The 55,917-nt window shown below is 68.1% G+C and carries 56 protein-coding genes (2 of these 56 only partly in view); 26 read left to right on the plus strand and 30 right to left on the minus strand.

What is annotated here, in order from left to right; all coding sequences use genetic code 11:
* The 5 genes from ppc to fghA all read left to right on the plus strand — a co-directional run.
* On the plus strand, window positions 1-273 hold the end of the coding sequence (gene ppc / locus JI752_RS15060) for a phosphoenolpyruvate carboxylase (protein WP_216965577.1). The gene continues 2,472 nt to the left of window position 1, outside the view; the window shows 273 of its 2,745 coding nt (coding positions 2,473-2,745); its start codon lies beyond the left edge, outside the window; the stop codon is at window positions 271-273.
* An 897-nt stretch (window positions 274-1,170) separates the two neighbouring features.
* A complete protein-coding gene (locus tag JI752_RS15065) occupies window positions 1,171-1,737 on the plus strand; it encodes a DUF4136 domain-containing protein (protein ID WP_216965579.1) in 567 nt (188 codons plus the stop codon).
* A gap of 129 nt (window positions 1,738-1,866) precedes the next feature.
* Window positions 1,867-2,142: a formaldehyde-responsive transcriptional repressor FrmR gene (gene frmR, locus JI752_RS15070; protein ID WP_216965581.1), complete on the plus strand. Its 276-nt coding sequence runs from the start codon at window positions 1,867-1,869 to the stop codon at window positions 2,140-2,142.
* A gap of 49 nt (window positions 2,143-2,191) precedes the next feature.
* Window positions 2,192-3,316 (plus strand): S-(hydroxymethyl)glutathione dehydrogenase/class III alcohol dehydrogenase, encoded by a 1,125-nt coding sequence (locus JI752_RS15075; protein ID WP_216965583.1) that lies wholly within the window; start codon window positions 2,192-2,194, stop codon window positions 3,314-3,316.
* 92 nt (window positions 3,317-3,408) lie between these two features.
* A complete protein-coding gene (gene fghA / locus JI752_RS15080) occupies window positions 3,409-4,239 on the plus strand; it encodes an S-formylglutathione hydrolase (RefSeq protein WP_216965585.1) in 831 nt (276 codons plus the stop codon).
* Window positions 4,240-4,419: 180 nt separating this feature from the next.
* Here fghA and JI752_RS15085 read toward each other — a convergent pair whose 3' ends face one another.
* From JI752_RS15085 to JI752_RS15110, 6 genes are all read right to left on the minus strand, one after another.
* Window positions 4,420-4,764, minus strand: a complete 345-nt coding sequence (locus JI752_RS15085; protein ID WP_216965587.1) for a hypothetical protein — start codon at window positions 4,762-4,764, stop codon at window positions 4,420-4,422.
* 81 nt (window positions 4,765-4,845) lie between these two features.
* A complete protein-coding gene (locus JI752_RS15090) occupies window positions 4,846-5,793 on the minus strand; it encodes a DegV family protein (RefSeq protein WP_216965589.1) in 948 nt (315 codons plus the stop codon).
* Between the two features lie 100 nt (window positions 5,794-5,893).
* A complete protein-coding gene (locus tag JI752_RS15095) occupies window positions 5,894-6,541 on the minus strand; it encodes a 2-hydroxychromene-2-carboxylate isomerase (protein WP_216965591.1) in 648 nt (215 codons plus the stop codon).
* Between the two features lie 10 nt (window positions 6,542-6,551).
* Window positions 6,552-6,959, minus strand: a complete 408-nt coding sequence (locus tag JI752_RS15100) for a DUF1761 domain-containing protein (protein ID WP_216965593.1) — start codon at window positions 6,957-6,959, stop codon at window positions 6,552-6,554.
* A 242-nt stretch (window positions 6,960-7,201) separates the two neighbouring features.
* Window positions 7,202-8,482, minus strand: coding sequence for an amidohydrolase family protein (locus JI752_RS15105; protein ID WP_254200995.1), 1,281 nt, complete (start codon window positions 8,480-8,482; stop codon window positions 7,202-7,204).
* 131 nt (window positions 8,483-8,613) lie between these two features.
* Window positions 8,614-10,065, minus strand: coding sequence for an amidohydrolase (locus tag JI752_RS15110; protein ID WP_216965595.1), 1,452 nt, complete (start codon window positions 10,063-10,065; stop codon window positions 8,614-8,616).
* Between the two features lie 227 nt (window positions 10,066-10,292).
* Between JI752_RS15110 and JI752_RS15115 the strand changes: the two genes are divergently transcribed.
* Complete coding sequence (locus tag JI752_RS15115) at window positions 10,293-11,069, plus strand: AMP nucleosidase (protein ID WP_216965597.1); 777 nt, start codon at window positions 10,293-10,295, stop codon at window positions 11,067-11,069.
* A 57-nt stretch (window positions 11,070-11,126) separates the two neighbouring features.
* Here the strand turns inward: JI752_RS15115 and JI752_RS15120 are convergent, their stop codons facing one another.
* On the minus strand, window positions 11,127-11,426 hold the full coding sequence (locus JI752_RS15120; protein ID WP_216965598.1) for a hypothetical protein: 300 nt from the start codon (window positions 11,424-11,426) through the stop codon (window positions 11,127-11,129).
* A gap of 308 nt (window positions 11,427-11,734) precedes the next feature.
* Between JI752_RS15120 and JI752_RS15125 the strand changes: the two genes are divergently transcribed.
* Window positions 11,735-12,301, plus strand: coding sequence for a lysozyme inhibitor LprI family protein (locus JI752_RS15125; protein ID WP_216965600.1), 567 nt, complete (start codon window positions 11,735-11,737; stop codon window positions 12,299-12,301).
* Window positions 12,302-12,367: 66 nt separating this feature from the next.
* The gene (locus JI752_RS15130; RefSeq protein ID WP_216965602.1) at window positions 12,368-12,916 is read left to right on the plus strand and encodes a DUF924 family protein; all 549 of its coding nucleotides are present in this window, start codon (window positions 12,368-12,370) and stop codon (window positions 12,914-12,916) included.
* Window positions 12,917-13,238: 322 nt separating this feature from the next.
* Here JI752_RS15130 and grxD read toward each other — a convergent pair whose 3' ends face one another.
* Window positions 13,239-14,165, minus strand: coding sequence for a Grx4 family monothiol glutaredoxin (gene grxD, locus JI752_RS15135; RefSeq protein WP_216965605.1), 927 nt, complete (start codon window positions 14,163-14,165; stop codon window positions 13,239-13,241).
* Window positions 14,166-14,307: 142 nt separating this feature from the next.
* Between grxD and JI752_RS15140 the strand changes: the two genes are divergently transcribed.
* Window positions 14,308-15,108: a polysaccharide deacetylase family protein gene (locus JI752_RS15140; RefSeq protein WP_216965607.1), complete on the plus strand. Its 801-nt coding sequence runs from the start codon at window positions 14,308-14,310 to the stop codon at window positions 15,106-15,108.
* On the opposite strand, the gene JI752_RS15145 is transcribed toward JI752_RS15140, so the two are convergent.
* The 3 genes from JI752_RS15145 to JI752_RS15155 are packed head-to-tail and all read right to left on the minus strand — an operon-like array spanning window position 15,105 to window position 17,701.
* A complete protein-coding gene (locus JI752_RS15145; protein ID WP_216966124.1) occupies window positions 15,105-15,773 on the minus strand; it encodes a class I SAM-dependent methyltransferase in 669 nt (222 codons plus the stop codon). The two genes, JI752_RS15140 and JI752_RS15145, sit on opposite strands and share 4 nt — an antisense overlap.
* Before the next feature lie 37 nt (window positions 15,774-15,810).
* A complete protein-coding gene (locus tag JI752_RS15150; protein WP_216965609.1) occupies window positions 15,811-16,440 on the minus strand; it encodes an SGNH/GDSL hydrolase family protein in 630 nt (209 codons plus the stop codon).
* Window positions 16,441-16,456: 16 nt separating this feature from the next.
* Entirely contained in the window at window positions 16,457-17,701 is a 1,245-nt protein-coding gene (locus tag JI752_RS15155) for an aminotransferase class I/II-fold pyridoxal phosphate-dependent enzyme (protein ID WP_216965616.1), read from the minus strand.
* Window positions 17,702-17,932: 231 nt separating this feature from the next.
* On the opposite strand from JI752_RS15155, the gene rsgA reads away from it, so the two are divergent.
* Window positions 17,933-19,072 (plus strand): ribosome small subunit-dependent GTPase A, encoded by a 1,140-nt coding sequence (gene rsgA, locus JI752_RS15160; protein ID WP_216965618.1) that lies wholly within the window; start codon window positions 17,933-17,935, stop codon window positions 19,070-19,072.
* 147 nt (window positions 19,073-19,219) lie between these two features.
* The gene (locus tag JI752_RS15165; protein WP_216965620.1) at window positions 19,220-20,482 is read left to right on the plus strand and encodes a flavohemoglobin expression-modulating QEGLA motif protein; all 1,263 of its coding nucleotides are present in this window, start codon (window positions 19,220-19,222) and stop codon (window positions 20,480-20,482) included.
* Between the two features lie 4 nt (window positions 20,483-20,486).
* Here JI752_RS15165 and JI752_RS15170 read toward each other — a convergent pair whose 3' ends face one another.
* Window positions 20,487-21,824: a hypothetical protein gene (locus JI752_RS15170; RefSeq protein WP_216965622.1), complete on the minus strand. Its 1,338-nt coding sequence runs from the start codon at window positions 21,822-21,824 to the stop codon at window positions 20,487-20,489.
* A 125-nt stretch (window positions 21,825-21,949) separates the two neighbouring features.
* Between JI752_RS15170 and JI752_RS15175 the strand changes: the two genes are divergently transcribed.
* A complete protein-coding gene (locus JI752_RS15175; RefSeq protein ID WP_216965624.1) occupies window positions 21,950-24,262 on the plus strand; it encodes an NADP-dependent malic enzyme in 2,313 nt (770 codons plus the stop codon).
* Between the two features lie 48 nt (window positions 24,263-24,310).
* Here the strand turns inward: JI752_RS15175 and JI752_RS15180 are convergent, their stop codons facing one another.
* Window positions 24,311-24,817 carry a hypothetical protein gene (locus JI752_RS15180; protein WP_216965626.1) on the minus strand — a complete coding sequence of 169 codons (507 nt, stop codon included), beginning with the start codon at window positions 24,815-24,817 and terminating at the stop codon, window positions 24,311-24,313.
* Between the two features lie 235 nt (window positions 24,818-25,052).
* Between JI752_RS15180 and JI752_RS15185 the strand changes: the two genes are divergently transcribed.
* On the plus strand, window positions 25,053-25,397 hold the full coding sequence (locus JI752_RS15185; RefSeq protein WP_216965628.1) for a DUF805 domain-containing protein: 345 nt from the start codon (window positions 25,053-25,055) through the stop codon (window positions 25,395-25,397).
* A 75-nt stretch (window positions 25,398-25,472) separates the two neighbouring features.
* Here JI752_RS15185 and JI752_RS15190 read toward each other — a convergent pair whose 3' ends face one another.
* Window positions 25,473-27,641 (minus strand): TonB-dependent receptor, encoded by a 2,169-nt coding sequence (locus JI752_RS15190; protein WP_216965630.1) that lies wholly within the window; start codon window positions 27,639-27,641, stop codon window positions 25,473-25,475.
* Here JI752_RS15190 and JI752_RS15195 point away from each other — a divergent pair.
* Both JI752_RS15195 and aceE read left to right on the plus strand, forming a co-directional pair.
* Window positions 27,640-27,975 (plus strand): hypothetical protein, encoded by a 336-nt coding sequence (locus JI752_RS15195; protein ID WP_216965632.1) that lies wholly within the window; start codon window positions 27,640-27,642, stop codon window positions 27,973-27,975. The genes JI752_RS15190 and JI752_RS15195 overlap by 2 nt on opposite strands.
* Before the next feature lie 355 nt (window positions 27,976-28,330).
* Window positions 28,331-31,030: a pyruvate dehydrogenase (acetyl-transferring), homodimeric type gene (gene aceE / locus JI752_RS15200; protein WP_216965640.1), complete on the plus strand. Its 2,700-nt coding sequence runs from the start codon at window positions 28,331-28,333 to the stop codon at window positions 31,028-31,030.
* A 50-nt stretch (window positions 31,031-31,080) separates the two neighbouring features.
* Here aceE and JI752_RS15205 read toward each other — a convergent pair whose 3' ends face one another.
* Window positions 31,081-31,950 carry an SGNH/GDSL hydrolase family protein gene (locus JI752_RS15205; protein ID WP_216965641.1) on the minus strand — a complete coding sequence of 290 codons (870 nt, stop codon included), beginning with the start codon at window positions 31,948-31,950 and terminating at the stop codon, window positions 31,081-31,083.
* 175 nt (window positions 31,951-32,125) lie between these two features.
* On the opposite strand from JI752_RS15205, the gene JI752_RS15210 reads away from it, so the two are divergent.
* Both JI752_RS15210 and JI752_RS15215 read left to right on the plus strand, forming a co-directional pair.
* Window positions 32,126-34,075, plus strand: coding sequence for a patatin-like phospholipase family protein (locus JI752_RS15210; RefSeq protein ID WP_216965643.1), 1,950 nt, complete (start codon window positions 32,126-32,128; stop codon window positions 34,073-34,075).
* Between the two features lie 33 nt (window positions 34,076-34,108).
* On the plus strand, window positions 34,109-34,363 hold the full coding sequence (locus JI752_RS15215) for a hypothetical protein (RefSeq protein WP_216965645.1): 255 nt from the start codon (window positions 34,109-34,111) through the stop codon (window positions 34,361-34,363).
* An 84-nt stretch (window positions 34,364-34,447) separates the two neighbouring features.
* On the opposite strand, the gene JI752_RS15220 is transcribed toward JI752_RS15215, so the two are convergent.
* Window positions 34,448-34,780: a hypothetical protein gene (locus JI752_RS15220; protein WP_216965647.1), complete on the minus strand. Its 333-nt coding sequence runs from the start codon at window positions 34,778-34,780 to the stop codon at window positions 34,448-34,450.
* A 2-nt stretch (window positions 34,781-34,782) separates the two neighbouring features.
* On the minus strand, window positions 34,783-35,334 hold the full coding sequence (locus JI752_RS15225; RefSeq protein ID WP_216965648.1) for a hypothetical protein: 552 nt from the start codon (window positions 35,332-35,334) through the stop codon (window positions 34,783-34,785).
* Window positions 35,335-35,784: 450 nt separating this feature from the next.
* On the opposite strand from JI752_RS15225, the gene JI752_RS15230 reads away from it, so the two are divergent.
* Entirely contained in the window at window positions 35,785-36,303 is a 519-nt protein-coding gene (locus tag JI752_RS15230) for a hypothetical protein (RefSeq protein WP_216965650.1), read from the plus strand.
* 237 nt (window positions 36,304-36,540) lie between these two features.
* Here JI752_RS15230 and msrA read toward each other — a convergent pair whose 3' ends face one another.
* On the minus strand, window positions 36,541-37,050 hold the full coding sequence (gene msrA, locus JI752_RS15235; protein WP_216966126.1) for a peptide-methionine (S)-S-oxide reductase MsrA: 510 nt from the start codon (window positions 37,048-37,050) through the stop codon (window positions 36,541-36,543).
* Between the two features lie 57 nt (window positions 37,051-37,107).
* Window positions 37,108-37,971: a surface-adhesin E family protein gene (locus JI752_RS15240; RefSeq protein ID WP_216965652.1), complete on the minus strand. Its 864-nt coding sequence runs from the start codon at window positions 37,969-37,971 to the stop codon at window positions 37,108-37,110.
* A gap of 402 nt (window positions 37,972-38,373) precedes the next feature.
* On the opposite strand from JI752_RS15240, the gene JI752_RS19555 reads away from it, so the two are divergent.
* The gene (locus JI752_RS19555; protein ID WP_216965654.1) at window positions 38,374-40,491 is read left to right on the plus strand and encodes an autotransporter outer membrane beta-barrel domain-containing protein; all 2,118 of its coding nucleotides are present in this window, start codon (window positions 38,374-38,376) and stop codon (window positions 40,489-40,491) included.
* 15 nt (window positions 40,492-40,506) lie between these two features.
* Here JI752_RS19555 and JI752_RS15250 read toward each other — a convergent pair whose 3' ends face one another.
* The 4 genes from JI752_RS15250 to JI752_RS15265 form a co-directional block, all read right to left on the minus strand.
* Window positions 40,507-42,306, minus strand: a complete 1,800-nt coding sequence (locus tag JI752_RS15250) for a serine hydrolase domain-containing protein (RefSeq protein WP_216965656.1) — start codon at window positions 42,304-42,306, stop codon at window positions 40,507-40,509.
* Window positions 42,307-42,421: 115 nt separating this feature from the next.
* On the minus strand, window positions 42,422-42,790 hold the full coding sequence (locus JI752_RS15255; RefSeq protein WP_216965658.1) for a hypothetical protein: 369 nt from the start codon (window positions 42,788-42,790) through the stop codon (window positions 42,422-42,424).
* Window position 42,791: 1 nt separating this feature from the next.
* Window positions 42,792-43,091: a hypothetical protein gene (locus JI752_RS15260; RefSeq protein ID WP_216965660.1), complete on the minus strand. Its 300-nt coding sequence runs from the start codon at window positions 43,089-43,091 to the stop codon at window positions 42,792-42,794.
* A 200-nt stretch (window positions 43,092-43,291) separates the two neighbouring features.
* The gene (locus tag JI752_RS15265; protein WP_216965662.1) at window positions 43,292-44,299 is read right to left on the minus strand and encodes a hypothetical protein; all 1,008 of its coding nucleotides are present in this window, start codon (window positions 44,297-44,299) and stop codon (window positions 43,292-43,294) included.
* A gap of 268 nt (window positions 44,300-44,567) precedes the next feature.
* Here JI752_RS15265 and JI752_RS15270 point away from each other — a divergent pair, with 268 nt between their 5' ends.
* Window positions 44,568-45,059 (plus strand): hypothetical protein, encoded by a 492-nt coding sequence (locus JI752_RS15270; RefSeq protein WP_216965663.1) that lies wholly within the window; start codon window positions 44,568-44,570, stop codon window positions 45,057-45,059.
* Window positions 45,060-45,363: 304 nt separating this feature from the next.
* Here the strand turns inward: JI752_RS15270 and JI752_RS15275 are convergent, their stop codons facing one another.
* The 3 genes from JI752_RS15275 to JI752_RS15285 all read right to left on the minus strand — a co-directional run bounded on the left by JI752_RS15275 (window position 45,364) and on the right by JI752_RS15285 (window position 46,346).
* Window positions 45,364-45,669: a HigA family addiction module antitoxin gene (locus JI752_RS15275; protein WP_216965666.1), complete on the minus strand. Its 306-nt coding sequence runs from the start codon at window positions 45,667-45,669 to the stop codon at window positions 45,364-45,366.
* 9 nt (window positions 45,670-45,678) lie between these two features.
* Window positions 45,679-45,960 (minus strand): type II toxin-antitoxin system RelE/ParE family toxin, encoded by a 282-nt coding sequence (locus tag JI752_RS15280; RefSeq protein WP_216965668.1) that lies wholly within the window; start codon window positions 45,958-45,960, stop codon window positions 45,679-45,681.
* Between the two features lie 68 nt (window positions 45,961-46,028).
* A complete protein-coding gene (locus JI752_RS15285) occupies window positions 46,029-46,346 on the minus strand; it encodes an excalibur calcium-binding domain-containing protein (RefSeq protein ID WP_216965669.1) in 318 nt (105 codons plus the stop codon).
* A gap of 374 nt (window positions 46,347-46,720) precedes the next feature.
* Here JI752_RS15285 and JI752_RS15290 point away from each other — a divergent pair, with 374 nt between their 5' ends.
* The 4 genes from JI752_RS15290 to JI752_RS15305 all read left to right on the plus strand — a co-directional run bounded on the left by JI752_RS15290 (window position 46,721) and on the right by JI752_RS15305 (window position 50,363).
* Window positions 46,721-47,260, plus strand: coding sequence for a hypothetical protein (locus JI752_RS15290; RefSeq protein WP_216965671.1), 540 nt, complete (start codon window positions 46,721-46,723; stop codon window positions 47,258-47,260).
* A 318-nt stretch (window positions 47,261-47,578) separates the two neighbouring features.
* Window positions 47,579-48,973 carry a vanadium-dependent haloperoxidase gene (locus JI752_RS15295; protein ID WP_216965673.1) on the plus strand — a complete coding sequence of 465 codons (1,395 nt, stop codon included), beginning with the start codon at window positions 47,579-47,581 and terminating at the stop codon, window positions 48,971-48,973.
* A gap of 59 nt (window positions 48,974-49,032) precedes the next feature.
* Window positions 49,033-49,482, plus strand: a complete 450-nt coding sequence (locus JI752_RS15300) for a DUF6714 family protein (RefSeq protein ID WP_216965675.1) — start codon at window positions 49,033-49,035, stop codon at window positions 49,480-49,482.
* Between the two features lie 134 nt (window positions 49,483-49,616).
* The gene (locus JI752_RS15305) at window positions 49,617-50,363 is read left to right on the plus strand and encodes a glucose 1-dehydrogenase (protein ID WP_216965677.1); all 747 of its coding nucleotides are present in this window, start codon (window positions 49,617-49,619) and stop codon (window positions 50,361-50,363) included.
* Window positions 50,364-50,494: 131 nt separating this feature from the next.
* Here JI752_RS15305 and JI752_RS15310 read toward each other — a convergent pair whose 3' ends face one another.
* The 3 genes from JI752_RS15310 to JI752_RS15320 all read right to left on the minus strand — a co-directional run bounded on the left by JI752_RS15310 (window position 50,495) and on the right by JI752_RS15320 (window position 53,411).
* Entirely contained in the window at window positions 50,495-52,030 is a 1,536-nt protein-coding gene (locus JI752_RS15310; protein ID WP_216965679.1) for a hypothetical protein, read from the minus strand.
* 64 nt (window positions 52,031-52,094) lie between these two features.
* Window positions 52,095-52,946: a hypothetical protein gene (locus JI752_RS15315; protein WP_216965681.1), complete on the minus strand. Its 852-nt coding sequence runs from the start codon at window positions 52,944-52,946 to the stop codon at window positions 52,095-52,097.
* A 57-nt stretch (window positions 52,947-53,003) separates the two neighbouring features.
* Entirely contained in the window at window positions 53,004-53,411 is a 408-nt protein-coding gene (locus JI752_RS15320; protein ID WP_216965683.1) for a DUF2784 domain-containing protein, read from the minus strand.
* 63 nt (window positions 53,412-53,474) lie between these two features.
* On the opposite strand from JI752_RS15320, the gene JI752_RS15325 reads away from it, so the two are divergent.
* Together JI752_RS15325 and JI752_RS15330 are read left to right on the plus strand one after the other, a co-directional pair.
* On the plus strand, window positions 53,475-54,098 hold the full coding sequence (locus JI752_RS15325; RefSeq protein ID WP_216965685.1) for an HAD-IA family hydrolase: 624 nt from the start codon (window positions 53,475-53,477) through the stop codon (window positions 54,096-54,098).
* 208 nt (window positions 54,099-54,306) lie between these two features.
* A complete protein-coding gene (locus JI752_RS15330; protein ID WP_254200925.1) occupies window positions 54,307-55,524 on the plus strand; it encodes an MFS transporter in 1,218 nt (405 codons plus the stop codon).
* A 157-nt stretch (window positions 55,525-55,681) separates the two neighbouring features.
* Here JI752_RS15330 and JI752_RS15335 read toward each other — a convergent pair whose 3' ends face one another.
* Window positions 55,682-55,917 carry the final stretch of a serine hydrolase gene (locus JI752_RS15335; RefSeq protein ID WP_216965690.1) on the minus strand. It continues 988 nt past the right edge of the window, so only the last 236 of its 1,224 coding nucleotides appear in the window; its start codon lies off the right edge, out of view; its stop codon occupies window positions 55,682-55,684.

Below are 55,917 nucleotides of genomic sequence, written 5' to 3' on the forward strand. Positions count from 1 at the left end.
CTGCACGAGCGCTTCCACCCCGGCATCGCGGCCGAGTTCGAACGCACGCGCGCGGCGGTGCTGGCGATCAAGGGCAGCGACGAGCTGCTGGCCGGCGACTACCGACTGCGCCAGTCGATCCGCCTGCGAAATCCGTACGTCGACCCGATCAGCGTGTTGCAGGTGGACCTGCTGGCCCGCTGGCGCGAAGCCGGCCGGCCGGACGATGCGCTGTACCAGGCGCTGGTGGCTACGGTGAACGGCATCTCGGCAGGGATACAGAACACGGGGTGAGGCAGGCCGCTTACGCGGCACTGCCGCGTGGCCTGCCGAACGGCCGGCCACGGATGGCCGGACCGGGCGATCCGGAGCCGGTGCCGGTTCGCCATGGATGGCAGCCATGCACTTATCGCAGTGAGCACTGCCGCGTGGCCTGCCGAACGGCCGGCCAGGGATGGCCGGACCGGGCGACCCGGAGCCGGTGCCGGTTCGCCATGGATGGCAGCCATGCACTGATCGCAGCGAGCACTGCCGCGTGGCCTGCCGAACGGCCGGCCAGGGATGGCCGGACCGGGCGATCCGGAGCCGGTGCCGGTTCGCCATGGATGGCAGCCATGCACTGATCGCAGCGAGCACTGCCGCGTGGCCTGCCGAACGGCCGGCCACGGATGGCCGGACCGGGCGACCCGGAGCCGGTGCCGGTTCGCCATGGATGGCAGCCATGCACTGATCGCAGCGAGCACTGCCGCGTGGCCTGCCGAACGGCCGGCCACGGATGGCCGGACCGGGCGATCCGGAGCCGGTGCCGGGTCGCCATGGATGGCAGCCATGCACTGATCGCAGCGAGCACTGCCGCGTGGCCTGGCACGCAGAACGCCCTCTCCCCTTGCGGGAGAGGGACAGGCTCGCGAAGCGAGCCAGGGAGAGGGGTGCGGCCGCTGTAAGAGCACGCGCTTCGCGCGCCCCGCTTCCGGCGCTTCGTGCCACCTTCTCAGCCCTGCACTCCCTTCGGTCGCCGCGAGGGGAGAAGGGAAAAAGCACCCGCACCCGCAACTCAAACCGCACCGAACCGCACAGGCACCGCACCACCCCCGGCCCCACCTGAACCATTCAGCAAACCTCGCAACGCTTCACGCTTCCCGACACCCTTCGGGCGTATCTTCAAGCTCGCCGTCACCGTGGGAGTCGGCCATGAAACTCGCCCTTACGATCCTCTGCACCGCCGCTCTGTTCGGCGGTTGCGCGACCACGCCGGCCGTCTTCACCGACTACGACCCGGGCGTGAACTTCGGCCAGTACCAGACCTATCGCTGGACGCAGCGGCCGGAAGGCTTCTCGCCGTTGCATTCGCAGCGCCTTGTCGCCGCCGTCGACGCCAAGTTGCGCGAGCGTGGCTGGACGCAGTCGACCAACGCGCAGGTCACCCTCGCCGGCACCATCGTCACCGAGCGGCGCATGCGCGTGGACACCTGGAACAACGGCCCGATGTGGGGCGGCTGGGGCTGGGGCGGTTGCTGCTGGGGCCCGGGCTGGGGTGCGTGGGGCGGCTTCAACACCACCACCACCGTGCGCGACTACACCTACGGGACCCTCGTGCTCGACATGTTCGATGCGCAGACCCAGCGGCCGCTGTGGCGCGGCATCGCCATGGGCACCGTACCCGACTCGCCGATCGCGCAGACCAACGCGATGCAGCTGAGCGTGGACCGCATGTTTGCGCAGTTCCCGCCGGCCGCGATGGCGCAGCAGATGCCCTGAGAAAGGTGCGCGGCATCCACATCCAGGCGCGCTGACCGGCCTGCCCGCGCATGGGGAGGGATGCCTGTCGTCCGTCCGACATGCTCGTCTGTCTATACTCCACCCCAGTACCCTTCCGCCGGACCGACCGTGCCCCATTCGCCTGAAGAAAAAAAGCGCGTGCAGGCCCGTATCCGGCGGATCAAGGGCCAGGCCGATGCGCTGGAGCGCGCGCTGGAAGCCGGTGCCGATTGCGGTGCCGTGCTGCAGCAGATCGCCGCGATCCGCGGCGCCGTCAACGGGCTGATGTCCGAAGTCCTTCAGGCGCACATCCGCGAGGAGTTCGGTCAGATCGCCACGTCGGCGCAGCAGCGTTCCGCGCGCGTGACGGAGCTGGCGGGTCTGGTCCGTTCCTATCTGAAGTGATGGCGCCCGCCATCGCCCCACACCGCATTTCCCCCTTCCAGGAGTCGCCATGAAATCCCGTGCCGCCGTCGCCTTCGCCGCAGGCGAGCCCTTGCAGATCGTCGAGATCGACGTCGCACCGCCCAAGGCCGGCGAAGTGCTGGTGAAGATCACCCACACCGGCGTGTGCCACACCGATGCATTCACCCTCAGCGGCGACGATCCGGAAGGGCTGTTCCCGGTGGTGCTCGGGCACGAAGGCGCGGGCGTCGTGGTGGAGGTGGGCGAGGGCGTCACCAGCGTCAAGCCGGGCGACCACGTCATTCCGCTCTACACCGCCGAGTGCGGGCAGTGCCTGTTCTGCAAGTCGGGCAAGACCAACCTGTGCACGTCGGTGCGCGCCACGCAGGGCAAGGGCGTGATGCCCGACGGCACCTCGCGCTTCTCCTACAACGGCCAGCCGCTGTACCACTACATGGGCTGCTCGACCTTCAGCGAATACACGGTCGTCGCCGAAGTCTCGCTGGCGAAGATCAACCCCGAAGCCAATCCCGAACACGTCTGCCTGCTCGGCTGCGGCGTCACCACCGGCATCGGCGCTGTGCACAACACGGCGAAGGTGCAGGAAGGCGATTCGGTGGCGGTGTTCGGCCTGGGCGGCATTGGCCTGGCGGTGATCCAGGGCGCGCGGCAGGCGAAGGCCGGCCGCATCATCGCGGTAGACACCAATCCCGGAAAGTTCGAACTTGCGCAACAGATGGGCGCGACCGATTGCGTCAACCCGAAGGATCACGACAAGCCCATCCAGCAGGTGATCGTGGAGATGACCGGCTGGGGCGTGGACCACTCCTTCGAATGCATCGGCAACGTCAACGTGATGCGCGCGGCGCTGGAATGCGCGCATCGCGGCTGGGGGCAGTCGGTGATCATCGGCGTGGCCGGCGCGGGGCAGGAGATCAGCACGCGTCCGTTCCAACTGGTCACCGGCCGCAAGTGGATGGGCACGGCCTTCGGCGGCGTTAAGGGCCGCAGCCAGTTGCCGGGCATGGTCGAGGACGCGATGCGCGGCGACATCCAGCTGGCGCCGTTCGTCACGCACACGATGGGGCTGGAGCACATCAACGAAGCCTTCGATCTGATGCATGAGGGCAAGTCGATCCGTTCGGTGATCCATTACGAAAGCCGGGATTCGTGATTCGGGATTCGGGATTGGCAAAGGCACGCCCTCGTCCGTCCCGCCCCCACATCGAATCCCGAATCCCGCATCTCCAATCCCGGACATCACCCATGCAACGCATCGAACACCGCGCCTGCTTCGGCGGCTGGCAGCACGTTTACCGGCACGCTTCGTCCACGCTCGACTGCGAGACGAGCTTCGGCGTCTACCTGCCACCGCAGGCGGAGCAGCGCTCGTGCCCGGTGCTGTACTGGCTCAGCGGGCTCACCTGCACCGAGCAGAACTTCATCACCAAGGCCGGCGCGCAGCGCTACGCGGCCGAGCACGGCGTGATCCTGGTCGCGCCCGACACGAGCCCGCGCGGCCCGGGCGTGGCGGATGCGGAAGGCTACGACCTGGGCATCGGCGCCGGCTTCTACGTCAACGCGACGCAGGCGCCGTGGTCGAAGCATTACCGCATGTTCGACTACGTATCGCGCGAGCTTCCCGACCTGATCGAAGCGCAGTTTCCGGCGACGAAGGCGCGCGCCATCAGCGGGCATTCGATGGGCGGGCACGGTGCGCTGGTCGTCGCGCTGAAGAACCCGGGGCGTTACCGCAGCGTGTCGGCGTTCTCGCCGATCGTCGCGCCGAGCCAGGTGCCGTGGGGGCAGAAGGCGTTCGCCGCGTACCTGGGCGAGGATCGCCAGGCGTGGACGCAGTGGGATGCGACGGAGCTGGTCGCCCATGCATCCGAACGACTGCCGCTGCTGGTCGATCAGGGCGAGGCCGACGAATTCCTCGCCACGCAGCTGCAACCGCAGCGCCTGAGCGAAGCCTGCGAGGCAGCGGGCCATCCCATCGATCTGCGCCTGCGGGCCGGTTACGACCACAGCTATTACTTCATCGCCAGCTTCATCGGCGAGCACGTCGCGCATCATGCGGCGGCGTTGAAGGGCTGATTGCGGGCAGCGCCTTGCAGCTGTCATCCCCGCCTTCGCGGGGATGACGATCCGATGGTTCGCCGTGATGGGGGTGCCCGTGCGCTGCGGGCCTGGATCCCGGCCTTCGCCGGGATGACGGATCTGAAATGCTGTCGCCGAATCCCGAATCCCGAATCCCGAATCCCGAATCCCGAATCCCTACGCCGACGTCACATCCCGCAGTTCCCACGCACTCCCCGCCAGCCAGCGCAGACGCTGGCGCAGCAGCTCGCCGGGCAGGCCGGTGGTCGCGATCAGGTCGATGTGCAGATCGTCCTGTTCGCCGCGCACGACCGCGTTGGGATCGGTGGCGCCCAGTGAGGGTTCGACCGCGTCCGGATCGTCCTGCTTCGCCTTCCACCGTTCGAACAGCGAAGGTTCGCGCAACGCGGCTTCGAGCTGTTCGGCGAAGCCTTCGGCACTGACCGCGGTGAACGACAGCGACGGATCGGCGCCGCGTGCACGCTTCGCATCGGGAAGTCGGATGTAGTAACGGGCGGCCATCTCGGAACTCCTGGGTGTTTCACCCGAGTGTAGGTGCCGCCCGCCGTGGGTCGCGTGAACGCTGGCCGTTGCCGGCGAACATCACCCGGTGAACTTCTGCCCTTCCGCCGCGAAGCCCACCACCACCGCACCCTTGCCGACGTTGACCATGCCGGTCAGGCTCATCACGCTTTCGAACAACTCGACGTTGTTCGACGCGCACGCATCGCGCAGGCGTTCGTAGCCGGGCAGCACGCGCAGGCCTTCCAGCTCGCCGCCGTAGCTCAGGCACATCGTCGGGGTGAGCAGTTCGTTGCGCTCCACGCGATGCGCGGCATGTTCGAACAACTTCTGCACCGCCGGCTCGAAGCCCTTGATCTTCGCCACCGGGCCGGTTTCGCCGCGGTTGGCGTGCAGGATCGGCTTGATGTCCAGCGCGCTGCCCAGCGCGGCGCTGAGGAAGCCGACGCTGCGGTCGCCCTTGGCGCGCGCGCGGTTGCGCAGGTAGTACAAATCCGGCGGCACCATGTAGCCCTGCGTGTGCAACGCCAGGTGCTCCAGTCGCGCGCGGATCTTCGGCGCGCCTTCGCCCGCGGCGCGCAGGCGGATCGCCTCCACTGCCGTGATGCCCTGCGCGGCGAACAGGTTCTGCGTGTCGATCACGCGCAACGCGAACGGCGTCGCGTTGCCGGCCGCGGCGCGCACGGGCTTGTAGTCGTTGAGGATCGCGAAACTCGCCTGCTGCGCGTTGTCGAAGATCGGACTGCGCGTCTTGGTGATCGTCATGCAGAAGACGTAGTCGTAGTCGATCACCAGCCGCTGCAGGAACAGGTCCTGGATCTGCTGGACCGTGTACGGCATGGTCTGCGCTTCGTGGCCGCGTTCGGCGACGTGCGCATGCAGGAATTCGAGCGTGGCTTGCTCGTCGCGGTGATCGGCGAGGACGGCTTCGCCAATGCGGACGGTGATCGGCAGCACGGTGACCTCGTGCTGTTCGAGATACTGCAAAGGCAGGTCGCAGGCGGAATCGACGACGAGTCCGATGCGCATGGTTCCCCTCCCGGAAAAAGCGCTGGCTTTCGAAGTGTGACGGCCAGCATAACCTGTTCGAGACGGATGTCCGTGCGGCGGCGCCGCATGACGCTGCGCGTCAGCGTCGGCGCTGCAATCCCACCGGGAGTTCGCTCAACCGGCGCATTTCCTCGTCCTGCAGAACGGCCGGGTCGTGCAATGCGGCCAGGGCGAAGTCGAAGGCGTCGTTGCCCCAGAACAGCTCGCCGCCGATGGAGAGCGTCGGCACGCCGTAGACGCCGGCGGCGATCGCGGCGTCGGTGTTGGCGCGCAGCGCGGCCTTGGTGGCGTCGGCTTCCAGCGCGTCGGCGGGGACGTCCAGCGCGGCCATCAGCGGCACCAGTGCCTCGACGCTGTCGCCGGCGCGGCCGTGGTTCCACAGCCAATCGAAGACCGAATCCACGGCCTCGGGCGTATCGCCGGCGGCGATGCTCAGGCGCAGCGCGGCCAGCGGGTTGAACGGATGCGTCGGCGGAAAGCGCAGCGGCACGCCGGCCTGCCGCGCCAGCCACAGCACGTGCCGGTAGGTGAACTCGCGTTTGCCGGGGATCTCCGCCGGGCCCTTCTGCCCGCACGCGTCCAGCACCGCGGCGAAGACGATCGGCACCAGCCGCACCGGCGGCTCGCCGGCGTTCTCGCGTTCGCGCAGCAGCGGCTTCAGGCGCTGCCACTGCAGGTACGAGAACGGCGAGATGAAATCGAAGTACCAGACCAGCGGCGCGGTCATCGCGGTGCCCTCAGCGCCACGCGCCCAGGATCAGCCCGTACAGGCTGAACTGCACGATGTGGTAGCCGGCGTCGATCATCCACAGCTTCAGGCTGCGCTGGGCGAAGGCGTAGTTGATGCCGAAGCTCATCGCCACGAAGAACAGGCCGGTGACGAAACCCAGCCCGAAGCCTTGCACGGCCGTGAAGCCGGGCGGCAGTGACGCGCCGAAGATCAGCGCCGCCAGCAGGCTGCACACGAACGCGACGGCGAAGATGCGTGCCGGATGCGAAGGCGCGGAGTCGGGATCGATGCCGGCCTCCCGGCACCACGCACGCTTGAACAGCGGCCCGTACCAGATGCCGCCCAGGACGAAGGCGGACACGGCGGCGGCGATCACCGCGAGCCAGTTGAGGTCGATGTGCGGAAGCGAAGGCATGGGCGGTCCCCGGGAATGGCGGGCGCGGTGCGTGCCCGTGGTGGGCAGCATAAGCCCCGGAAGTTCGCCGGTCTCCTTCTCGTGCCCGAAGAGCCCGCCCTGGACTTGGTCCAGGGGCGGATGAGGGGAAACGAAGCGGCAGCCGTGAAATCACGGTGCCCTACCGCACCGCAGATTTTGCCTTCCTCACTCCGTTGCCCCTCACCCCAACCCCTCTCCCGATGGGAGAGGGGCTTGCAGCTTCAGCGACCCTGCGCCGGATACGCCCGCGGCAAGCCGCCTTCCGCCGCCGGTGTGCCGGTGCGCAGGTAGCGGTCGCGCAGTTCGGTCTGGCGACTGCGCATCGGGATCGCGCGGCCGTCCATCCACACCTGCATGGCGACGGTGTTCACTTCCAGCGGATCGCCGCTCCACAGCACCAGGTCCGCGCGCTTGCCCGGAGCGATGGTGCCGATGCGGTCGGCGACGCCGAACGTCTCCGCCGGCACACGCGTGAGGCCGGCAAGGCCGTCCTCCCACGACAAGCCGTTGGCGACCGCGTTGCCGGCCAGCTGGCGGATCTTGCGCGCGTTGTGCGAGGCATCGCCCGCCTGCGAGAAGCCCACCTGCACGCCCGCCGCGCGCAGCCGCGCCGCGTTCTCCATCGTCGCGCCGATCTGGTCGAAGTCCGACGGCAGATTCCCCAGCGGATTGACGAACACCGGCACCTTCGCGCTCGCCAGCATCGGCGCCACGCGCCAGGCCTCGGCGCCGCCGGCGATGGCCACGCGCACGTTGTGACGCTCCGACCAGCGCAGCAGCTGGCGGATGTCGGCGGCACGATCCACCGCCACCACCACGCGACCGCCGCCGCCGATGTACCTGCCCAGCGCGGCGCGACCGGCCGGTGTCAGCAGCGCGGCGTTGGCGTCCGGCGGAATGCGCCCGCGCACCTCGTCGATCAACTGGTCCAGGATCATCCACTGCGCCGCGCGCGAATTGCCCGACAGCCCGGCCGCATCACCGCCGATGCGCAGGAACAGCTCGCGCGGCCCGATCGGATCGGCGCTGCCGTCCAGCCGCACCACGCCGCCCTGGCCCGCGACGATCGAACCGCCCGTCGCGGTACCCGCGCCCAGCAGCGTCCAGCCGATGCCCTCGATGCGCGTCACCGGAATCAGGATCGAATCCGGATTGAAGGCCAGCGTCACGTCGAACTCCGGCCGCACCGTCATCTGCTTGGTGTCGGCGCCCAGCGCGAGCGTGTCGTCGACGGTGGCCTTCTCGCCGGAGACTTCCTCCAGCCCGATCTCGGTGATGCCGCCGAACAGCGTCGGCGTCACCGGCTTGCCCTGCGCGTCGATCACCTGCGCGCCGGCCGGCGCGGAAAGCCCCGTGCCGACGGCGCGGATCGTCCCTCCGGAGACCAGCACGTCGGCGTTCTTCAGCGTGCCCTGCGCGCCGGCGGTGTGCACGGTCGCGTTGCGGATCAGCAGTTCCTGCGCACCGGCGGACATCGACGCCAGCAGCAGGCCGATCAGCAGGAAGCTGCGGCCGGAGGAATGGAAGTACGACCAGCCGGCCTGGCGTTCGCAGCAGGCCAGGTCGAACGTGTCGGTCGGGCGGTTGTGCCGCGAGCGACCCAGCTGGATGAAGCGTGTATCGATGAAGCGCCTCACTGGACACCTCCGTTGGCAGCGGCGCCCTGGCCGATCATGAAGTCCGACACCGGCTGGCGCGAACGGTCGTTGCGGTCGAACACGCGCGCGCCGTCGATGTAGACCTGCTCGGCGTGGGCGTAGACGCTGAAGGGATTGCCGTTCCAGACGACCACGTCGGCCATCTTCCCGGCCTCCAGCGTGCCGGTCTTGTCGAGGATGCCCAGCGACTTGGCCGCGTTCTGCGTCATCCAGCGGATCGCCCGCTCCGGCGGGATGTCCATGCCGACCAACTGCGCATGGGCCATCACCTTCGCGGCCTCCTGGTTGAGGCGCTGGATGCCTTCCTCCGAATCCGAATGCACGATCGCGCAGCTGTTGGGCGGGCGGTCGACCAGGGCGAGGTTCTCCTGGATGCCGTCGAAGGCCTCCATCTTGAAGCCCCACCAGTCGGCCCACAGCGCGCCGCAGACGTTCTCGGCGGCGAGGCGGTCGGCCAGCTTGTAGGCCTCCACGCCGTGGTGGAACGCGGCGACCTTGAAGCCGAATTCCTTGGCGAGGTCGAGCATCACCGCCATCTCGTCGGCGCGGTAGCAGTGGATGTGCACCTGGATGTCGCCGTTGATCGCGCCGGCCAGCGTGTCCATCTTCAGGTCGCGCTTGCCGCCGGTGTCCTTCTCGCTGTCGGCGTTGCCGTTGGAGCTGGACCACCAGCGCTTCTTCTTCGGCTCGCCCTCGGCCGCCTTCTTGCCGCCGTTCTTGCGCAGGTACTCACTGGCGTCGATGAACGCCGCGCGGTAGCCGGCGACGTTGCCCATGCGCGTGGCCGGGCCGCTCTTCTGGCCGTAGACGCGCTTGGGGTTCTCGCCGCAGGCCATCTTCACGCCCCACGGCGCGCCGGGGAATTTCATCGCCTGGTACGTCGTGGCGGCAACGTTCTTCAACGTCACGCCACGCCCGCCGACCAGATTGGCCGAGCCGGGCAGCACCTGCAGCGAGGTGATGCCGCCGGCCAGCGCGGTGGCGAAGCCCGGGTCCTGCGGCCAGATCGAATGCTCCGCCCAGACGTTGGAGGTCACCGCGCCGGTCATTTCATTGCCGTCGCTGTGCGCGCTGACGCCGGGACTCGGGTACACGCCCAGGTGCGAATGCACGTCGATCAGGCCCGGCGTCACCCACTTGCCGGTGCCGTCCACACGGGTCGCGCCGGCCGGGGCCTGCAGCGACGGCCCGACCGCGACGACCTTGCCGTCCTGCAGCAGCACGTCCGCGCCGTCGAGGCGCTGGCCGGTGCCGGTGAGCACGGTCGCGCCGGAAATGAGCACCGGCGCGGCTGCGATGCGCTGGTAGGTGCTGGGATACGGGTCCTCGATGAAGCGGGACTTGGAAGCGGTCGATCCGGACTCCGCGGCGTACGCGGAGCCGATCGACAGCACCGCGACGAGCGCGGCGGTCAAAGGTCGAAGCATGGATGTCCCGGGGAAAGTGCGGCTCGTAACCTTCGCACCGTAGCCGCGGCGGCGGCGGGATGCCAACCCTGACGATGGTCATGGCGCTCGGGATTGGAGATTCGAGATTCCGGATTGGTGAATGCGGTCACGGAGGCGCACCTGCATCCTGACGCGCAGGCAGACGGCTACCTCTGCCTGCATTCGCGGCCGTATGCTTCTGCGAATCCCCATTCCCGAATCCCGCCATGAAAGACAAGGAACAGATCGTCGACAACTGGCTGCCGCGCTACACCGGCGTGCCGCTGGACCAGTTCGGCGAACACATCCTGCTGACCAACTTCGGCGGCTACGTCGGCAAGTTCGCCAGCATGACCGGCGCGCCCGTGGTCGGCATGGACCGCCCGATGCCCAGCTGCACGCACGACGGCATCACGATGATCAACTTCGGCATGGGCAGTCCCAATGCCGCGACCATCATGGACCTGCTCAGCGCGATCTCGCCCAAGGCCGTGCTGTTCCTGGGCAAGTGCGGCGGACTGAAGAAGAAGAACCTGCTGGGCGACCTGATCCTGCCGATCGCGGCGATCCGCGGCGAAGGCACCAGCGACGACTACCTGCCGCCGCAGGTGCCGGCACTGCCGGCGTTCGCGTTGCAGCGCGCGGTGTCGACGATGATTCGCGACCTCGGCCACGACTACTGGACCGGCACGGTCTACACGACCAACCGCCGCGTCTGGGAGCACGACGAAGCCTTCAAGGAGCGTCTGCGCGCGATGCGCTGCATGGCCATCGACATGGAGACTGCGACGATCTTCGCCGCCGGCTTCGCCAACCGTATTCCGTGCGGCGCGCTGCTGTTGGTGTCGGACCAGCCGATGATTCCCGAGGGCGTGAAGACCGAAGCGTCGGATGCGCGCGTCAGCGCCGACTATGTCGACAACCACATCAACGTCGGCATCGAAGCGCTGCGGCTGATCCGTCGCAATGGCAAGTCGGTGCGACACCTGCGCTTCGACGAATGACGCAAAAAGCGAAGGCCGGCGGATGCCGGCCTTCGCGACGAGCCGCGGCGTTGCGGGTCAATCGCACGCCATCTGCCATTCGGTGGTCTGGGTGTCTTCGTTGAACACCTGCTCTGCCACGCAGGCCGGTGGCGGTGCCGATGCGGCCGGCTGCAGCGAAGCACTCAGGGACTGCGTGTCGGGCGTTCCCGAGGATGGGCCGCAGATCTTGTAGATCGGCGGCAACGGCTGTCCGGCGGGCACGCAGTACACCCGTGGCGGGCTGCAGACCAGATAACAGTTGTAAGCCTGCGCGGTGGCGGAAACGGGAATGAACAGGGCCGCCAGCGGGAGGGCGGCGAGGAGCATGTGCTTCATGGGATTTCCCTCAGGATGGGAAGCGGAGCGGGGGAATCGGCGCGGCTCCAGGTGAGGGTATCGAAGGCCCGGTGGGCCTTCCACGAAGGGCGCGGATTCAGTCTTGTGCAGCCGACGTCAAGGTCGCGTGGACGAGGGTCACACTCAGTGGGAACGTTTCGCGTTCATCCGGGCCGGCCACGCCTGGGCCCCAGCCAGCTCGGCCACCGCCACCTGAATACCCTGGCGCGGCCCGCGGGCCCGGGGTCGCATCGCCTGCGACCTCCTCCGGGCACACTGGGCACCTGGACGAGAGAGGGGGCGTGATCATGGAGAAGCTGGTGTACCTGGCGCTGGGCGCCGCACTGACCTGGATGTTCTATTTCATCCAGCGCCGGGTGGAGAGGCGCGGCGCGGTGGAGGCGATCGAGCGCAACCAGAAGCTCCTCGACCTCAAGACGGGCCTGGACGAATCCAACACCAACCTCGACGACCTGCGCCGCCTGGAGCAGCGCCTGATCGGCAAGGCCGAGACCGCCGCGCGCATCGCCGACAACTACTTCAGCAAGGCCGAGGAAGTCGCGCGCCAAAGCGACGACATCGCAGTGACCCAGCACGACATGAACCAGCAGGCGCTGGACGAATTCCAGCGCGCCGACGCGCGCCTGGGCACGGTGGTGGCGCATCTTCGCCGCCAGCTCGACGAGGAAACGCTCGCCATCTTCGACGATGCGCACCGCAGCTGGCTGCAGTTCCGCGATCGCTATGCGCGCTTCGTTTCGCAGTCCTACGCAGGCGGTTCGATCCGTCCGCTGATCCACGCCGTCACGCTGGAAAGCGTCACCGAACTGTGGACGAACGAGCTGGAGACGCAGCTGGGCGACGAGTCGGTGTGACGGCGTTGCGGGCGTGTCGCCCGCGCGTGTCCGTTACCCTACGGGCCCCACTTCGACGAGCCGCGCATGTCCATCGCACCGCACGACGTCCTCGCCTTCTGGCACGAGGCCGGATACGACCGCTGGTTCTCGCGCGACGACGGTTTCGACGCGCGCTGCCGCCGTGATTTTCTCGACGCGCATTTCGCCGCCGCGCAGCGCGAACACGAACACTGGATGGACACCGCCGAAGGTGCGCTGGCGCTGGTGATCCTGCTCGACCAGATACCGCGCAATGTCTTCCGCAACAGCGGGCACGCGTTCGCCACCGACTCGCTCGCGCGCCACTACGCCGCGCGTGCGATCGATCGCGGCGACGATGTCGTCGTCGATCCGGCGCTGCGGCCGTTCTTCTACATGCCCTTCGAGCATTCCGAGGCGATGGCCGACCAGGAACGCTCGGTCGCGCTGACCTCGACGCTGGGGGGCGAGTCGGGCGCGAGCTATCTCGACTATGCGCGCCGGCATCGCGACGTGATCGCGCGTTTCGGCCGCTTCCCGCATCGCAATCGCGTGCTCGGCCGCGACTCTACGGCCGAGGAGCGCGAATGGCTGGATGCGGGCGGGGGGTTCTGAGGGATTGGAACCTCGATGAGCCATGCGGTCATCCCCGCGAAGGCGGGGATGCAGCGCGCAGGCCGATCGCACTCGACGGAGGGCGTGAGGGATCGGACAGTTGGATCCCCGCCTTCGCGGGGATGACGATCGGACGACTGAGAGGGTGCGGGCCTGGGTCCCGGCCTTCGCCGGGATGACGGCTTCTGAAACGCTTTCCCGATTCCCGATTCCCGATTCCCGATTCCCGAATCCCGAATCCCGAATCCCGAATCCCGAATCCCGAATCCCGAATCCCGAATCCCGAATCCCGAATCCCGAATCCCGAATCCCGAATCCCGAATCAGTACTTCGGAATCCCCGCGTCGAAGTCGGCCCATGCGTCGATGCCGCCGACGATGTTGTAGACCTCGCGGAAACCCAGGCCGCGGAAGTGTTCCGCCGCCTGCTGGCTGCGACCGCCGTGGTGGCACAGGAACGCCAGCGGCGTGTCCTTCGGCAACGCCTGCAGGGCGTCGGTGCCGTGGTCGAGCGTGTCGAAGGCGACCGGCGCGGTGGCGAAGGCGCGTTCCGCCGCCGGGCGCACGTCGACCAGGCGCAGCGCACCGGCGCGCACGCGCGCGTCGACCTCGTGCGGGGTGATCTCGCGCACCGGCGGCGCGGCGAGCGGGTGATGCACCGACAGGCCGCGACCGCGCTGGTCGTCGACCCAGTCGATGGTGATGCCGTCGGCGCGACGCGCCTGCAGCGGATCGGTCTGCAGGCGCACGCCCTCGACTTCGACCGCCACCGCGTTGGCATCCGTCGGCGCCAGTTGCAGGCGCACGGTATGGCGCGCATCGACGTCGATCTGCACCGCATAGCCGCCACCGGCGTTGGCGATGGCGCTGCGCAGCATCTCCAGCGCGGCGGGGGTGATGCTCAGCTCGGGCGGGCTGCGGTCCGGCGGCGGCAGGCCGAGCGCGCTGTGCAGCTCGCCGCTGCCGGCCATCTGCTCGACGATGTCGCTGCCGCCGACCAGTTCGCCGTCGATGTACAGCTGCGGGATCGTCGGCCAGTTGCCGTACTGCTTGATGCCCTCGCGGATCTCCGCGTCGGCCAGCACGTTCACGTGCGCGTAGCCCTGCGGCAGCAGCGCGTTGAGCACGCCGACGGCCTTGGCCGAGAAACCGCACTGCGGTGCCTCGGGCGCGCCCTTCATGAACAGGACGACGCGGTTGGACTGCAGCAGGGTTTCGATGCGCGAACGCAGCGCGGGGTCGAGCGACATGGGCGGGCTACCGGATGCGGTGGGAATGGGGTGCATGTGGGGGCGAGGCGGGCGTTTGGCAAGCGCACGACGCTCCCTCCCCTGCAAGCAGGGGGAGGGGCGAAAGCAGAAGAGATCGGAAGTCGTCCCGTACCATCCCCCCATGCCTCCCGTTTCGTTCCATCAGCCTCCCCGCCACCCGCACGCCTGGGCCTGGGTCTTCATCGCCTCGCAATTAGCGGTGATCGCGATCTGGTGGGCCTGGGGCTGGAAGGCCGGCCTGCCGACGCTCGCCGTCACGCACCTGGCGCTGGTCTGGGCCACGCTGCGCCCGCAGTCGCGCGTGCTCAGTCCAGTCCTGAACCGGCTGCCGACCGGCGACCGCGCCGTCTGGCTCACCATCGACGATGGCCCCTCCGACGACACCCGCGCCATCCTCGACCTGCTCGACGCCCACCGCGCGCGGGCCACGTTCTTCCTGGTCGGCGCGCGTGCGCAGGCGCGGCCGGAGCTGGTGGCGGAGATCGTCCGCCGCGGCCACGGCATCGGCCAACACAGCCACACCCATCCGCAGGCCTGGTTCTGGGCGTTGCCGCCGCATGCGATGCGCGCGCAGATCGACCAGGCGCAGTCCGTGCTGACCTTCCTCACCGGCACGCGTCCGCGCTGGTTCCGTGCGGTGGTGGGAATGGCGAATCCGTTCGTGGCCGCGCAGCTCAAGCGCCACGGGCTGGCGCGCGTGGCGTGGTCGGCGCGCGGGTACGACGCCGTGCTGCGCGATCCGGCCGGCGTGGTGGCGCGCATCGAGCGCGATCTCGCCCCCGGCGCGATCGTCCTGCTGCACGAAGGCGCCGCACACGGGCGCAATGTCGAAACCCTGGCCGCGCTGCTGGGCCGGCTCGACGCGCTGGGTTACCGCACCGTGTTGCCCGAAGACATCGAAACCCTGCCCGCCGCCGCCTAACCCGCACGCGTGGCGACGATGCGCCAGTTGTTGAACGGCGTGTTGCCGCGCAGCGGTATGAACTCGGAATGCAGGCCGGCGGCGAGGAAGCGCGCGCGCAGCATCTCCGCATCCGGGTAGTGGATCGGCGCGGCATTCATCCAGCCCACCACTTTGGCGAAGATGTCGACGGCACGCGTGACCTGCGCACGGTGGCTGCCGTCGGCCAGGCCGGTGCGGATCACCAGCTTCGCGCCGGGTTCGAGCATGCCGATGAACGTATCGATGGCGCGCATCTGCGCGTCGGCGGGCACGAACTGCATCACGTCCAGCAGCGCGACGCTGCCGCGATGCGTCGGCAGTTCGGCGCCGAGGTCGGCGGTGCCGAACTCGACGTCCGCCAGTTCCCGCCGCTGCGACGCCCGACGCGCGCGTTCGACCTTGCTGGCATCGTTGTCGTAGCCGCGGTAGGGCATCGTCTGTCCGTCCGCGCGCAGCGCGTGGGCGAGCAGGCCCAGCCCGCAGCCGATGTCGAGCAGCGGCGCGCGCGTGCCGCGCAGGACATCGCACACGCCGGGATACAGCGGATCGGTGCCGAGCTTGGTGCGCGCGTAGTAGTAGTCGTAGCGAACGTTCCAGCGCGGCATGAAGGCGCGCGCGATGTCCTCGGCGCGTTGCGCGGGCAGCGGGCGGATCAGGCCATCGACACGCATGTCCCGGTCCTCAGCGCTGCAGCAACGCGCGGGCGGCCGGCAACGCCAGCGCGGTCCACAGCGTGTACATCGCGGCCGAAGGATGCAGGCCGTCCTCGGCGAGCATCTCAGGCTCCGCGCCACGCTCGCGCGACACCGGCGTGACGTCGACGAAGGTCACGCCGTGCGCCTCGCACACCACCTGCGCGGCGGCGTTGAAGGCGTCCAGTTCGGTGGCGATGGTCTGCGGCGTGGCCTTCGTGGTCTTTACGAAAGGTGTGACGCCCCAGTCCGGGATCGACAACACGAGCACGCGGTCGCCGCGACCACGCGCGTAGCGGATCGCGCGTTGCAACAGCGCTTCGAAGTCGCCGCGGTAGTCCGTGGCGCTGCGGCCGCGGTACTGGTTGTTCACGCCGATCAGCAGCGTGACGAAATCCCATTCGCCCAGAGGCTCCGCACCGTCGATGCCCCAGGCGAGCTCGTCGGTGGTCCAGCCGGTGGTGGCGATGATGCGCGGATCGGCCAGGGCGATGCCTTCTTCACGCAGCGCGGTCGCCAGCTGCACCGGCCAGCGGCCGGCTTCCGCGACGCCTTCGCCGATGGTGTAGCTGTCGCCCAGGGCGAGGAAGGACAGCGCGGGCGCAGGCGGGCTCGACATCGGCATGTCCGGTCGCTCAGGCCACCGCCGCCTGCGCGTCGGATTGCGCGTAGCGGTCGAGCAGGCATTCGATGCGGCGGAACACCTCGCGCAGATCGTCCGGCTGCGGCAGCAGCGTCACGCGGAAATGGTTGCGATAGGGCACGTTGAAGCTCGAACCCGGGACGACGAGCACGTCCTGCGTTTCCAGCAATTCCAGCGCGAAGCGGTGGTCGTCGAAGCCCTGCGCGGCGTCGCCGGTCACGGCCGGGAACGCGTACAGCGCACCGGCCGGCGAGACCAGTTGCAGGTGTTTGCTCTGCGCGATGCTTTCGATCACCGCGCGGCGCGCTTCGAACAGGCGACCGCCCGGCGCGCACAGCGGCGCGATGGTGTCTTCGCCGTGCAGCGCGGCTTCGATGGCGAACTGCCCCGGCACGTTGGCGCACAGGCGCAGCGCGCCGAGCAGGTCCATCGCATGGTGCAGGTTGCCGCTGGCGACCGGATCGCCCGACAGCACCGCCCAGCCCACGCGCCAGCCACAGGCGCGATGCACCTTGCTCAGGCCGCCGAAGGACAGGCACGGCAGGTCGCCGGCGATCGGCGCGATCGGCGTGAAGTTGGCTTCGCCGTACAGGATCGAGTCGTAGATCTCGTCGCACATCAGCAGCAGCTTGTGGCGCTGGGCGATGGCGACGATCTGCTCCAGCAGCTCGCGCGGGTACGCCGCGCCAGTGGGATTGTTCGGGTTGATCAGCACGATCGCGCGCGTGCGGCTGGAGACCAGCGAGGCGATCTCGTCCGGATCGGGCAGGAAGCCGTTCTCCGGCAGGCAGCGGTAATAGACCGGGCGGCCGTCGTTGAGGATGGTCGCGGCCGACCACAGCGGGTAGTCGGGCGAGGGCAGCAGCACTTCGTCGCCCGGGTTCAGCAGGGCGCGCAGCGACAGGTCGATCAGCTCACTCACGCCGTTGCCGACGAACACGCGCTCCGGGCTGGCATTGGGCGTGCCGCGCTGCTTGTGGAAGGCGGCGATGGCCTCGCGGGCCTGCGGCAGGCCCTGCTGGTGGGTGTAGGGGTCGGTGTCGCTGATGCGGTCGGCGATCGCGCGCTGCAGGTGTTCCGGCGCCCGGAAGCCGAACGCGCCCGGATTGCCGATGTTGAGCTTGATCAGCTTGCGGCCCTGGGCCTCCAGCTCGCGGGCTCGCCGTGCCAGTTCGCCGCGGATTTCGTAACGGACTTCGGAGAGGCGTTCGCGGGTCTTCACGGGGGGCAGGGACATTGCTGCGGGATGTATGGGGGTTCGGAGGCCCAGACTAGCCGAAACCGCGGCCGGGTACAGCGATGAAAGCCGCGGGAATGGTGCCGAAGCCGCCGCCGAAATCGCTGCAGTGCCGGCGATCTCCTTCGAAACTTCCAACGCAGTGAACAACGCGATGCGTCCGCGAATCCCCACCCGCCGCGCGGCCGCACTAGAATCCCGGGCCATGACCCCCTCATTGCGCCGCGCTTGATGTCCACCTTCGATGCCCTCCGGGCGATCGGCTGGCCGCTCCCCGCGGACGCGCCGGCGCCGGACGGCGCATCGCAGGCCGACTCGCAGTGGCACGCGCTGATCGCGCAGCACCCGCAGGCCCGGCCGGCGCGGGTGATCGAGCAGCATCGCAGCGGCTACGTGGTGGCCGACGGGCCGGACAGCGGGTTCCCGGTCGAGTCCCTGCCCGAATGGCAGCGCCCGCCCGGCTATCGCAAGGGCACGGTCACCATCGACCAGCGCCCCGGCGTGGGCGACTGGCTGCTCATCGAGGGACGCAAGGCCGTGGCCCTGCTGCCGCGGCGCAGCGCGATCAAGCGCGGCGCCGCAGGCGAGCACTACCAGCAGCAGCTGATTGCCGCCAACGTCGACACGGTGTTCGTGGTCTGCGGCCTGGATGCCGATTTCAATCCGCGTCGCATCGAGCGCTACCTGCTGCTCGTGCGCGGCGGCGGCGTGGAGCCCGTGGTCGTGCTGACCAAGGCCGACCAGGCGACGGCGACCGATGCCGAGGCCCTGCCCGAAGCGATGGCGGCGCTGGTCGAACTGGCTGCGCAGGGCGTGGCGGTGCGCGCGGTCAACGCCAAGGACCCCGACAGCGTCGCGGCGCTGGGCGAGTGGCTCGGGCCGGGCCGCACGGCGGTGCTGATCGGCAGTTCCGGCGCGGGCAAATCCACGCTCACCAACACCTTGCTCGGCATCGAGAAGATGAAGACCAGCGCCGTTCGCCAGAGCGACTCGCGCGGCCGCCACACCACCACGCACCGCGCGCTGATCCCGCTGCCGACCGGCGCCTGCCTGATCGACACGCCCGGCATGCGCGAACTCAAGCCGACGGGCGAGGAAGACGTCGCGGAGAATTTCAGCGATGTCGAGGCGCTGGCCGAGCAGTGCCGCTTCCGCGACTGCAAGCACGCCAAGGAGCCCGGCTGCGCGGTGCGCGCGGCGATCGAGGCCGGCAAGCTCGATCCGCAGCGCTTCGCCAACTACCTCAAGCTCAGCGACGAGGTCGCCGGCGCGGCGAACAAGCTCGCCAACCGCCGCGCCCAGAAGGCCGAGGAAAAGGTGGTCGGCAAGGCGCTCAACAAGCGTCTCGACGAAAAATATGGGCGGCATTAGGCGCGCGCGAGTTCGTGAGGTTCTGCTCCCTCCCCTGCTTGCAGGGGAGGGTTGGGGAGGGGGCGCGAAGCCGCATCGCGGCGAGCTCGGCGCCGACGCGCCTCACGTCCCCTCCCAACCTCTCCCTGCAAGCAGGAAGAGATAGATATGGACACCCTCGCCCCCGACATCGCCCACCACGCCGCCCTCGACGCGCGCATGGTTGCCGCCGCGCGGGACATCCGCCTGCTGGCGCGGGTGAGCTGGCCGGCCGGGCAGGAGGCGAACTTCCTCGCCGAGTACGAACGCGGCGCGGTGAAGCTGCCCCAGCCGGAGTACCCCAGGCTCGACTTCAGCCAGACCCGCGCCGAACTCGACGCGATCATCGCCGCGGCCGATCCCGCGCACCCGCTGGGCGAATACCTGATCGAATCCGCACGCAGCTGGTCGATCGCCGCCGCGCTGTGCGAACGCCTGGGCACGCGCGAGGTGACCGACCTGTCGGTGCAGCTGTTCGGCCGCCCCGACGAAGCGCTTCCCGGCGACGGCCCGACCACGCGCGAGGCCGCGCGTCATTTCATCTCCATCGCCGACGAACTCGACCACCAACTCATGGCCCCGGCCGAGCACGTCACCATCTCCGCCACCGCGCTGCAGCTGCAATTGCAGCGCGAACTCGACGACTACTTCGACGGACGCGTGATCGAGGTGGTGCTCGATCCGGACCTCATCGCCAAGGCCGCGGCCGGCGCCACGCGCATCCGCCTGCGTCACGGCGCGGCGTTCAGCGATTACGACCGCCACCAGTTGCTGCAACACGAAGCCTTCGTGCATTCGCTGACCGCGCTCAACGGCCGCGAACAGCCGGTGCTGGCGAGCATGGCGCTGTCCTCGCCGCGCATCACCGCCACGCAGGAAGGGCTGGCGACGTTCGCCGAGCAGATCACCGGCAGCATCGACATCGGCCGCATGAAGCGCATCAGCCTGCGCATCGAGGCCGTGGCGATGGCGCTGGGCGGTGCGGATTTCATCGAGGTGTTCCGTTATTTCCTCGATGCCGGGCAGTCACCGGAAGACAGCTTCTCCTCGGCCCAGCGCGTGTTCCGTGGCGTGCCGACCACGGGCGGCAGCGCGTTCACCAAGGACACCGTGTACCTGCGCGGGCTGGTCGGCGTGCACACCTTCTTCCGCTGGGCGCTGCGCGAGCAGAAGCTGCAACTGTGCCGCTGGCTCTTCGCCGGCAAGATGACGCTGGCCGACGTGCAGCGCTTCGAGCCGCTGTTCGCCGACAACGTCCTCAAACCCGCGCGCTGGTTGCCGCAATGGGTGGCCCGCGCCAACGGGCTGGCGGGCATGCTGGCCTTCTCGCTGTTCGCCAACCGGATCCAGATGGACCGGATCATGGCGGACGGCCACGTTCCGGACCTGTGAATCCTCAGCGCGCCGGTGTCAGCGCGCCGTCCTTGCCGATCACGTAGTCGGCCGGCGCGTCGCTGGCGACCAACTGCACGCGATCGCCGATGGCCACGCCGTGGTAGCTGTGGATCTGGTGGGACAGGCGCAGGTAGATCCAGTGCTGGCCCGGATCCAGCGCACGCAGGCGCACCGGATAGTGGTCCGCGGCGGACACCGCCTGCGCCATCGCCGGCGAGAACCGCGACTGCAGCTCACCCACCTCGTGCATGCGCCGCATGACGTTGACGCCGTGCCACACGCTGAGCAGCGCTGCCAGCACCAGCACGATGCGACCGGTGCGATCGGTACGCGACCACAGCGCCGCGCCCAGACCGGCGATGGCCGCGGCGAAGCCGTAGCCGTACTGGTTCGCCGACTCGGCCAGGATCAGCACCGGCCCGAGCGCCGCCGCGCCGATCAACACGAAAGCCAGCAACCAGCGTGCGCCGGCCCGCCAGAACGTCCAGGCCATCGCGAGCCACACCAGGCCCGCGAACCACACCCGCGGGGATGCGAAGCCCTCCGGCAGCAGCCCGGTGATGCCCGCCCGCGTCGCCATCGGCGGGAACAGCTGGTACTCGGCCCAGCGCAGCGGCACGAACCAGGCGCTCCATTCGTAATTGGTGGTGGTGCGCGGGGTGAACAGGATGGCGTCCAGGCGCAGCCCCAGGTACAGCGCCGCGACCACGCCGCTGCCCAGCGTCGCCCAGGCCCAGGCCGGGCGACGGCCGAGCATCAGCCAGCCCAGGGCGGTCAACGCCGGAATGACGATGCCCGCTTCCTTCGAAAGCAGCGCGATGGCGGTCAGCGCCCCCGAGCCGGCGACCAGGGCCCAGCGCGCGCCGTCGCGCTGGGCCAGCAGGCCGACCAGCAGGGCGCAGCTGACCCATGACAGATCGCCGATGGTCCCGATCCAGCCGTGGGTCTGCACCGCGAACGCGCTCATGGCGAACACCAGCGCAGCCGCGACCGCCGGGCGGGTCGCGAGGCCGAAGCGGCACAGCAGGCAGGTCAGCATCGCCGCGTTGAGCGCCCCCCACGCCACCAGGACGGCATGGAACGCGAACGGCTGGTCGAACAACAGGCGCGACAGCCAGATCCACAGCGAGAAGGTGAGGGGCCGGTACTGGAAGATCTGCGTGTCCCGCCAGATGCCTTCCACCGACATCGCGAACGCCGGATCGGTGGCGTGCGCCGCCCATTGCAGCTCGTCGTGGCTGAAATAGCCCGGGTTGAGGATCAACGGCAACTGGAACAGGGCGACCGCCAGCGCAACGGCAATCGCGGGCCACCCACCCGCTTGGCCTTTCCTGTCCATTGCGCCCCGACTCCGTGAAGAAGGTCGAATTCTGGGCAATGCCGCGCACCTGCGCCATACCCCGCCGTCCTCGCGCCCCGCGCGAAGCGGCTAGAATCGGCGGCCCGACCGTGGTTTCCGCCCTGATGTCCGAACAATCGTCGTCCGCCAACGAGCTCAAGCACGCCGCGCTGGAGTACCACCGCCTCGCGCCCCACGGCAAGATCAAGGTCTCCGCCACCAAGCCGATGGTGACCCAGCGCGACCTCGCCCTGGCGTACTCGCCCGGCGTGGCCTACGCCTGCGAGGCGATCGTGGAGGACCCGGGCCTGGCCAGCGAGCTCACCGCGCGCGGCAACCTGGTGGCGGTCATCAGCAACGGCACGGCCGTGCTGGGCCTGGGCGACATCGGCCCGCTGGCCGGCAAGCCGGTGATGGAAGGCAAGGGCGTGCTGTTCCAGAAGTTCGCCGGCATCGACGTGTTCGACATCGAGATCGACGAGCGCGATCCGGACAAGCTGGTCGACATCATCGCCAGCCTGGAGCCGACCTTCGGCGGCATCAACCTGGAAGACATCAAGGCGCCGGAGTGCTTCATCGTCGAGCGCAAGCTGCGCGAGCGGATGAAGATCCCGGTCTTCCACGACGACCAGCACGGCACCGCGATCATCGTCGGCTCCGCGGTGCTCAACGCATTGGAAGTGGTGGGCAAGGACATCGGCCAGATCAAGCTGGCCACCACCGGCGCGGGCGCGGCGGGCATCGCCTGCCTGGACATGCTGGTCGCGCTGGGCGTGAAGAAGGAGAACATCACCGCCTTCGATCGCGACGGCGTGATCTATGCCGGCCGCCCGCACCTGGACCCCGACAAGGCGCGCTACGCCAGCGATACGAATGCGCGCACGCTGGCCGAGATCGTCGCCGGTGCGGACGTGTTCCTGGGCCTGTCGGCCGGCGGCATCCTCAAGCCGGAGATGGTCGCGACGATGGCGGACAAGCCGATCATCCTCGCGCTCGCCAACCCCTATCCGGAAATCCTGCCGGAAGACGCGAAGAAGGTCCGTCCGGACTGCATCATCGCCACTGGCCGTTCGGACTACCCGAACCAGGTCAACAACGCGCTGTGCTTCCCGTACATCTTCCGCGGCGCGCTCGACGTGGGCGCCACCGGCATCAACGAGGCGATGAAGCTCGCCTGCGTGCGCGCCATCGCGGAACTGGCGCGCATGGAATCGGCCGACCTGGGCGCGGCCTACGGCGGTGAAGTGCCGGAGTTCGGCGCCGAATACCTGATCCCGCGTCCGTTCGACCCGCGCCTGCTGGTGAAGCTGGCGCCGGCCGTCGCGCGTGCGGCGATGGAGTCGGGCGTGGCGACGCGCCCGATGGAAGACATGGAGGCGTACGAGGAAAAGCTCGGCACGTTCATCTACCGCACGGGCCTGGTGATGAAGCCCGTGTACGACCGCGCGCGCAGCGACCGCAAGCGCGTGGTCTACGCCGAGGGCGAAGAGGAAACCGTGCTGCGCGCCGTGCAGACGGTGATCGACGAGAAGCTCGCCCATCCCATCCTCATCGGCCGTCCGGACGTCATCGACACGCGCATCAAGCGCCTGGGCCTGCGCATGCGCGCGGGCATCGATTTCGAACTGACCAACATCAACGACGACCCGCGCTTCAACGACTACTGGCAGCAGTACCACGCGCTGACCGAACGTCGAGGCGTGTCGCCGGCCGCGGCGAAGAACCTGCTGCGCTCGCGTCCGACGCTGATCGCCGCGCTGATGGTCGAGCGCGGCGAAGCCGACGCGATGATCTGCGGCCTGGTCGGCCGCTTCCACAAGAAGCTGGGCTACCTGCGCAGCGTGTTCGATTTCGACCGCGGCGTGACCGGCACGGCGGCGATGACCGGCGTCATCAACGACCAGGGCGTGTGGTTCTTCCTGGACACGCACGTGCAGTGCGACCCGACGGCCGAGCAGATCGCCGAGGCCGCGCTGCAGGCGTCCTTCCGCCTGAAGCTGTTCGGCATCGAGCCCAAGGTCGCGCTGCTGTCGCACAGCAACTACGGCAGCCACGACAACCCGTCGGCGGCGAAGATGCGCAAGGTGTTCCAGCTCATCAAGCAGCGCTACCCGAAGCTGGAAGTCGACGGCGAGATGCAGGCCGACACCGCGTGGGACGAAGAACTGCGCCACCGCATCTTCCCCAACACGCTGCTCAAGGGCCGCGCCAACCTGTTCGTGATGCCCAACCTCGATGCGGCCAACATCACCTACAACATGGTGCGCGTGATGACCGAGGGCGTGGCGATCGGCCCGATCCTCATGGGCCTGGACAAGCCCGCGCACATCCTCACGCCGGCTTCGACGCCGCGCCGCGTGGTGAACATGACCGCGATCGCCGCAGTGGATGCGCAGATCCGCGCGGCGTTGGGGCAGGGCGGCGCGCAGATGCCGTGACGATGCCGGTGCCGCGCGGCTTTCTGTCGCGCGGCACGCAGCGGGGCTTCACGGTTTCTTCCCCTTCTTCTTCGGCACCGCCTGGCGCGCGCGGACGCGCTCGACTTCCGCCGGCAGTTCGCGTTGCAGCATGCCGAGCAGCTCGGCCGTCGCGTCGTTGTCGATGCGCTTGCCCGCCGATGTCGTCGCGGTGACGCGCGTGAGCGTGCGATTGCCCGTCTCCGCAGCGGTCATCGCCTTGGTCAGCACCAGGAACTCCACGCCTCGGTAGCGCAGCGAATACAGGTCGAGCATCTGCGCTCGCCCGAGGTATTCGACACCGCGCATGTTCACGACGATCTGGCCGACCGCATTCCACACGTCCAGCTTGTCGGCGGGCACGGTGAACTCGCCTCGTGTCACCGTGACGGCGGGCGGCGTGGTGGTCGCGGTTCCGGCGTCGGGCACCGCGGCCTCGTGCGGGGGCGCCGTGCGGCATCCCGCCACCAGCATCACCAGCCCCGATATCAGCAGCGCGCGGCGCATCGACAGCGGGGCGATCGGCAGCGCACGCATGGGCGGCCTCCGTGCGGATCGGACAGCAGTGCGGGCGAGCGTAGCGGGCTGCCCGTCATTGCCGTGCGATTTGCACGGTCCCCGCGCCTTGCAATGCATGGAGGGGGGCGGGTGGCTCAATGCCGGGCCGATAGTCAATCGGGAAAAGTCCCTTCCGCTTTGCGAATCGTCTGATGTCCCGTGCAAGCGGCCGCTTCTAGCCTCGGGGCTCCCCAAACGCAGAGGCAGCAAGCTTATGGAATGGTTCCTGAAGGTCGTGCGCAATCACTACTTCGACTTCAACGGTCGGGCGCGCAGGAAGGAGTACTGGATGTTCGTGCTGGTGAACGTGATCCTGGCCGTGGTGGTCAGCATCATCGCCAACATGATCAAGCAGCCGTGGATCTCCAGCGTCCTCGCGCTGGCACTGCTGCTGCCTGGCCTGGGCGTGGCGGCGCGCCGCTTGCACGACATCGGCAAGAGCGGCTGGTTCATCCTGATCGCCCTGATCCCGGTGGTGGGCCTCTACCTCATCTACCTGCTGGCGCAGGAAGGTAATCGCGGTCCGAACGCCTACGGCCCCGATCCGAAGCGGGCGTGATGCGCCGCATGGCCGGCCTGCGATGAATTCGCCGGCCGGTCGCACCTCGCATTCACGCGCGACGCCGGCGCGCGCTCAACCGCCGGCCTTCCATCCCAGGCCCAGCGTGAAACCGCGCCCTGGTGCCGGTTCGAAATACCGCGCATTGCCTTCGTTGACGATCACCGATCCCGCGTAGTCGCGGTCGAACAGGTTGTCCACGCGCGCGAAGCCATACCACCCTGATGCCGCCGCGCGCCATTGCAGGCGCAGCGCGAAGGTGGCGTAACCGTTGGAGGCGTCGGTGTTGCGGTCGTCGGTAGGCATGCCGTCGCTGGCGCGCATTTCCATTGCGGCGACGGTGCGGCCATCGCGCGTGTTCCAGGCCAGTTCCGCGTAGCCGTTCGCGCGCGGGATGCCGGGGATGCGGTTGCCCGCCTCGACGATCTGCACCGCACCGCTCGCCACGCGGTACGAGAAGTCTTCGGTGAAGCGCGCGCGCAGCCAGTTGGCCGTCAGGGCGTACGACCATTGCCGATGGAGGCGGCCCTCGATGCCTGCTTCCACGCCCTCGCGGCGCGTGCGTCCCGCATTGGCGAAGCTCGCGCGGCCGCCGCTGTTGGTCGCCGGCACGATCTCGTCCTCGCCGTCGATGCGGTACGCCGACACGCTCGCCTCCACCGAGTCCGCGCGCCAACGCGTGCCGATCTCCGCCGTATCGAAGTGAGCCGGTTGCAGATCGGTATTGAAGCCGGCGCTGCCGTCGGGCCGGTAGGCAAGTTCCGTCACCGTCGGCGTTTCGAAACCCCGACCGACGCTGGCGAACACCTCACCCGAACCGAACGCGCGCGACACACCCAGCGCCGCGGCCGTCTCGCCGTAATCCAGCGATCCGCTGTCGTCGCCGTTGCCGGGCGCGATGTAGTGGTCGTCGGATTCGAACCGCAGTTCAGAACGACGCACCGCGCCGAGCAGCGTCCACGCATCGGCCGGGCGCAATTCGCCGAGCACGAAGGCATCCAGGCTGCGGATGCGATTGTCTTCGTCGCGACGCAGTGCGCCGCGAACGCCGAGTTGCGTCCCGACGAAGTTCTCGTAGCCGCGCCGCGCTTCGTCCAGCCAGCCGGACTCGATGCCCACCGTCAGCGCGCCGCGATCGAAACTCCAGCGATGCCCCGCGTCGATGCCGGCCGAGGTGCGCCCCAGGTCGATCACGCCGCCGGCGCTGCCGGGCGCGCGCTGTGCCGCGATCGGAACGGCGAGGAACTGCACCACGTCGCGCTTCACGCCATAACCGCCGATCCAGTATTCGCGACCCGGCGCGTACGCGTCTTCCCATCGCGCGCCGATCTGCGCGTTGTCGATCTTCTTGCGCGTGTCGAACTGCTCCGCGACGGGATCGGTGCCGTGCGGATCGCGCTCCCATTGCGCCCGCGTGAGGCCCAGCGGGTCGTCCGTGTACGGCTGGCTCAGGCCTCCGGCCACCAGGCGCAGGCGCGAATCGTCATCGGGCGTGTACTGCGCGACGGCGTCCACCTGCGTGCGTTGCGCCGCGCTGTGCGGTCGATCGCCGTCGGTGGTGAAGTAACTGCCGAGCGCGCGCCATTGCCATGCGTTGTCGCCGGTCGCGCCTTCGAATCCCGCTGCGCCGCGTGCACTGGAATCAGAACCGACCCAGCCTTCGGCCTCCGCCGAAGGCCCGTCGAACGCCGTCTCGCCGACGATCGCCCCGCCTGCGGCGTTGCCGTATTGCAGCGCGAGCGGACCGCGCAGCACCTGGATGCGGTCGAGTGCGCTCAGCGGGAAGCTCGCCGCCTGGCCTTGTCCGTCGAGCGCGGACGAAGGGATGCCGTCGACGATCAGCTTGATCCCGCGAATGCCGAACGTGGAGCGCGCACCGAAGCCACGGCTCTGCACCTGCAAGTCCTGCGCGTAGTTCTGTCGATCCAGCACGGTGATGCCCGGTGCGCGCACCAGCGCTTCCGACAGCGACACCTGGCGCTGACCCGAGCGCAGCGTGTCGCCGTCGATGACGCTGATCGAACCGGGGAAGTCCGACAGCGCGTGGCGCGCGCCGAGCACCTGCACGGTGTCGAGCGTGGTCGCCGAATCGCGCGACTGCGCGTGTGCCGGCACAACGAGCGCGACGGACAGCGCCAACGCCAGCGGCGCAGCGGCCGGCCGTCGGTGCGCGCGCCGTGAAGGTTTGCACACGGCCCCCTCGTTAACGTGGCGGCCGGAATCGTCCTGCAGGGGTGGGGTCATGAAGGTCGCAATCCGAGCAATGCTGCTGTTGGCCATTGTGGCCGTGCCCATCGCGATCTGGGCACAGACCACGCCGACCGCGCCCGTGCCGCCCGTTCCGGCAACGCAACCCGTGCCCGTTCCGACGCCGTCGGCACCGCCTGAGCCGCCGGCCGGCGACCCGATGCCGATGGACCTGGACGGCGACGGCGTGGTCACCGCCGCCGAACACGCTGCCGGTGCGCGCGCGCTGTTCGAACACATGGACGCCGACCACGACGGCCGCGTGACGCGGGCGGAAATGGCGGCATTCCAGCGGCAGGTGCTGGGGATGCCGGTGGCGCCGCCGCGCTAGTGGCGGCGTTGCGGCGGCCTGCCGCGCGAGGCGACTGCGCTTCCTTCTCCTCTTGCGGGAGAAGGTGCCCGAAGGGCGGAAGAGGGGAGCGTCGGCGCGGCCGACGCGCCTTTGCGTCACTGCAACCCGGCCCCCTCTCCCTGGCCGCCTCCGGCGGCCTGTCCCTCTCCCGCAAGGGGAGAGGGCGCGTGCCTCCCCACGCCATCCGCCCCCGTACGCAAACCCGCGCCGCAATTCGCCTTTCGTAGCAACGCTGCGGCCCGTTCACGGGGTCCGGCGGCCCGGATCGCCCTGTTAGAATCGATGCTCTAACCCGTCCCCACACGAGGCGCGGCCAATAGGGGCCGCGATACGCATGACGTCTCTCCACGCTGTCATCTCCGACATCCTCCAGAACGACCCGGATCCGACCGAAACCCGCGAGTGGATCGAGTCCGTCCAGGCCGTCATCGAGCGCGACGGCGCCGAACGCGCCCACCAGCTGCTCGAAGGCATGGTCGAAGTGACCCGCCGCGCCGGCGCGCACCTGCCGTTCTCGCCGACCACCGAATACATCAACACCATTCCCGCGCACCTGGAGGTCAAGAGCCCCGGCGACCACGCGATGGAATGGCGCATCCGTTCGATCCTGCGCTGGAACGCACTGGCCATGGTCGTGCGCGCCAACCGCAAGCCGGGCGACCTGGGCGGCCACATCGCGTCGTTCGCGTCGGCCGCCACGCTCTATGACGTGGGCTTCAACCACTTCTGGCGTGGTCCGGACGGCGACCATCCGGGCGACGTCATCGGCGTGCAGGGCCACAGCTCGCCGGGCATCTACGCCCGCTCGTTCCTGGAAGGCCGCATCAGCGAATCCCAGCTCGACAACTTCCGCATGGAAGTCGACGGCCGCGGCATCTCGTCGTATCCGCACCCGTGGTTGATGCCGGACTACTGGCAGGTGCCGACCGTGTCGATGGGCCTGGGCCCGCTGGCCGCCATCTACCAGGCGCGCAACTGGAAGTATCTGGAAGGCCGCGGCCTGCTGCCCAAGACCGACCGCAAGGTGTGGGCGTTCCTCGGCGACGGCGAGACGGACGAACCCGAATCCCTCGGCGCCATTTCGGTGGCCGGTCGCGAAGGCCTGGACAACCTCGTCTTCGTCATCAACTGCAATCTGCAGCGCCTGGACGGCCCGGTGCGCGGCAACGGCAAGATCATCCAGGAACTGGAAGGCCAGTTCCGCGGTGCCGGCTGGAACGTCATCAAGACCATCTGGGGCAGCTACTGGGATCCGCTCCTGGCGCGCGACACCACCGGCAAGCTGCGTCAGCTGATGATGGAAACCGTCGACGGCGAATACCAGAATTGCAAGGCGTTCGGCGGCAAGTATACGCGCGAGAACTTCTTCGGCAAGTACCCGGAGACCGCGCAGCTGGTCGCCAACCTCAGCGACGACGACATCTGGCGCCTCAACCGCGGCGGCCACGACCCGCACAAGGTCTACGCCGCGTACCACGAAGCGGTGAACACCAAGGGCATGCCCACCGTCATCCTCGCCAAGACGGTGAAGGGTTACGGCATGGGCGCGGCGGGCGAATCGCTCAACCCCACGCACCAGACCAAGAAGCTCGACGACGAAGCCGTGCGCGTGTTCCGCGACCGCTTCAACATCCCGGTGACCGACGCGCAGCTGGCCGACGGCAAGGTGCCGTTCTTCCACCCGGGCGAGAAGTCGCCGGAAGTGGAGTACATGCACGAGCGCCGCAAGGCCCTGGGCGGTTACCTGCCGCAGCGCCGTCGCAAGGCCACCGAATCGCTGGAAGTGCCCAAGCTGGAAGCCTTCGACCGCCTGCTCAAGAGCAGCGGCGACCGCGAGATCAGCACCACGATGTCGTTCGTGCAGTCGCTCAACATCATCCTGCGCGACAAGCAGGTGGGCCCGCGCTGCGTGCCGATCGTCGCCGATGAGGCGCGCACGTTCGGCATGGAAGGCCTGTTCCGCCAGATCGGCATCTACGCCCAGCACGGCCAGAAGTACAAGCCGGTCGATCGCGACCAGCTGATGTACTACCGCGAAGACGAGGCCGGCCAGGTGCTGGAAGAAGGCATCACCGAAGCAGGTGCGTTCTCCAGCTGGATGGCCGCCGCCACCAGCTACAGCACCAACAACCTGCAGATGTTGCCGTTCTACATCTACTACTCGATGTTCGGCTTCCAGCGCATCGGCGACAGCGCGTGGCAGGCCGCGGACATGCGTGCGCGCGGCTTCCTGCTGGGCGCCACCGCCGGCCGCACCACCATCAACGGCGAAGGCCTGCAGCACGAAGACGGCCACAGCCACCTGCTGGCCAGCGCCATCCCGAACTGCCGCAGCTACGACCCCACGTTCGGTTTCGAAGTCGCGGTGATCCTGCAGCACGGCATGCAGCGCATGCTCACCGAGCAGCAGGACGAGTACTACTACATCACCCTGATGAACGAGAACTACGCCCACCCGGACATGCCGGAGGGCGCAAGCGAGGGCATCATCAGGGGCATGTACCTGCTGCAGGACGCCGGCAAGCCCAAGAAGGGCGAACTGCGCGTGCAGCTGATGGGCAGCGGCACCATCCTTCGCGAAGCCATTGCCGCGGCGGAACTGCTGGACAAGGACTTCGGCGTCACCGCCGACATCTGGTCCTGCCCCAGCTTCACCGAACTGGCGCGCGACGGCGAAGACGCCATCCGCCTCAACCGCCTCAACCCGGAAGGCACCCAGCGCAAGCCGTACGTCACCACGTTGCTGGAAGGCCGCCAGGGCCCGGCGATTGCCGCCACGGACTACGTGCGCAACTTCGCGAACCAGATCCGCGAATTCGTGCCGATGAAGTACACCGTCCTGGGCACCGACGGCTTCGGCCGCAGCGACACCCGCGCCAACCTGCGCCGTCACTTCGAAGTGGACCGCTACTACATCGCCCACGCCGCCATCGCGGCGCTGGCAGCGGAAGGGAAGATGACGGCGAAGGATGTGGCCCGCGCGATCAAGCAGTACAAGCTCGACGGTGAGAAGCCGAATCCGCTGGGCGTCTGAAGCAAGCGCGATCTGCAACACCGGAAGGGCGGCCGTGAGGCCGCCCTTCTTCATTTCACGGGGCGGGAACGAATGATCGGTCGCGCACCGATCGCGCGCTTGATCTCCGGAACCCAATGCTTCTTGGAAAGGTATGCGAACCCGCGCTGCGACGGATGGATCTCGTTGTCCCACCATCCCTCATAGTCGGGCAGTTCCTCGCGCGTATCGAGTACGTTGGTGGTGTTGTTGGTTGCAACGTCCCGCAGCAGCGCCGCAAACGACGCAAGCAGCCAGCGTGAGAGCACGCGCTGTTCGTCCTTGTCGGTGAGCTCGAACTCGCGCATCGGCTTCCACAGCCACGGTCCGGCCTTGAAGCCGAAGAACTCGTACTTCTCGTTGCACGGCGTGACGTCGGCATAGGAGTGGCAGATGATCGGCGCCCCTGGCGCGTGCGCGTTGCGCAGGTCGATCAACGCCTGGTAAGCCGCGCGCACCTCGGCGAACGTCTTCTTGAGCGATGTGAACTTGATGTGCCGTCGCGCCACGTCAGGAACGGGTTGCCACGGCCACGGCTTCACATCCGGCGGGTCGCTGGCCTTCTTCAAATGCGTGGCGAAGTCCTTGCCGATGACGTCGTTGCCGCCCAGCGACACCAGGATCGCCTGGAAGGGACGGTGCATGTCCTGCATGAACGCCGCCCACGAGGTCACCTCCGACACCACATCGCTGACCAGGTTCTTCGCATCCCGCCCGGGCTTGCTGCTGTCGAGCATCAGCGCCTTCCCATCCAGATCCAGCTCGATCCGGCGCTGCAGGTCCGGGAACGGGCGCAGCGCGTACTGGAACCACGAATCGCCGATGGAAAGAACGCAGGCGCGTCTGCGGTTGTCCCTGACGTCCTTCACGTACTTCTGAAACTGATACCCGCTGCCGGCCATGACGGACTCCTCCGTGTCGATCGTCCTATCGCCCCGAACGCCCACCGCCGGCGCCGCCGGCCAACCGGATGCAAGCCCGCTGTCCTTCGCCGCAGCGGTTCCGCGTAGTCCGAGGGAAAAGGAGCGGGTTGGCGGCGTCGAAGCGGTCGGCGACTGCGGCCCTCAGGAGGTCCAGGTGACGGACGAAACAGGGACGGGCCCGGCCGCCGGCCGCGTGTACGCGACGCAATGCGATCTGGTCATGAAGGGCGGCATCACCAGCGGCATCGTGTATCCGCTGGCCGTGGTGGAGATCGCCAAGGCATTCACCCTGCGCAGCATCGGCGGGACCAGTGCCGGCGCGATAGCCGCAGCGGCTGCAGCGGCGGCGGAGCTGGGGCGGCAGCGGCTGAAAAAGCGGAAGGCCCAGAACGACTTCAAAGGGTTCGAGCTACTGCAAGCCCTGCCGACGCATCTGGTGAAGCCATCCACCGACGGACGCGGCACCAAGCTGATGGCCTTCTTCAAACCCGCGCCCGCGCTGCGGCCGCTGTTCGACGTGTTCCTCGCCGTCATGGGCACGCGTGGGAGCTGGCGCCGCGCATGGGCCGGCATCAAAGCGTTGCTCCCGCACTTTGGCCTGGACATCGTGCTGGGAATGGCTATCGGCGGCGTTCCCATCGGTTGGGCCGTCGCCCGCAGCGGTGCCGCGCTGGTGTGGCCATGGGCGCTGGCAGGTGCCGTCATCGGCGGGATGCTGGTGCTGCTGTTCCATGCGCTGCGCCTGGCGCTACGCGAGCTGCCCGCCAACAAGTTCGGAGCATGCTCGGGAATGCCCGCCGACGGCGACAACACGGGCGAAGCGCTGACGGTCTGGCTGACGGACTATCTGGATGAGTTGTGCGGCCAGGCCGAGGTCCACGGCGGAGCGGACGGCAAACCGCTTACCTTCGGCGACTTGCGCGCGCATGACATCGACCTGCAGATGATGACCACCTGCCTCACATTGGGGCGGCCGTTCCGCCTGCCGTTCCGCGACGACCCGCAGGTGCGCGAGAACAAGCAGTTCTATTACAAGGAGACGGAGTTCGCCTCGCTCTTTCCCGAACGCGTCATGGCCTGGATGCACGCGCACGAGCGTCCCGCCGGAGCGCCGGGACCGTACCCGCCCGGATACCGTCGCCTGACGATGCCCGATGACATGCCGGTCGTCGTCGCGGTACGCATGAGCCTGAGCTTTCCGCTGCTGCTGAGCGCGATCCCGTTGCATTCGGTGGACTACAACCGCCGTCCCGACAAGAAGGACGCCGCAGACGCCGAACCCATCCACGAACTGGAAACGTGCTGGTTCACCGACGGCGGCGTGGGATCGAACTTCCCCATCCACTTCTTCGACAGCGCGCTGCCGTGCCGTCCGACGTTCGGCCTGGACCTGGGGCGAGCGGAGGAGGGCCAGGAAGAGCGCGTGCTGTTCCCGAAAGACAACGGCGATGCGCGGCTGTGCTGGTGGCGCCGCTTCGGTGGCAGCGGCTTCGCCGCGCTCGCCGACTTCCTCGGCGCCGTCATCCATGTGGCGAAAGACTGGAACCACGAAACCCTGTCGCATTTGCCGGGCTTCCGCGACCGCATCGGCCTGATCCAGCTGACCAAGAAGGAAGGCGGACTCAACCTTTCGATGGACGAGGACCTGATCGGGAAGCTGACCGGATACGGACGCAAGGCGGGCATCGAGTTCGTGGAGCGCTTCGGTGATCCGCAATTCCTGCCGGCGGGAAAGACGCCGCACGAGATGGGATGGGGCAACCACCAGATCATCCGCCTGCGCCTGTTGCTGGCAAGCATGGCCGAACTGCTGGGCTCGCTGGAGGGCACGTGTTCCGAGCTCGATTCCAAGCCTGCGGACTATGCGCGGTTCTTCTGCCCAACGCCGGGCTCGTACAGCTACCGGTTCAAAGGCCTGAACAACCTCAAACGCGACGCGCAAGGTTGCTACTACACGCAGGGCGGATTGGCGCTTGGCGTATTCAAGCGCCTACGCAGGCTGGCGCGACTGATCGAGAAGACGAACGTGGCCAGGCCCGACACCCGCCTGGACCTCGGTGCGCCCCGCCCGACACCGGAGCTGAAGACACGTCCGCGGGTTTGAAGCGCACGCGACCGCAAGACAGGGAGAAACGACATGCCGATCACGGGCACAGGATGGGAGTTCCACATCGTCCGCCAGAGCGAACAGCGTCGCGACAGCGATGGAAAGCGCAGGACGGTGGGGCGGTATCAGGTCTATCACGACGGCGTGGCACAAACCGGCCCCGGATTGTCCGGCACCGTCGCGGAAACACGCGGCCCAGGAGCGAACCGGCCACGCGGAAACAACCGACGCATCGAGCCGGGGCGCTACACGCTCGCCACGCAGGGTGGCAGCAAGCCAGCGTAGCCCGGGTAAGCGAAGCGCACCCGGGTGTTGTCACGGAACCATTGTCAGATGCGCCCTGATCGCGAGGCCAAGACATGCGCAGGTTCATCTCTGCGACGGCGCCTCGATCAACTCCTCATACTCTGCGAGCTTCGCTGAAATCTGTGGATCTGTTGCGTACTTCGAGCGCAGGTGAGCGAGGCTTTCATCTGTGCCGGTGCAGTACTCCTTTAGGCCTTCTTCCACTTCGCGTGCGCGATCCGACTGGCCGGGGTCAGGGATCTCCCCGCGGAAGTAGTCGCACGTATCGCGGCGGTCGATGAAGGTGCTTACGTCCTTCGGGATTTCGTCGGCATGCTTCGGCGGAGAACCAACCCGTGGGCTGCAAGCGGAGAGTATTGCTGCGAGCAGTGCAGGAACTGCGTTGGAGGGCTTCATGGTCAGCGCCCATCGTTGGACCAATGAGGGCGGTCTCTATCGCCGCCACGGAACTTGACGACGCCATAGCTGGCGCCTACTGAGCGCAGGTCGTGGTTCATGCCATCGCGCGGAGTCGTTGCGATAGCCTCTTGGAGTCCAGACGGGACCTGGATGTCTAGCGTGCCTTGCCAGCCAATGGTCATGTCGATCGCGTTTCCTTCGATATGTCGGGAGTTGAGCGCGGGTGCCGTGCGCAGGTTCTGCATGCCGTATGCATTCACCATCGCCGTAGCCGCGGCACGGGAAGCGCGTTCCGAGTATTCGCCGTTGTCATCGGTATGCTTCCACTCAATGTCCACTCCTTCATGGGCGGGGACGTTCCGAGGATCGACGTTGTCATTGACGATTTTCCACGACCAGTGCATGAGAAAGGCGCGCTCACGGGGTCTTAGCGTCGCCGATATGGTCACGCCTGCACCGGCTCTGCGGAGTGCTGCGATAAAGGCGGCTGCGTTCTCCCGAAACGGAGAGGTCAGGTCGTCCGTGCTCGTGCTTGTGGGGAACTCGGACACCCAGGATGCGCCGCTCAGCCGTCTTGCTGGGATCTGGATGACCGCCGGGTTGCGGTCACCTGCGGGCGTGAGGATTCGCTGGCAGCGTAGCGCCAGGTTGGCGCCGTTAACACCCGCAGGAATCCGTACGGGCCGCGGGTCCGGTTGATTCCTCGGCATAGATCACCTCAATTGTTGCGGTTTCGGGAAGGTCGGAATGGGCTGACTGGGTCAAGCCGAAGGCGTCCGTAGTTCCCTCGAAGACCTTTCCGGATTCCAACGTGATCCGATACCGAAGGCCTGCAATGGGTCCACCGGACTTCGCGCTGTTCAGGAGGAAGCGAAGGTCGAACGCGGACGAGTGAGTTCTCGACATCAGCGCGGACGACAGATTGGTGTATGCATCCGATACGCCGCTGCGATTGGCAAGCTCAACCGAAACGTTGGTACTGCACGCAGCAAGTCGATGCCTTGGCGGACTGTCCGAAACCCAAGGTCGAACTGGCCTCGACGATGATCTTCGTGCTTCGCCGCGAAGGCGGCGCACTCAAGGCGCTCCCGCTGGGCTACGAGTTCAACCGCTTCGTTCCGCGCCACTCCAAGGGCCGCCTCGCGTTCTCGGCGGGACTGGCCGTGCAGGCCATCGGCGCAAAAGACGGCGCCGGCTACTACTGGACGAGCGAGCGCGACGGCAAGGAAGCGGTGCTCATCGATGACGACTGCGACGCCGACGGCAAGCGGCTCCCCACAGGGAACTGCATGGACGTGGAGACGCCCGACTGGTCGAAGGCGGCCGTCCTGCCGATGCCGCCGCGCTTGCCGGAAGGGGCCGAATCCTCGATGGCCGCACTGGAAGTGACCGTCGCCGAAGTGGGGCGACCGGACGCATGGACCAAGGCGTGGGCATCCTTCACTGCGGCCAGCGAGGGCGATGTCTCCGAGGCCATGAGCAGCGCGCTGAAGAAGCAATGGAAGCTGGGCACGGAGTAATCGAGCCTCCGGTCGCCGCTGCGCTTTCGCTTCACGGTCTGAGAGCGGTGCGCACGGTTGAGCAACCTCGTAGCCCGAAGCGAAGCGCACCCGGGTGCGAGCGCGCCGGAGTCGATTTGCGGACGAGACCGACAGCGTCGCAACGACACGAGGAAAGGTGGAGGGGCACGGTGGAACCCGGGTGCGCTTCGCTTACCCGGGCTACGTTGGCCTTGACGAGAAGCCGTCGCAACCAGATCACACGTTCACCGCCGGCAACCGCCACCCAGGAGGAAGGTGACGGCATGCATGCTGCATCGGGTGGTGTTCGAAGTAGTCCTGGTGCTCCACTTCCGCCTCCCAGAAGCGCCCCGCAGGTTCGATCGCGGTGACGATTCGGCGCGGAAGCAGGCCGGACGCTTCCAGCTCCGCAACGGTGGCTTCGGCGGTTACTCGCTGCGCATCGGTCAGATAGAAGATCGCCGAGCGATAGCGCGTGCCGATATCGCGCCCCTGGCGATTCCACAGCGTCGGATCGTGGATCTGGAAGAAGAACTCGAGAATCTGCCGGTACGAAAGCAGCGCGGGATCGAACACGATCTCGATCGCCTCGGCATGCGTGCCGTGGTGGTCGTACGTGGGATGCAGTACATCGCCGCCGGTGTAGCCAACGCGCGTGGACATCACCGTGGGCACGCGACGCAGCAGCGCCTGCATGCCCCAGAAGCAACCGCCGGCGAGGATCGCGGTTTCGGTCTTGATCACCATGGACATCCCATCCCCGATCGATAACGGTCCCCGGTCCGGACCTTAGCACTGCGGTGGCTATCGAACTTCGAACATCACCGTCGCCGCCGTTTGCTCGTTCACACGAAGCTCGACGCAATACGCGCCCACCGGCCACGTCGGCGTGGGACGCACGAGGAAGGTTTCGGTGAACGGCGCCTGCTCCAGCAACCGGTCCGCGCGTCCGACGGAGATGGCCTCGCTCCCGCCCGCGGCGAACCAGTGCGCGGTGATGGTCGCCGGGCCCGGCAGTTCGGGCGTGATCGTCGCCGTCGCCTCCAGCACGTCGGACGGTTTGAACACACGGCCTGGACGGGCGGACGATTCGCGTCCCACCGTGGCAACGACGCGCGCGGTGCCATCGGCCAGTGGCAATTCGCGCATCAGACGCTGCTGCTCCATCGCAGCCAGGAACCCGCCCTGCGGCGAGACGACGGCCATGCCCGCGCCCGGCTGCCGCGCGCGCGTCTGCGCGGCGTCCAGCGCCCACGGCTCGGCGCGCATGTAAGCGCAGGCGAAGTCCAGCGAGGCCGCCTGGTCGGTGTTCGGCTCGACGGCGTCCAGCGTGTCCAGCGCGTAGGTGTCGCGGCGCGAGAGTTCCGTGCCGCGATCGGTGCTGGCGTAAGTCACGACCGAAAGCGTGCCGAACCGCCGCGCCGCGCAGTCGAAACGCACGCGCAGGACGTGATGGCGTGCGCGCACGCGCTGCTCGCCGTCGTACTGCGCATCGGCCGCCACGGTCTCGTCGATCAACGCCCACGCCTCCACGATGTCGCCGTTGCGGCGCATCGTGTTGGCGTCCACATAAATGCCTGAACCGTCGTCGATACCGGTCTCGACCCAACGATGGGCCATGGCCGGCGCGCTCAACAGCAACGCCGGCAGAAGCAGTGCGATTCGCATGGATGGATCCCCCTGCGCGCGAGTCTAGCGTTTCGTCCGGGGCGCGCGCTGCGTGGTCAGTGGCGTTCGTTCGCGCACTATCCACGGACGCTTCCTGCTGCGGCACAGGGACAAACCATTCCCGACCCCCTCCTGATCCGCTCCACGCCAATCGTCACGCGCTGATGATCGGGCCAGCAGAAGAATCTGCGCTTGCTTCGGCCCGCTCCGGAGCGGGATTTCCAGTCGCGTAGACCGCCCTTGTGTTGGGGGAGCCATGCGCAAGCCGATCAGTCGCGACATTGCCCTGGCATCCGATCAGGCCATCTCCACGGCGGCTCGTCTCGTCCATCGCCCATTGCCGATGGCCCTGCTGCTGGGCCTCGCGTGGCTGGTCGCACCCGATGCGGCTCTCGCGCAGCAGTGCAAAGACCGCGCGGCCTGGCGTACCTGGGCATCACGGCCAACGAGGCCCGCTCGGTGTGGTTGTCCGCCACCGGGGCCGGCTCGTTCCAACTGGAATCGGCGCAGGGCAGTCAGACGGTCGACCAGTGGCAGCGCAGTCGACGCGGCCTGCGCGTGACGCTGTCGCCCGTCGTGTCCAACGGCAATGGCGGCGTGCACCAGTTGCTCGTGATCGAAGGCAATCGGCCGTGCATGATCGATTCGCAGAACCAGAAGGGTGGCATCACCTTTCCGTCGTTCATCCGGTTGCCCGAACTTCGCCCGCCCGGCGGAATCCGCCCGCCCGGCGGATCTTCGATCGGCGACCTCACGCCACTCACGCCCTCGGTGCCTGGCGGCATTACCGCCCCCATCGCCACGCTGCCACCCACCGGCGCGATGCCCACGCTGCCCGGTCGCCCCGCCGCGCCGCCTTCCGGTGTGATGCCCACGCGTCCCGGTGGTGTCGCGCCGCCGATGGCAACACGTCCGCCCACCGGCGCGATGCCCGCGCGTCCAGCGCTGCCTGCAGCGCCGCCTTCCGGCGCGATGCCCACGATTCCCGGCCGTGTTGCGCCCCCGATCGCGACGTTGCCGCCTTCCGGCGTGATGCCCACCGTACCGGGCGGTGTCGCGCCACCCATTGCAACGCTTCCACCGCGCGGTGTGATGCCCACGATGCCAGGCGGTGTCGCGCCACCGATCGCCATGCTGCCGCCTTCCGGCGTGCCGGGCGGTGTCGCGCCGCCTGTCGCAACGCTTCCACCTGGCGGTGCGATGCCCGCGCGTCCCGCGCTTCCTTCGGCACCGCCTTCCGGTGTGATGCCTGCGCTGCCGGGCGGTGTCGCGCCACCAGTCGCAACACTTCCACCCACCGGCGCGATGCCCACGATGCCCGGCGGTGTCGCGCCGCCGATCGCGACGCTGCCGCCTTCCGGCCTTACGCCCGGCGTGCCCACGACATCGCCGCCTGCGGTGACACCCACGTTGCCCGGCGGCGTGACGCCTCCTGTCGCAACACTTCCGCCGACAGGGCTCTCGCCCGCAGCCCCGGTCCCACCGACCGGCACCATTCCCTCCGTGCCGACCGCACCGATGACGCCTGTGCCTGCGATCGACGACACCACGCTCGCGCGCCGCGAAGCCCTGGACGAAGCCGCAGCGACCTGCGCGCAGTGGACACGCGATGGCCGCGAACGGGACGTCGAGGACTATTGCGATCGCATCACCGCGGAGCAGGCGCAATCGGGCTTCGGCCAATCCGTCCCGATCACGCCGGGTCGTGAATTTGCAACGCCCACGCGCTGGAACCTGTGGTTCGACGGCCGCGCGCTCGACACCTCCGACGAGCGCCACGGACTGGACACGGACGGCAGCGGCAGCTACTTCACCCTCGGTGCCGACCGCCGCTACGACAACGACGTCGTCGCCGGCTTGCTGGTGTCGTACGAAACCAACGAGAGCAACGGATTCGACGGCAACCTGCGCCAGGAAACGGACGGCTACGGCATCGGCGCCTACATTGCACAGGCGCTGTCGCCGCGATGGGCGATGGATGCCTCGGCCGTGCATGCATGGTTGTCCAACGACACCCGCATTGCCGTGCTGGACGGCAGCTACGACTCCACGCGCGTGTCGCTGGCGTTGAACACCACGGGGCAGTACCAGGCAGGCGAATTCACGCTCCGCCCGAAGTTCACCCTCAGCTACAGCCACTACGACAACGACGCCCACCCGCTCTCCGGCGTCGTCTTCGACACGCCCATCGCGCTGCAAGTCGCCCAGGACAGCTTCGACAACGGCACGATCGAAGGACATCTGGAAGTCAGCAGGACCGTCCACACCGCCAGCAGCATCGTGATTCCCTATGGCGAGCTCGGCGCGAGCTACGCCTTCATTCGCCCGCAGGACGGCGGCATCCTCACATCGGACCTGCGCCTGGCCTCCACATCGGCGTGGCTGGGATCGATGCGCGTGGGTGCGCGCGCCCTCGTGTCGCAGGCGATGTTCGTGGAAGCGAGCGCGGGCTACCTCAGCCTCGGCCAGAGCGACAACGACGTCTGGGAGTTCCGCCTGTTCCTGTCGTGGGCGTTCTGATCGGCGCAGAGACCCTCACGCCCACAGGCGCAGCGGCAGCAGCCCGCCGAAGGCCAGCACCACGGTCAACTGCAACACGGCCACCATCGCGACGACGTCCACGATGTCGAGCGCGGACCACGGCCGGCGACGCAGGCCGAAGATCAGACCCAGCACCATCGTCAACGGCAGCAGCGCCGTGACCGCGGCGAGCGTGCCGCTGGCCGGCGTGAGATCACCCAATTGCAGGAACGACTGGCGCAGGAACAAGGGCACCGGCAGCAACAGCGCCGCGATGCCGAGGAAGGGAATCACCCCTGGTCGCTTCCAGCGATCCCGGCCATCCAGCACGAACCGCACGGCGCCCATGACCAGAAGCCATGCAACGCCCAGCAATCCCGCGGCAAGGCTCACCCAGCGTGCGGCAATGACGGGCAGCGCCACACGTTCGTAGGTTTGCAGGCCGGTGGTGATCGCGCGCGTGCCCTCTGCAGTGATCACGAACGCATGCGATGCGAGAGCGCGATCGTCCGCGCGCAGCAGGTTGCCGCCTACGGGCGTCAGCATCAGCGCACTCGACTGGAGCGGCGCGAAGCGAACGCCTTCGCCCTCGCGCGTGATGCGAACGAAGCCCAACGTAGCGTCGAGCCATTCGAAGCGGGCGAACCGGTTGGGCGAGGGGATGTAATAACCCTCCATCGCATCGCCGGCTTCGCCCATGCGAGGCAGCGCTTCGGCCATCGGCAAGCCGAGCGATTCGATCAGCAGCCGGTCGAACCGTCCGTAGTCGGCGGTTTCGTGATCGGCATTGAGGGCGATGAAGAACGCACGCTGGTGCTGCGGAAAGACGCAGAGCATCGCGCGGTATCCGACCGTACTCCCGCCGTGGCATTTGCCTACGGCGCCATGGCGGTCGCGCGTCGCCATTCCCAGGCCGTAGCCGACGCGCAGCCCGGCCTGGACCGCTTCGGTGCCTTCCGGTTGGCCCATGGCGCGCAGCAGCGTGGGGTCGATGAAGGCCGTTCCATCGATGCGTCCGTCGCTCATCAGGAAACGCGCGAAACGCCCCATGTCTTCCGCCGTGGTGGTGAACTGCCCGGCGGGGCGCAGGAACATCGGCACCGCCGCATGCGCAACGCCGTTCTCGAAATGCCCCATCGCCACGCGCGGATTCGCGCCCGCGCCTTCCTGCGTGGTGAAGGCGAACGTGCTGTCGTGCATGCGCAGCGGACGCAGCAGGTTTGCGTCGAGCCACGCCTCGTAACGCGCGCCCGTCACCGCCTCGATCACCATGCCCAGCAGCGTGTAGCCCGTGTTGGAGTACGAATGCCGGCTGCCCGGACGGCTGCGCACACGCAGCGTGCGGCCATCGAGGAACGCCGACAGCGGCGCATCCGCACGCGCCATCAGGCTGAACATGTCGGCAAGGCGCGCATCGTCCAGGCCGGCCGTGTGATCCAGCAGGTGACGCACGCGCACGGGGCTGTCCGACGCCCACGGGTTGTCGAACGCGACGCCGGGCAGCAATTCCGACACGGGCGTGTCCAGCGACAGACGCCGCTGGCTGACCAATCGCAGCACGCCCGTCGCCAGCACGGTCTTGGCGACCGAGCCGACGTGCACCTGATCCTGCGGGTGCAGTGCCGCACCCGTTCGCGCATCCCGCGTTCCCGCGGCATCGACGGCGATGCCGCCATCGTCCGCGACGGTCGACCACACGGCGCCTTGCAAGCCCTGCGCGGCGAGCAGATCGGTCATCGCCTTGTGCAGCGCTGCGTCCGTCACCGGCTGTGCCCCTCCGGCCAGCGGGATGCACAGCAGCGTCGCGAACGCCATGCGCTGCAACCACCGGAACCGGGGCCGTGCAGTGTGAGCAGCCAGCATCGCGACGGTCCTTGTGCGGAGATCGAGGCCGAGTATCGAAGCGGCTCGACGGAGGCGTCGCGTGTCGTTAGTCACCGACGGGAACGCGCGCAGCCCCATCCGGCAAGGAGAACGCATACCGCCACAGCGCGAAGAACCACGGCAACATCAGCAACGCCGCGAACGCCACGCCTGCAAACAGCAAGTCCGACTGGCGGTCCATCACGGCCTTCGCCACCAGAGCTACGTTGACGGCGAGCAACCCCGCAAACACGGCTTGCCACAGCAGGCGCGGACCGTACTGCGTGTTGGCGATATAACCGGCCAACCCCACCAACCCCAACGCGCCAAGCGCCGCATACACCCAGCTGCCGATTTGCGAAGGTTCCGACACCAGCAGCCACACGATGTTCAACGCCATCACGGCGAGATAGAGCCACCACAGGACCTTGCGCATCTCACGCCTCCGGTGGTGCAGACGACGAATCGGCGGCAGCCGGGGCAGCGCGTCCCTTGAGCTTCTTCAACCCATACAGCACCAGATACGCCGAGGCGGCCGCGATGAGAACGCTTGCGATCATGCCGCCGCGCGCTTCGTCGGCGTTCTGGTGCGGCACGGTGCTTCCACCCAACAACTGGCCGATGCTCGACAGGAAGAGTAGCCCGCCGAAGACAACACACCCCAGGCCGATAACCGTCGAGGCAAACGTACGTTTCTTCTGCGCGACCTTCGCCGATGGCGGCTGATACGGATTCATCCCTTCCTCCTAACGATGTGAAAACCTGCTTGCCGAAGTACGGATACTGCGTTGGTTGCATCGTCCCCAAGATGCCACGCAATGTGCTCCCCGCGACGCGAATCAATCCTGCGTCCCGCCAACGCCGAGCATCGACATTACTCCAACGTTGCAACCCCTAGGCCGGGACGCAGCCGATACGGCCCCGTCTTCCATTGCGTTCACGTCGGCTCGCCGAGTTCCCGCAGCATAAAGCGGCCGCGAGCGGCCACGTGAGGGGATCGATCCGACGCCAGCTTCCTTGCCGCCCAAAGCGCTTCCTCGCCCATCGAATGCAGATGCTTGAGGAGAAACTCGCCGCCGACGTAACGGACCAACGGCGACCTATCCTCTAGCGTGCACTTCAAAGTGTCCGCGAAAGGAAACTCAAGGGTGAGTAGCCGCTCTTCCAGCACCGGTTCGAACTTTCCCTTGGCCCACTTCAGGTCGCTCCATGCCCACTTTCTTCCGGCGAACCAGACCATGCGGCCTTCCAGTTGCGCGCGGCATGCCCGTGCACGCACGGACGGCTGCATCGCATCGCGTGCGATCTCCGTCAGCCAGCGGTCGAAAACGGGCGAGCGCCCGACTTGCGCAAGCATGGATGCTGCCGGCCCCGCCGTTGCCGTCACGATCCGTTTCTTGAGCGCGATGGCGACTGGCTCCACGGTGACCATCGCGTCGAGGACTTCACGGTCCGCATGCTCCATCCGGCCCCAGGAGATCTGATGCACCAGCGTCTCCCACAGCGCGTCGGCCACGTGGTCAGGATTGGAGCGCCCCGCGATGAGCGGAAGGTGTTCGCGCGCGGCTTGGCGCACCTGTGGCACCCAATCGTTGAGCCGACGCATCGCCAGCGCCAGAAGGAGCGCGTTCGGCGCTCCGGTGGAAAGGCACCGCAGCGTCTTTTCTCGGGCGTGGCCATCCCTGCTGCATAGGTCGAGCCAGGAGAGGGGGCGCTTCCGCGGCTCGCGACGCCACCATGGAACCGGTGAGCGCTCCACTTCGATCGTGTAGAGCTCGCTGCGAATCGAGCGTTCCCACCCATCCAGATGGGCCAGCGGGACACGGTCTGTCTGCGCGACCAGGCGGGCCGTCGCTTCAGCGGTGCCACGGCCGGACGTGGACGCACGCAGGAACTCGCGAATTGCGTCCAACGTGGTGCTATCGAGTTCCAACGGCTTTGACACGAAACCCCTCGCAGTGACGGTTGTTCTGCCCCGGCGAATGCGCCGGTCGCCGAACCATGATCCGCGACCGAGGTTCCTCTGGCCAGAGAGCCTAAGTAGCCCGGGTAAGCGAAGCGCACCCGGGACACCCCACCCGCACCGACGCGACCGGCCAAGGCAAACGCTAAAACCCCGGTCGAATGCCAAAGCGCCCCGCCGTCGCCCACCTGGCCGCCGCCGCGCACCGCCTGCGTAAGCAAGCAGTGCACCGCCCAAGGAGTGCAGTGGAATGGAAGCCAAGCTGGACAGCCTCGCCAAACTCATCGCCGCCGCCGCGTCGTTCGCCTGGCCGGTGGTCTTCGCGGTCCTGCTCTACAAGCTGTACGAGCCCATCCGCAACCTCGTCGACTCCGCGCGCGGACGCAAGTTCAGCATCAAGGTGGCCGGCAACGAGCTGAGCATGGAGGAAGCCTCCGAGCAGCAGCGCCAGGTCATGAGCGACGTCCAGGCCAAGCTGGCCGAACTGGAGCAGCGCCTGGCCGCCAGCCCCGTGCCCGTGGCCGCCGCCGCGCCCGCACCGCAACCGCTGACCACCGGCAAGCGCATCCTCTGGGTGGACGACAACCCCCGCAACAACAGCTTTCGTTCAATCAAACTAGAGATGGACGCACTTAAGGGTCGCGTCCGCCAATTGATTGATGACAAACATTGGTTGACAGATGGCGAGTGGAAGGAAACGGTCCTTCGGACAGTACCTCAAGAGCCATTCGATCCCATATGACAGCTGGGCTTGCTGATCGTTGCGGCGCGACCTCCTCACGGGATCAGCCCCCTCACCGCAACGGATCACCCCGCGCCGGCGTGGCTGGTTGAACCTCCGCCGCGGCGTCGGTGGCCGGCCCATTGGACTCGAAGTTCCAGGGGGAGTCTTTCGGCGCGGGTTCGACGGGCGTCGTCGGTACCGCGTTGCCGCGTCTCCAGGGCAATTCATTGCTTCGCAATTGCATTGCAGCCCTCGCGCCTTGAATACCCAATACTCAGATCAGCCTGTCGAGGGCGACCGAGCAGCGCGGTATTGCATGCCGTCAGGCCGTTGCGGAACGCGGATGCACCTCGCGCAGGATGGCGTCGCGGTTGGGCAGTGTTTTCAGCTCGTACTCCGCCTGGAGGGCCATCCAGCTCGCGGCGTCGCCGCCGAAGTAGACGGCCAGGCGCTCGGCGGTGTCGGCGGTGATGGCGCGCTCACCGTTGACGATGGCGTGGATGCGCGTGGCCGGCACGCGCAATGCCGTCGCCAGCGCGTTGGGCGTCATGTTCAACGGGGCGAGGTAGTCCTCGCGCAGGATCTCGCCCGGGTGGATCGGGCGCATGCGGTTATGGGGTCGGCTCATGGGCGCACCTCAGTGGTAGTCGACAATCGCAACGTCGGTGGGGCCTGCGTCGGTCCATCGAAAGCAGAGGCGGAACTGGTCGTTGATGCGAATGCTGTAGTGGCCGACGCGGTCGCCGCGCAGCGCTTCCAGGCGGTTGCCCGGCGGCGAACGCAGGAAGTCCAGGGTGTGTGCCGAGTCCAACATTTGCAGCTTGCGCGTGGCCGCATCCACGATGCCCCGAAAGGGGCGGGGCGTTTCTCCTTCGAACAGTGCCTGGGTGTGCTTGCAGGTGAAGGATTGGATCGCCACGGCGCGGATGATATTACGCGTCGCGTAATACGGCAAGCGTAACGGACTTTCATCGAGGGCCGCCGTGCCTACTCGCACCCCACGCCATCTCCGTCCCGATCCAGATGAGGGCCGTAGCCCGGGTCGCCGCGTCGCACCGGCGCGGCGCCGGCCGCACGGGCTTGGCTGCAATTGCTGAAGGCGGTGCTGCGCGCGCCGTCGGGCTGGAAGGCGTTCGATACGGAGGCGGGACGTGCGACGGGGGCCGAGGCTTGCGGGCCGCGATGGCAGTGGTAGCCGCCGTTCTTCCTGTCGTGGTGGCAACCCTCGGCATTGAGGCCGCCGCCGTGCGACCACGCGGCGCTGGCGGCCGCCCACAGGCAGACACAGATCAGAACGCGTTGCATCGGTGCGGCTCCCCATTGCCGGTAGGGGGAAGGTAGCAGATCGCCCATGCGAGGCTTTGTGCGCAACGGCCGCAGGCGCATGGCGCTTGGAATGGGAAGCGCCGACGATCAGTGCGACGAGCCGCCCACGTCGTCCAGTTGCGGCGAATCGATCAGCACATGTTCGAGCGCAGTGGTCGGGTCGGCCATCGTCGCCTCCTTGCGGTATACGGCGCGCGTGCGGTCACGTGCCTCTCACCGCCCCCAACGCATGCTCGCGTCGTGAGCGGACAGAAGTGCAGGGCCGTTCGTCCGGCGAGCACGGCGGCAACTTTCGGATTATTCCGATTCCAATACGCCCGGCCGCCAAGCCGAATGGAACCCTGGATTGGGGCATGGGGATGGACATGAAGGGCAAGCAGAAGGTGGCGTTCGCGCGGGTGGCGGTGTGCATGCCGTGGTTGCTCGTGGCGGCGTGCAGCGTCGGTTCGCGCGTGGAAGGGCGGATGGCGACGGGGCAGGAAGTGGAACCGCCCATGCCGGTGCCGCATGTCGTGGCATATGAAGGCGATGCGCCGCTGCCGGAATTCGCCGGCGAGCCGGACACCGGGGGCGAGAACGAGACGGTCGTGCTGTCGATCGATCCGGCGCGTATCGACGCCACCGCCGCGGCGGTCGAGGCCGTGGACGAGTGCAAGGCGTGGCAGCTGTCCGAGGACGAGGCGGAAGAGCTGTTCGCGATGAGCCATGCGGTGGATGCCGGAACGTACCTGGGCTACGGCGAAGCGCCGTGCACCATCACCGGCACCGTGCGCAGCGGCGGCGTGGACTGGCAGTTCACGATCAACGGCACCGCGAAGGCGACGTGGAAGCATGGCAGCGACGTGCGCTTCCTCGGGTGCGATGAACGGGCATGCGAGGGGTTCGGCGCGTAATTCGCTGGATCGCGCGCGCCAATGCAAAGCCCCTCTCCCACCGGGAGAGGGGTTGGGGTGAGGGGCGGCGAAGCGAGGACGCTCGCACTTGCGGTGCATTCGGCACGCTGCCGCGCTTTCCTTGGGTCTCCTCATCTGCCTGATGCCATTCCCGCCCGCATCAGCGCCAATATCCGTGCCACCTTCACACCGCTCGTCGCCCATCGCGTAACGCGCGACACGCGGGGCGCCGTTTGCCGCGTGGATTGCGTTTGATCCCAATGCGCCGGTTCGAGCGCCGCGGACGGACGCGATCCCCTTCCCCCACAGGACATCGCCATGAACTCCCCACGCTCGCACTCGCGGCGCGCTCTGCGCCGCCTGCGGCTATTTGCCGCGCTCGCCCTTTCCATCGCGCTGCCCGTGCAGGCCGATTCGGTCACCGACTGGAACGCGCTCGCCAGCGGGCCGGTCGTCGGGCCGCGGTTCGGAGGACCGCAACAGCAGGCGCGCGCGGTCGCGATCGCCGCGCTGTCGGTGCACGACGCGCTCAACTCCATCCAGTCGCGCTTCAACACCTATCGCCCGGTGGCGAGTGCGCCCGGCAACGCGTCGCCCGATGCCGCCGTCGCCGCCGCCAATCGCACGGCATTGCTGGCGATGATCGGCGCATTGCCTGCTCCGCCCACGCCGGCGGAAGCCACGGCACGCGCGAACGCGATCGCGGCGATCAACGCGATGTACGACGCCGCCATCGGGCCGGGCGCGCCGGATGCACCCGAAGCGGCGGGCATCGCCGCGGGTGAATCGGCCGCGGACACGATCATCGCGTTGCGCTACGCCGACAATGGCTCCGGCGGGCTCACGCCCACCGACGGTTCCGGCACGCCGAATGCACCGGCGTATTCGCAGCCCGCCGCCGTGGGCGTGTACCAGGCGACGCCGGCACCGGAATTCCCGGCCGCGATCGTGCCGCAGTTCATGGGCTGGGCCTTCGTCACGCCGTTCGGCGTGGACAGCGCCACGCAGTTCCGCCAACCGCCGGGCGCGATCTTCAAAGTGAAGGCGGCCAAGTACGCATCCGAATACAACCTGGTGAAGTCGATAGGCGATGCGCGCGTGCGCGGGGCGCAGCCGAACTCGCCGCTGAGCGACATCGCGCGCTTCTGGGCGGGCGGTGGACTGGAGTGGAACGCGAACGTGCGCAACGCCGCCGCGAGTCGCGGGCTGGATCGCTGGCAGAACGCGCGGTTGCTGGCGCTGGCCAACATGTCGATCGCCGATGCGTTCATCACGAACATGTCGGACAAGTACTTCTACAACTTCTGGCGGCCGGTCACCGCGATCCGCTGGCCCGACGACGGCAACCCGTTCACCAAGAGCGATCCGACGTGGCGGCCGTTCCTGCAGACGCCGCCGTATCCGGATTATCCGTGCGCATCGACGTCGGCCACCGGCGCGGCCGCGCAGACGATGCGGCGCTACTTCAAGAGCGATGCGGTTCCCTTCACGCGCATGGTCAACGCACCGGTGGCGCCGCTGCCGGCGCCGCTGGTGGATCTGCCGGCCAAGCCGATCACGCGCTCGTATCCGTCGCTGTCCACCGCCGAGCAGGAGCAGGTGATGGCGCGCGTGTACGCGGGCATCCACTTCACCGAAGGCTGCCTGGCCGGGTTGAAGACGGGCAACAAGGTGGCGGACTGGGTGTTTGCGCGGTATTTGCAGCCGAAGTGAGGCTGCAGGTGGCGATGGCGTCGATTACGCTAGCTCCTTCGCGTAGTCGGCGCCCTGCCATGGACGATAAGCAGCTTCGGTTCGAGATTGCCCGCGCGTTCGCCGACGTTCCGCAGCCCGCGAAGTCGGCCATCGCCCCGCACGATTGCCTGGAATGCGACGAGCTGCGCGTGGCATTGGCGCCGTACGCCTGGCACGACGTGCCCGGGAAGGTCCTCGACGCCTGTCGATTTGGCATGCCGCTGTTGTCGGCCGATGCCAAGCAGCACTACCTGCCGGCCTGGCTGCTGCGCTCCCTGGACGAACACGAGGTCGCCGGCGACTATCGTTCCATCGTCGTATTTGCGCTCGACCGCGATCATCGCTGGGATCCAACGCGCCCGTATACCGCCGAGCAGCGCGCGGCGATCCTGCGCTACCTGGACTTCGTGTGCGCGCAGGAAACATCCGAATGGGAAGCGCAGGACATCGAGCGGGCACGCGCCAGCCTGTACGTGCGGCTGCGCTGAGGAACATCCCAACGGCGGGATTCTGACTCCCCCGTATCCCGTCTTTTGCCCCGGCACCGCGGGACCAAGCTCATTGGGGGGCGGAGCGCCGATACCCGGCGCCTTCGCGTTCTCTCTCCCATCAGGAATTCGAAATGAGCAAGCTCGCAGGAAAAGTGGCCATCGTGACCGGTGCGTCCAAGGGCATCGGTGCCGGCATCGCGCAGGCGCTGGCCGCGGAAGGCGCGTCCGTCGTCGTCAATTACGCCTCCAGCCAGGCAGGCGCCGACGCCGTGGTCGAGCGCATCACGCAGGCCGGCGGCCAGGCCATCGCCGTGAAGGCCGACGTATCGAAGGCCGACGAGGCGCAGGCGTTGATCGACGCCACCGCAAAGGCGTTCGGCCGGATCGACGTGCTGGTCAACAATTCCGGCGTGTATCAGTTCGCGCCGCTGGAGGAGATCACGCAGGAGCAGTTCCATCGCCAGTTCGGCATCAACGTGCTCGGACTGCTGCAGACCACGCAGGCGGCCTCCAAGCACCTGGGCGACGGCGCCAGCGTGATCAACATCGGTTCGGTCGTGTCGCACATCACCTTGCCCGGCACTGCGGTGTACACCGCCACCAAGGGTGCGGTGGATGCCATCACCGGCGTGCTGTCGCGCGAGCTGGGTCCGCGCGGCATCCGCGTGAATTCGATCAATCCGGGCATGGTGGAAACCGAGGGCGCGCACGATGCGGGCGTCATCGGCTCGGATTTCCACGCCGATACGGCGGCGCAGACGCCGCTGGGGCGCATCGGGCAGCCGGAGGACATCGCGCGCGTGGCGGTGTTCCTGGCGTCGGATGACTCGCGCTGGGTCAGCGGTGAGCTGATCAAGACGGCGGGTGGGTTCCGCTGAGTTTCGGCTGCACGGAGCTCGTCGCTGACGCGGCTTCCGTTCCTGCTTCTGCCGTTTGCCCCTCCCCTGCAAGCAGGGGAGGGAGTTCTCCCGCGGCGGGGCAAGCAGTTCCCGCGACGAAGAAGGCAGCTTCAATCCATCGAGTCGTCAAGATAAAGCTCGTAGTGCGCGATCCGACCCACCGGCGCCAGCGCCTCGCGCACATCGGCGCGGGCCAGCAGCGTGTCGCGTGCCGCGCGCGCCGCGACGTCGCCGGGCAACGGCGCCGGGCGCAGGAAGTCCTGGATCCATCCCAGCACCGCGCCGCGGTCTTCGGGTGAAGCGAGCAACGCGCGCACGCGCTGCGCCGCCTGGTCGACGTCGCCTTCCCGAAGCAGCGCCGAGACATAGAGCAGTTCACCGTCCTTGCGGTGATCGCGCAAATAGGCCAGTGCCCTGCGGGCGCCGCGCCGGTCCTGTTTCTGCAGCGCCGCGCAGTGGCGCACGCTCTGCTCCACCATGCGGCCGTAGCCGCTGATGTCGTCGCCCAGCACGTCGATCGCGCGCAGCGCATCGACGGGACGTTCCAGGCTGCAATGGAACACGCCCAGGTTCAGCGCCTGGCTGATGTTCTGCTCGCCGCCCTCGGTGAGCTGCGCGGCGCGCTGCAATTCGGCCAGCGCTTCGTCGGTGCGGCCCAGGCGCCGCAGCGCGGTGGCGCGGTAGTTCATCAGCCAGACCTGCGGGTCGAGGTCCTCGAAGGCGGGCGAACCCGACGGCGCCGCGGCGATCTCATCGAGCGTACGCGTGGTCATCTCGATGGCCTGCTCGTTCTGGCCCGCAGTTAGCAGCGCACTGGCGAGATACGAGCGCACCCGCAGGTCGTCGGGCGTGGCGCCCATCTGTTGCGTGAGCGCATCGACCTGCCTCTGCGCGGCGCGCTCGGCGTTCGTCGACCAGCTGTCGGCGGCCATCGCGCCGTCGAAACGTTTGTCGCTGCGCAGGCGAATCAGCGGCTTGGCGGCTTCGATGCGGCGGATCACCGCGCGTGCCGTTTCCGTGTCGCCGCGGTCCATCGCTTCGACGGCCAACTCGTACCACGCCTCGGCCTCGCCGCCGAGGCGGCTGCGCCAGTTGGCGTTGAGCAGCGCCTGCAGCAGCGCGAGCCGCTCGGGCGACCCGGTGGTGGAGCGGTACACCAGTTGCAGGATGTACTGCTCGCGCACGTTGGGCAGCGCGTCGGGCCAGCGCTCGACGACTTCGATGAAGGCGACGGCGCCCGCGTCCGGACGGCCCAGGTCCATTTCCAGCATGGCGACGCGGTACCAGTCGTCCGGATCGGAATCGTCCTGCGCGAGCGCGCGCCGGTACAACGCCAGCGCCTGTGCGCCCTGGTCCTGCTGGATCGCCATCCAGCCCGCCTTCGACAGCGCGGCGCGTTGCTGTGCCGGTTCCAGCGAAGAGAACTGCGGATCGTCGAACACGCGCGCGAACGCCTGCTGCGCACTGGCGGCCTGGTTGGTCCGGGCCAGCGCGTGCGCGGCGGCGAGTTGCTGCCGGAACCATTGCTGCTGCGGATCGGTGGCGCCGACGGACGGCGGCGGAGTGTCCGCGGCGGCCGTCGCCATGCCGGCGTGGTTCGACAGGGCCAGCCCCACGGCCAGCAGAAGACTGCGCTTGACGTGCATCGCTCCACCTCCCCAGGCGTGGGGGCGAGTGTAGCCACATCCCGACCGGCCCGGTCGAGCGCGGTCAGAACGTGAAGCGCAGCGCGATGGCCGCGAACGCCGTCGATTCGGCATCCACGTCGATGCGCGCGCCGGTGTCGTCCTCGAAGTCGTGGTGGCGGTCGAACTCGCTGCCGATCTTTGCGGCGATTCCCCAATGCGATGCGAAACGCCAGTCGGCGGTGAGCGCAGCGCGCCAGGCTTCGACGGTGTAGTCGAAGTCCGCGCCGTCGCGTTCGTCGCTCACGACATGCCAGCGCGCGCCGGCGGGCGCGACTTCGATGCCCAGACGCCACGCGTCGTTGGGCCGCCAGTGCGCGTGCGCGCGCGGCCAGCCGAGTTCGAGCGCGAACGACGCAGCGGAGTAAGTCACTGCCGCGATGGGATACAGCTCCGGATCGCCGAAACTGTCGTCGTACGCCGCGCCCAGTCGCCAGCCCCAGCCTTGGTCCTCACCGCGCTCAACGGTCGCACGTGCGTAGAGATTGAAATCATCGCCGGTGCTGCGCGAGAACAGGTCCTTGAAGATGTTCGACGAGGTGGCGACGGTGGGAATCGCCGCGAGGGTCACGGAGGTCGCGCCCCGCGAGGTCCATTCGATTGGAATGGCGAGGCGATGCAGGTCGCGGTCGCGCGTGGGCAGGCCTTCGTAGGAGTAATGCGTGTAGAGATAGTCCGCGCCGATAGCGAATCCGTGGCCGAACGTCGGCGTCCACGCGCGCAGTCCCGTTTCGAAGCCCTCCATGCGCGCCGTGCCCAGGCGCGCATCGTCCAGGTGCAGGTAATGCGCCTGGACTTCGCCCTCGCGCGGCTGCGCGAACGCGTCCGGCGCGAGGCCGAGCGCGGCGAAGAGCGTCAGGATCCCGGAGCGGGCCATGGAGACGATCCCGTGCGATGCCGGCGGAGGATAACGCCGCAGGGCTTCAGGCGATGTCTACGTCGCGCGGCGACGCGTCGGCGGCACGATGAACCACGCCAGCAGCACCAGCGCCGCGAACGCGCTGTACGCGGCGACGAAGCTCCACCACGGCGCGTCGAAGAAGATCAGCCGCGAGAGCCAGTGTTCGATGAAGGATTCGCCGTACGCAGCCTGCCCCGCGCGTCGGCGCAACGCCTGTTCCCACACGGTGAGCGGGCACAGCGCGCCCAGCCACGCCTGCAGTGCGATGAACACCATCAACAGCACGTGCGTGAGGCGCCATCGGAAGCCGCGCACCCACGGCCAGCGCGTGCGGCCGACGAAGATGGCGATGGCGCCCAGGATCACGAACGCGACGATGCCCACATGCACGACGAGGATCGCATCGGCCAGCAGGGCGGCGAGGGCGGGCGTGGGCTGCATGCGCGCACTGTAGCCATCTTCAGGCGCATGGGCGCTCACACGCGCTCGTGCACAATCGCCGGCATGCGCTATCCCCTGGTGATCTTCGATTTCGACGGCACGCTGGCCGACTCGTTCCCGTTCTTCGTGGAGGCGCAGCATGTGCTGGCGCGGCGGCATGGGTTCGACGCGATCCCCGAAGACCGCATCGACGAGATGCGCCGGCTGGGCACGCGCGAATTGCTGGACCGGCTCGGCTTTCCGAAGTGGAAGCTGCCCATCGTCGCGGCGGATTTCATACGCACCATGCGCGATGCGCCGCCGGTGCCGTTGTTCCCGGGCGTGGCGGACGTGCTGCGGCACCTGCGTGAGGGTGGCGCGCGGCTGGCGATCCTCACGTCCAACTCCGTCGACAACGTGCGGCGCGTGCTCGACGCGGATGTGATGGCGGCGATCGAGCGGATCGACGGCGGCGCGCACATGCTCGGCAAGCATCGGCGCATCGCGCGGATGCTGAAGGACGCCAGGACCGACGCTTCGCAGGCGATCTACGTCGGCGACCAGGTCAGCGACGGCGAGGCCGCACGCCGCGCGGGTGTGGCCTTCGGTGCGGTCGGCTGGGGCTATGCGCACGCCGACGCGCTGCGCGCGGCGGGCGCGGAGGAGTTCTTCGAGTCGGTGGCGGATTTGCGGCGGTTGGCGGGATAGGGGCATGAGGCATGGCGATCGCTGTCTTGAGCGCATCGCGCCTGGTCATACGTCACCCCGTTCGTCCTGAGCGCAGGCGCGCAGCGCAGAAGTCGAAGGATGAACGGGGTACGCGAGCGGCGGGGAGCAGCTCCCGCGCCCGCCTGTGAAGGGACCCCCATTCAGCCCCGGGGTCGCATCCCCTGCTGCAATGCAACATAATTCCCCCATGACCCCCGCACTCTCCCCCGCGCCGGCGACGCTCTCGTCGCGGCAGGTCACCCTGATCCTGTTCGCCCTCGCGATGGGCGGCTTCGCCATCGGCACGAGCGAATTCGTGGTGATGGGCCTGATCAGCGACATCGCCCGCAGCCTGGGCGTCAACGAGCCGCAGGTCGGCCACGTCATCAGCGCCTACGCGCTGGGCGTGGTGGTCGGTGCGCCGACGTTGGCGATCCTCGGCAACCGGATGTCGCGGCGCAGCCTGCTGCTGTGCCTGATGGGGTTCTATGCGTTCGGCAACCTCGCCAGCGCGCTCGCGCCGGGCTACTACACGCTCATGTTCGCGCGCTTCGTCGCGGGTCTGCCACACGGCGCGTACTTCGGCATCGCCGCGCTGGTGGCCGCACGCATCAGCCCGCCGGAGCAGCGCGGCCTCGCCGTCGGCCGCGTGATGCTGGGTCTGTCGATCGCGCTGCTGGTGGGCAATCCGCTGGCGACGTGGCTGGGGCAGGCGTTCGGCTGGCGCTGGGCGTTCGCGCTGGTGTCGGTGCTGGCGCTGGCGACGGTGGCGATGACGATGCGCGTGCTCCCGCGTGGCATGAACGCACCGCGCCCGGACGCGCTGGCCGAGCTGCGCGACTTCAACCGCAAGCCGGTGTGGCTGGCGCTGGGCATCGGCGCGATTGGCTTTGCCGGCATGTTCTGCGTCTTCAGTTACCTGGCGCCGACGCTGGTGCACGTCACCGGCGTGCGCGAGTCGTTCGTGCCGTTCGGCCTGGTCGCCTTCGGCATCGGCGGAATTCTCGGCACGCTGGGCGGCGGCTGGTTGTTCGATCGCTACGGCTTCCGCGCGGTGCCCAAGGTGCTGCTGTGGTCGATCGGCGTGCTGCTGGCGTTCCCGCTGGCCGCGCATTCACCGTGGTCGGTGCTGCCGGCGGTGCTTGCCGTGGGCACGATGGGCGCGCTCGCCACCGTGCTGCAGGCGCATCTGATGGACGTGGCGCGCTCGGCGCAGACGCTGGCCGCCGCATCGAACCATTCCGCGTTCAACTTCGCCAACGCGCTCGGCCCGTGGCTGGGCGGCATGGCGATCACCGCCGGTTACGGCTGGACGTCGACCGGTGTGGTCGGCGCAGCGACGGCGGTGGCGGGACTGTTGATCTATGCGTGGGCGCGTGCGGATCTGCGCCGCGGTGAAGTGATTGCGGTGGACGAGGCGGCGTAAGGTCGCAGGCGCTTGCGGAGCTTTCGTCGCGAACAAAACCGTCATTCCCTGGACGCTGCAAGTTCGGGCTGCCGATCAGAGTTGATGCGCCGGAGGGTTGGATGGTGCCGCCGTTCGGCGGCCCAAAAGACCCCGCCTGCGCGGGAATGGCAGCTATTCAAGGCACTGCACGCGCCAAGCCTTCCTCCACTTCCGTAAACGCAGAACGCGCGCCGCGCGGCGCATCGGGAACACCGGTCGCGAAATACGCCACGCCCGTACCCGACGCGCGATCCACCCACACGCCCGACAGCAATCCGTAAGCCGCTCCCGCGTGGCCCACGCGCGCGACGCCGTCGCCGAAGGGATCGTCGCGACAGCCTTCCTGCTTTGTCGCCAGCGTCTGCACGGCCA

The organism is Lysobacter sp. MMG2, from assembly GCF_016735495.2.
Taxonomy (GTDB): Bacteria; Pseudomonadota; Gammaproteobacteria; order Xanthomonadales; family Xanthomonadaceae; genus Lysobacter_J.

Coding starts and splice junctions, on each gene's coding strand:
- JI752_RS15205 (WP_216965641.1), bottom strand. CDS start 31,950: ATGGCCGGCAGCGGGTATCAGTTTCAGAAGTACGTGAAGGACGTCAGG.
- JI752_RS15125 (WP_216965600.1), top strand. CDS start 11,735: ATGGAGAAGCTGGTGTACCTGGCGCTGGGCGCCGCACTGACCTGGATG.
- JI752_RS15310 (WP_216965679.1), bottom strand. CDS start 52,030: ATGCACGTCAAGCGCAGTCTTCTGCTGGCCGTGGGGCTGGCCCTGTCG.
- JI752_RS15250 (WP_216965656.1), bottom strand. CDS start 42,306: ATGGCGTTCGCGACGCTGCTGTGCATCCCGCTGGCCGGAGGGGCACAG.
- JI752_RS15180 (WP_216965626.1), bottom strand. CDS start 24,817: ATGCGTGCGCTGCCGATCGCCCCGCTGTCGATGCGCCGCGCGCTGCTG.
- JI752_RS15255 (WP_216965658.1), bottom strand. CDS start 42,790: ATGCGCAAGGTCCTGTGGTGGCTCTATCTCGCCGTGATGGCGTTGAAC.
- JI752_RS15115 (WP_216965597.1), top strand. CDS start 10,293: ATGAAAGACAAGGAACAGATCGTCGACAACTGGCTGCCGCGCTACACC.
- JI752_RS15320 (WP_216965683.1), bottom strand. CDS start 53,411: ATGCAGCCCACGCCCGCCCTCGCCGCCCTGCTGGCCGATGCGATCCTC.
- JI752_RS15285 (WP_216965669.1), bottom strand. CDS start 46,346: ATGCAACGCGTTCTGATCTGTGTCTGCCTGTGGGCGGCCGCCAGCGCC.
- JI752_RS15140 (WP_216965607.1), top strand. CDS start 14,308: ATGCCTCCCGTTTCGTTCCATCAGCCTCCCCGCCACCCGCACGCCTGG.
- JI752_RS15305 (WP_216965677.1), top strand. CDS start 49,617: ATGAGCAAGCTCGCAGGAAAAGTGGCCATCGTGACCGGTGCGTCCAAG.
- JI752_RS15190 (WP_216965630.1), bottom strand. CDS start 27,641: ATGACCCCACCCCTGCAGGACGATTCCGGCCGCCACGTTAACGAGGGG.
- fghA (WP_216965585.1), top strand. CDS start 3,409: ATGCAACGCATCGAACACCGCGCCTGCTTCGGCGGCTGGCAGCACGTT.
- JI752_RS15325 (WP_216965685.1), top strand. CDS start 53,475: ATGCGCTATCCCCTGGTGATCTTCGATTTCGACGGCACGCTGGCCGAC.
- JI752_RS15110 (WP_216965595.1), bottom strand. CDS start 10,065: ATGCTTCGACCTTTGACCGCCGCGCTCGTCGCGGTGCTGTCGATCGGC.
- JI752_RS15100 (WP_216965593.1), bottom strand. CDS start 6,959: ATGCCTTCGCTTCCGCACATCGACCTCAACTGGCTCGCGGTGATCGCC.
- JI752_RS15270 (WP_216965663.1), top strand. CDS start 44,568: ATGGAAGCCAAGCTGGACAGCCTCGCCAAACTCATCGCCGCCGCCGCG.
- JI752_RS15075 (WP_216965583.1), top strand. CDS start 2,192: ATGAAATCCCGTGCCGCCGTCGCCTTCGCCGCAGGCGAGCCCTTGCAG.
- JI752_RS15095 (WP_216965591.1), bottom strand. CDS start 6,541: ATGACCGCGCCGCTGGTCTGGTACTTCGATTTCATCTCGCCGTTCTCG.
- JI752_RS15330 (WP_254200925.1), top strand. CDS start 54,307: ATGACCCCCGCACTCTCCCCCGCGCCGGCGACGCTCTCGTCGCGGCAG.
- JI752_RS15185 (WP_216965628.1), top strand. CDS start 25,053: ATGGAATGGTTCCTGAAGGTCGTGCGCAATCACTACTTCGACTTCAAC.
- msrA (WP_216966126.1), bottom strand. CDS start 37,050: ATGGTGATCAAGACCGAAACCGCGATCCTCGCCGGCGGTTGCTTCTGG.
- JI752_RS15085 (WP_216965587.1), bottom strand. CDS start 4,764: ATGGCCGCCCGTTACTACATCCGACTTCCCGATGCGAAGCGTGCACGC.
- JI752_RS15290 (WP_216965671.1), top strand. CDS start 46,721: ATGGGGATGGACATGAAGGGCAAGCAGAAGGTGGCGTTCGCGCGGGTG.
- JI752_RS15240 (WP_216965652.1), bottom strand. CDS start 37,971: ATGCGAATCGCACTGCTTCTGCCGGCGTTGCTGTTGAGCGCGCCGGCC.
- JI752_RS15300 (WP_216965675.1), top strand. CDS start 49,033: ATGGACGATAAGCAGCTTCGGTTCGAGATTGCCCGCGCGTTCGCCGAC.
- JI752_RS15090 (WP_216965589.1), bottom strand. CDS start 5,793: ATGCGCATCGGACTCGTCGTCGATTCCGCCTGCGACCTGCCTTTGCAG.
- JI752_RS15150 (WP_216965609.1), bottom strand. CDS start 16,440: ATGTCGAGCCCGCCTGCGCCCGCGCTGTCCTTCCTCGCCCTGGGCGAC.
- JI752_RS15260 (WP_216965660.1), bottom strand. CDS start 43,091: ATGAATCCGTATCAGCCGCCATCGGCGAAGGTCGCGCAGAAGAAACGT.
- JI752_RS15170 (WP_216965622.1), bottom strand. CDS start 21,824: ATGGACAGGAAAGGCCAAGCGGGTGGGTGGCCCGCGATTGCCGTTGCG.
- JI752_RS15165 (WP_216965620.1), top strand. CDS start 19,220: ATGGACACCCTCGCCCCCGACATCGCCCACCACGCCGCCCTCGACGCG.
- JI752_RS15195 (WP_216965632.1), top strand. CDS start 27,640: ATGAAGGTCGCAATCCGAGCAATGCTGCTGTTGGCCATTGTGGCCGTG.
- JI752_RS15295 (WP_216965673.1), top strand. CDS start 47,579: ATGAACTCCCCACGCTCGCACTCGCGGCGCGCTCTGCGCCGCCTGCGG.
- JI752_RS15065 (WP_216965579.1), top strand. CDS start 1,171: ATGAAACTCGCCCTTACGATCCTCTGCACCGCCGCTCTGTTCGGCGGT.
- JI752_RS15315 (WP_216965681.1), bottom strand. CDS start 52,946: ATGGCCCGCTCCGGGATCCTGACGCTCTTCGCCGCGCTCGGCCTCGCG.
- grxD (WP_216965605.1), bottom strand. CDS start 14,165: ATGTCGCTCGACCCCGCGCTGCGTTCGCGCATCGAAACCCTGCTGCAG.
- JI752_RS15220 (WP_216965647.1), bottom strand. CDS start 34,780: ATGAAGCCCTCCAACGCAGTTCCTGCACTGCTCGCAGCAATACTCTCC.
- JI752_RS15155 (WP_216965616.1), bottom strand. CDS start 17,701: ATGTCCCTGCCCCCCGTGAAGACCCGCGAACGCCTCTCCGAAGTCCGT.
- JI752_RS15175 (WP_216965624.1), top strand. CDS start 21,950: ATGTCCGAACAATCGTCGTCCGCCAACGAGCTCAAGCACGCCGCGCTG.
- JI752_RS15130 (WP_216965602.1), top strand. CDS start 12,368: ATGTCCATCGCACCGCACGACGTCCTCGCCTTCTGGCACGAGGCCGGA.
- JI752_RS15275 (WP_216965666.1), bottom strand. CDS start 45,669: ATGAGCCGACCCCATAACCGCATGCGCCCGATCCACCCGGGCGAGATC.
- JI752_RS15120 (WP_216965598.1), bottom strand. CDS start 11,426: ATGAAGCACATGCTCCTCGCCGCCCTCCCGCTGGCGGCCCTGTTCATT.
- JI752_RS15215 (WP_216965645.1), top strand. CDS start 34,109: ATGCCGATCACGGGCACAGGATGGGAGTTCCACATCGTCCGCCAGAGC.
- aceE (WP_216965640.1), top strand. CDS start 28,331: ATGACGTCTCTCCACGCTGTCATCTCCGACATCCTCCAGAACGACCCG.
- rsgA (WP_216965618.1), top strand. CDS start 17,933: ATGTCCACCTTCGATGCCCTCCGGGCGATCGGCTGGCCGCTCCCCGCG.